Source organism: Shewanella sp. S1-49-MNA-CIBAN-0167, assembly GCF_040310145.1.
Classification (GTDB): domain Bacteria; phylum Pseudomonadota; class Gammaproteobacteria; order Enterobacterales; family Shewanellaceae; genus Shewanella; species Shewanella psychromarinicola.
On the sequence record NZ_JBEOPO010000002.1, the window covers coordinates 57,672 to 115,342 of the forward strand.

Genomic DNA, 57,671 nt, shown 5'->3' on the forward strand with positions numbered 1-57,671 from the left:
CGCATTCACTTAACTGGAAGTGATGAATTCACACATATTGCTGATTACGTGAATCAGATTGTTGGCAGTTTTCAAAATATCGTCAAATCAACTCATCAATCAACGTCATTGTTAGCTTGCTCAGCAGAAGAAAACTCGGCCGTTGCAATGCAAACCAAGCAAAACATTCTCGAACAGCAACAACAAACTCAGTGTATTGCTACCGCTATTCATCAATTTACCGCAACCGTGCGTGAGGTTGCACAGAGTGCAAGTTCGGCTTCTCAAGCCTCTGAACATACAAATAATGCGGCCTCTAAAGGACAACAGGTGGTGAAAGAGAGTATCGCCATGATTGAAAGCTTATCAATTGAAATGCAGGAGTCTGTTTCAGCGATGAAATCATTGGCGCAACATGCAGAAGATATTGGAAGTGTTGTTGATGTGATCCAGAGTATCTCTGAACAGACTAATTTATTAGCATTAAATGCGGCAATTGAAGCCGCTCGCGCGGGGGAACAAGGTCGCGGGTTCGCGGTGGTAGCTGACGAAGTTAGAACCTTAGCCAGCCGCACCCAACAATCCACACAAGAGATACAACAAACGATTCAAAACTTGCAACAAGGTAGCCGAGATGCAACTCATCGGTTAGAGCAAGGGGCTCAAAATGCGCAACAAGCAGCAATAGAAGCACAAAAAGTGGGTGATGCGTTAACAGAAATAACTGAAAGTGTTGACCAGATTAATGCCATGAATGCCCAAATAGCCACCGCAGCGGAAGAACAAAGTTCGGTTACAGAGGAGATAAACCGCAATATTAGCAGTATTAGTGATATTTCCAATCAAACCGCTTCTGGGGCCGAACAAAGCAGTGCAGCAAGTCATGAATTAGCTAAGTTAGCTGAAACCATGCAGGCAGAAATTGAAAAATTTAAGGTGTAGTGACCCGTTATACCTGTTCGATTCGTTGTCACCGCCAAAGTCCATTATGGTGTCAGCATTAGATGCTTGCCCTTGACGACGTCAATAGCTTTTATCGTAGCGCTGAGCAAGTATCTCGTCGGTATGGGTGTAGTACCCTATTTGAGTTCTAAGTAACTATAACAGCGATATCGGGGCTTCGATTCAACGAGCAAAAGAAACGAATATTCAGAAGTCCCACCCTTACTGTTAAGTGAAAGTAAGGGTGGAACCAGGCGTGGCGTGATGGTCAGTTTTTCAAACTGTGAACGCTATGGGTCGAAACCAATTAACGCCTCATTACACAACCAAATGGCGAAGTGTGCCGAACATATAGTACTAACAAGCTTTTCTCCTAAACGAGTGATTATGTCAGTTTAGCCTAAAATAATGTGACGAATTATGATGCCTAAACGAATAGTATCGCTGAACTGATTAAATCAGTCGTATTAGGCTGTGGTTTTATTCACGGTTTGGAATAAAAATCTTTCGCATAATCTTATTTGTTATGTGCTTTCAATGATGTCCATTAAAAGTCTGCGTAACCTAAATAGAAAAGGAAAGACGTCGAAATGAAAAATATCGGTTTCAAACAGACGATTACGCTCGCCATTATTTTATTGGTTACCAGTTGTTTATTGGTAGCGAGTTGGATTTCCTATAGAGCACTTAAGCAAGATACTATTCACTTTGTAAACGTCAGTTCGCAGTCGATAACTCATTATGAAGCGGGAGCTATTTCACGTTGGTTTAATCATAAAGCAACGGCTGTTTCCGCGATAGCGAGCCAATATCAGCAAGGGAAATTAGATAAGCAGTTTGTTAATATCGCCCGTTTAGCTAAACAAGCCAATGAGCTATATTCAGTATTTTGGGGCTTTGAAGATGGCACCTCCTATGCCAGCGTTAGTGATGATGCAATATGGCATGATGGCGTTGCCGATCCCAGTCTCTATGATCCTCGTCCCCGAGGATGGTATCAACTCGCTAAAACCAACGATACTGAGCAACTAACAGATATATATACTGATATGGTCACCAATCAACCAGTGATCTCCATTGTAACTAATATAGGCGATGGTGTGCTCTCGGGCGATATTGGTCTAGAGATCTTAGACAAGACGGTCAAACAGATCGATTTCCCAGGTGCAGTAGCGTCAATTATTGACTCAAAAGGCAAAGTGCTCGCCTCTTCAGATGCAAGGTTTGAAGTTGGGAAGACGTTGGCAGATGCAGGCCTAAATGAATTACAGCGTGATATTGTGTCAAATGACTCCTTTAGTGGCGAATATCAAACGAGCGGCAATCAGCAGCTCGTGTTCAGCGAAGCAATACCATTAATTGGCACCCAAAAGTGGTATCTATTTATCAGTGTTGATGAACAAATTGCTTATGCAGGGTTAAATGAGGCGTTGCATGATTCAATGTGGATATCGGCAGTGATGCTTTTAGTGAGTATAGGCTTAGTGTTAGCTATACTAAATTGGCTTTATCGTCCCATTTTGCACCTCAAGCAGATGGTGGTTGCTTTGTCTCAGGGCCAAGCCGATTTAACACGTCGTTTACCTGTAACTTCTCATGATGATCTAGGTGATATTGCTGGCGGTATCAACCAATTTGTAGCCAATTTACAAAGTTTACTTAAAGAGATCTCTTTCGGAACACAAGAAATTAGCGGCAGTATTGGTAAATTATATCAACAAACCAATGCCAATATTGATGTGTTACAGCAGCATGTAATGGAAACCGAGTTGGTTGTCACCGCAGTTGAAGAAATGAGCGCGACAGCGTTAGAAGTGGTGAAGAATACATCGCAAGCGTCAAATGCTTCATTACTTGCCAGTCAGCAGGTAAACGATACAAATAATATTGTATCGGACACTAAAGCAACCGTAGTTCGATTAATTCAAGATGTCGAAGATACAGAAGTAAACATCAGCAATGTAGAACTAGATGCTATTAGTATTACTAAAGTCTTAGAGGTTATTGGCGCAATTGCAGATCAGACTAATCTGCTTGCACTCAATGCTGCGATAGAGGCAGCAAGAGCCGGTGATCAAGGAAGAGGTTTTGCGGTCGTAGCTGATGAAGTCCGCGCACTCGCGGCGCGAACCCAAGTCAGCACGACTGAGATTGAACAAACACTGAGCAAGTTACAGCAAGGAATTAAGATCGCGGTTGACGCGATGCAACAAACTAAAAAAACCTGTGAACAAGCGAACGAAGCGACTATTGATGTGAGTGAAAACCTTGAAAAAGTAGTCTTGTCTATTACCCAAGTCAATGATTTAAACACTCAAATTGCTACTGCTGCCGAAGAGCAAAATGCTGTATCTGAAGATGTTAGCCGTAATATGAACGCGATTCGAGATATGGTTGCGGTACTGGATGACAATGGTAAATCAACCGAATCAGAAGCCCATAAGCTCACCGCTGCGAATGATAAGCTCATCGAGGTTGTGAACAAGTTTACGATTGAGTAACTAACTAAGGTTTAATGTTGATTGAGCGCTATATTAGGTAAGGCCTGGATCTTGAATGATGCATGGTTAACTAACTTAGCGCGATAAGTTTAGTAAGGAGACTTGGTGACGCGGTACTGTATCCGCTGGTAAATTGGGCTGTTATTCAAAGAATAAAAGCCACAACAACCTAAAGAAATCTTTTTAATGTAGCCATATAGGGTGAAGGGATTAATTTGGGCGAGCCTACAGAGTTTACTGTTAAAGCAATACATCCACAGGGTCGCTTAGATCATTTTTGGGCACTCTAAAGTTGATAACACTATGCGGAATCTGAGTATCGAGGTTGAAGATACTCTTTGACTTTCTGAAGATACAGATAGCTAATACTCACTGGTAAAAAAGGTTAGATCTCAATGCATGATAAAACTGCGGGTTTACCCAAATAATAACCTTGTATAAGTTTAACCTCTAAAGTCGTTAACATGTCTAATTACTCTCTGGTTTCGACACCTTCAACAATAACGCTTGCGGCTTCATCTTTAGTAAGGGTTATACCATTAATAAGTGCGACATCACCAGTTGCTATATCATTATCCAAAAGAGATTTATCTAGCTTAATAAAGTCAGGTTTTAATACATGAACCCTCTCGTCAATAGAAAAGTTAACTCCGACATCATCAATTGCGATGCGAATACCACGAGATCTGAACATCTCAATACCAGCGGTTAAACCAGAGACATGTTTGCCCTCAAACGCTGTTATTTCAAAAATAATATTTTCAAGAGCTAGCCCCCTCTTTAACTAATCGACTGATTGCATCACAAACAGATACTGGGAGGTTTAAAATCGCAGAAAACATAACCGGCGAGATATTAATAAAGAGTAGTAAATTTCGATATAGGGATTTTGCACAATGACGGACGTGAATACCAAAGCAAACGGAGCCAAAATTTGTTGTCTCAATATCAGAGGTCAGAGACTGAAAGAAGCAAAAATAATTTATACTTTTGCCTGTGGTTAGATCTTTAATTCTGACTAAAGCTTCAAATCCTAAACCATGACTAGAAGAAGATGTTATCGGCTGAAAGACACTTTAAAAATAGGAGTATTTATATCTCGCAACATATAACCCACCAATTCCCCCTATAACGCTTTAAACATATTTCTATTATTAAACAAGTAATTAACTATTAACAAGCAGCTATTAAATATAGTATAGTAAGTTCTTCATTATAGGTATATGACTGCTGTAAGCTTATGTTATCTACCTGTGTAAATTGGACGTTCAGTCATGCATCACAAATATCATGACACACAGCACTTAGCCATTTAACTATAGATCCTATTCTACATTTTTTTATTGTTATAAATCTTAACCATAATAGTTGTAATGTGAATCGTAAATGTTTAGCGTGAACTCTAAATCATTTTCGCCCCTTCCTTGTTAGTGCATATACCACTCATATTATCTTTCATATCTACCTTCCATATATTATCTCATGTAAGGAGTAAGTGATTTCACACATCACATATTGGCAAAAATCAATGGAAACGGTGTCCACTATTACTTAGCTATTACCAGACGTTCAACTGGAAGTGCAAAAAATGGATAATCTCTGCCTGAGTTAAGGTAGAACCATGTCAAAAAAATAAGAGCAAGCACCATCTAAGGTGTTTTTATCAAAAAGGATTATTAACAATATTTTTATTACGTAGTGCACATATAATTTCAGTTTGAACAACCTAAAACCTTATTAAAGTTAACCCACCTTTCAGTTCAAAGAACTAACTAGGAGGCATCTAACCAAAAACCAAAGGTAAGCAAAAATTATAAACTGGACCATAAGCATTTAAATGGCGACTTAATCTGATCACACCAAGCGCCTTTTTCTCTCTTTTATTTATGCCTACACTAAAGATCCTGTCTATGAAGCACAAATAAAATAGCTCTTCTTTAAAGTAAACTCATTCTTGGTGGTTAAATGACAATATTCCAGCAATTAGTAGGCTTACTTATTCCGCAAATTCGTCTACAATAAATATATGCATAATAAAAAATTTATCTTATGAAAAACCAAAGCAAAACATTGACTAAGCATCCTAAGGATCCTTGTAAATTGGCTGTGGTGAACACACCAATCATTGTCGGCATTGGTGCTTCTGCTGGCGGCTTGGAAGCATTGGAAGATTTCTTTTCCCATGTATTAACGCCCTGTAACATCGCATTTGTTGTCATTCAGCACCTTGACCCCACTCGCATAAGCATCATGCCAGAGCTGTTGCAACGCACGACCTTGATGAAAGTAACGCAAGCCCGCAACGACATGGAAGTAAAGCCGAACTGTGTATATGTAATACCACCTAACAAAGATTTATCCATCCTTCACGGATCATTGCTTCTGCTTGACCCGGTGGAGAGTCGCGGATTGCGGTTACCCATTGATTTCTTCTTTCGATCTCTGGCAAATGATCAGAATGAACGGGCTGTGGGTGTTATTCTATCTGGAATGGGATCCGATGGCACACTAGGTTTACGTGCCATCAAAGAAAATGCAGGTCTGTCTGTGGTGCAGTCTCCTGAGTTCGCAAAATTTGATTCAATGCCTCATAGCGCTGTTAATATGGGACTAGCTGACATTGTCGCCCCTGCTGAAGCACTACCTGAACGGATTGCAGCCTTTCTCAAACATAGCCGACGAGATGTCCCAACGAGATTGAAACTCAAGTCAACTAGCGCACTAGAGCAGATCGTTATTATACTGCGTGAACGAAGCGGCAACGACTTCTCACTGTACAAGAAAAACACCATATATCGTCGTATTGAACGGCGTATGGATCTGCATCAGCTTAAAAACATATCTCTCTATACGCACTATCTGCGTGATAATCCACAAGAGCAAGACCTACTTTTCAAAGAAATGTTAATTGGGGTAACAAATTTCTTTCGAGATCATAAAGTTTGGGCGCAGCTCAAGTCAGTCACACTTCCAGCACTATTGGCCAATTATCCTGAAGGTAAAGAACTTCGGGCATGGGTGACCGCCTGTTCCACTGGTGAGGAGGCCTACTCGCTCGCGATGACGGTAATGGATGTATTGGATGAGGTTAAACATAAAGGGCGTTTCAAACTACAAGTCTTTGCTACCGATGTTGGTGAAGATGCCATCAATATTGCGCGAAAAGGTTATTACCCGGCAAGCATTGAGGCAGATATGTCGTCACAGCAATTGAATCGATACTTCATTAAAGATGGCAGTGGTTATCGCATCAACAAGCAAATACGTGACATGGTTATTTTTGCTCCACAAAATATCATCATGGATCCACCGTTCACCAAGCTAGATATTGTTACCTGTCGTAATCTTCTGATTTATCTTGGGCCGGAATTACAAAAAAAGTTAATCCCACTGTTCCACTACACATTGACATCTCATGGTATTTTGATTTTGGGTAATGCTGAAACTATTGGTAATTCCACCTCATTGTTCACAGAAATCAAGGAAAACACACGGATCTACACCCGCATTGATAGCACTGCACCGCAGATGGAAGTCGACTTCCCGACACGAATATTTCCCATCATATCCTTGGTAGAAAATGAACCTGAGAGAACCAGTAAGATGACGACAAATATTACCAACCTACAAATGCAGGCAGATCAAATTCTCCTACAAAGCTACTCGCCAGCAGCGGTTTTAGTCAATGCGGCAGGCGATATTATCTACATCAATGGTCGCACGGGAAAATATTTAGAGCCTGCCGCGGGGAAAGCCAACTGGAACATTCACGTCATGGCGCGTGAAGAGCTACAACATCAAATTCACCTTGCTATGATGAAAGCACAGTTGCAAATAGAGCCTGTAAACATTAAAAACCTGACGGTAGACACACATACTATTAATTTGACGGTACAAGCTATTACTAAGCCAAAAGCTTTGCTTGGCCTGATGATGGTGGTGTTTACTGAGATGTTGACGCCGACCAAGTTGCCACGCAGAAAACGGGGTTCAGCAGAGAAAGAAAGTCAGGCCGAATTACAACAAGCACATGACGAAATACAATCGCTTCGCGAGCAAATGCAATCCTCTCAGGAAGAGCTAAAATCGGCCAATGAAGAGCTGCAATCCACTAATGAGGAATTGCAATCCACCAATGAAGAATTGACCACGTCTAAAGAAGAGATGCAGTCAATGAATGAAGAATTGCAAACCGTCAATACTGAACTACGATCCAAAGTCGATGATTTGTCATGGGTCAATAACGACATGGAGAACCTGCTTGATAGTACGCAAATTGCCACCATTTTTCTGGATAACGAACTGCATGTTCGACGCTTCACCAACTATGCTACTCATCTATTCAAGCTGATCCAAAGTGATGTGGGCCGAGCATTGTCCGACATCGTCACTGAATTAGATTATGTCAGACTACAAGAAGATTCAAAGGAAGTATTGAAGACGCTTGTCTTCATAGAAAAAGAAATAACGGCTAAAAATAAACGCTGGTTCAAAGTCCGCATCATGCCTTATCGTACACAAGAAAATGTGATTGATGGCGTGGTGATTACCTTTACAGATATTAGTGAAGCCAAGCTGCTTGAGTCAGAATTACGTAAGATAAGGCCTACCACATGAAGCCGCCTCAAAAGTCAGCCATGCTGTCCGCCAAAGCGATACGCCAGTGTGCGGAAGCACAACTGAAAAAACAAACGGGGATCAAGCAAACTAACCCTAGCGACTATGCTGCCAAAAAGATGCTACACGAATTGCAGGTTCATCAGATTGAGTTGGAAATGCAAAATGAGGAGTTAAAGCAAGCTCGGATAACAGAGAGATTATATTATCGTTACACCGAGTTATTTGAATTTGCACCGATTGCTTACTTTGTTTTTGACCTAAATGGCATAATCAATCAGGTCAATTTACGAGGCGCGAGTCTATTGGGTATTGAGCGTGCTAACTTGGTAGGGAAACCGTTTTCACACTACGTAACACCACAATATAGAGAGACTTTTAAACGTTGTCTGGGAAAAGCCTTTGGTGGTAACGGTATACAATCCTGTGAAGTCTTAGGGCAAGTTGACAATAATACGCTTTGGCTAGATATCGAGGCCAATATCGGCATCACAGGTACGGACTGTCTTACCGCGATGATCGACATTACTGAGAGAAAACAAGCTGAAAACAGTCAACATCTAGCCAACAAAGAGAAAGAAAAACGCGCCAATGAGTTAGCTATTGCCAACATAGAACTTGCCTTTCAAAACAAAGAAAAGGATAAGCGAGCAGACGAGTTAATTCTTGCCAACGCAGACAAAGAAAAGCGCGCCAATGAGTTAGTGCTTGCCGCCAAGGTATTCACTCACGCCCGTGAAGGCATTATGATTACTGATGCTAAAGCTAGCATTATCGAAGTCAACGACACCTTCACCTCTATCACAGGCTACAGCCGCGAAGAGGCTATTGGACAAACCCCTCGCATTCTCCAATCTGGACGTCAATCACCTGAGTTTTACGCTAATATGTGGCAAACCTTACTCACAGAAGGTTACTGGTATGGCGAAGTTTGGAATCGCCGTAAAAATAACGAAGTGTATGGTGTATTGCAAACAATTACTGCAGTACGTGATGTACACGGTATTACGACCCATTATGTATCCTTAGCTACCGACATCACCCCGATGAAAGCGCATCAAGACGAATTAGAGCATATTGCCCATTACGACGTACTGACCAATCTGCCAAATCGTGTTTTACTATCAGACCAATTATCTCAAGCCATGTTGCAATGCCGTCGTCACGCGCAGTCTCTCGCTGTCGTATTCCTAGATTTAGATGGTTTTAAAACAGTAAATGATACCTATGGGCATGATATAGGGGATGAACTACTTATTGCACTCTCAGTCCGTATGAAAGAGGCGCTACGTGAAAGTGATAGCTTAGGCCGTATTGGCGGTGATGAATTTGTGGCGGTATTAGCCGATTTAATTAAAGTCGAAGATTGTGAGCCTGTATTAGAGCGATTATTATTGGCAGCGTCAGATCCTGTCACCGTGGGTGGTGTAATATTTAATATATCAGCCAGTATTGGCGTCACTCTCTATCCGCGAGATGATGTGGATGCAGACCTACTTATGAGGCATGCCGATCAAGCTATGTATATGGCTAAAGAATCCGGTAAGAATTGTTATCATTTATTTGATACAGCTCAAGATGATGCGATTAAAGTGCAACGGGAAAGTCTAGAAGCTATTCGCTGCGCATTAGATAATCATCAATTTGTACTCTATTATCAGCCTAAAGTTAATATGAAGATAGGAACTGTGGTGGGGGTCGAGGCGCTTATTCGTTGGCAACATCCAGAGCGAGGAATATTAAATCCAATTGAGTTTTTGCCTGTCATTGAAAATAACACCATGATGATTGAAATAGGTGAATGGGTTATTGATACCGCATTGACACAAATCAGCCAATGGCAAGCAATGGGGTTTAATCTCACGGTAAGCACTAGCGTGAACATTGCGGCAGTACATTTACAGCAGCCTGACTTTACACAGAGGCTAACGACTCTGCTAGCAGCCCACCCCAATGTTGAGCCGCGCTATTTAGAGCTAGAGGTGTTAGAAACAAGTGCCTTAGAGGATGTGCATCATATCTCAACCATCATGAATGACTGCATGAACCTCGGCGTTAATTTTGCTTTAGATGATTTTGGCACAGGCTATTCGTCCCTGACTTACCTTAGACGATTACCTGCCAGCTTGATTAAGATAGACCAGAGTTTTGTGAGAGACATGTTGAGTAACGCTGATGATTTAGCCATTGTTGAAGGCGTGATAGCCTTAGCTAAATCATTCAAACGTGACGTGATTGCTGAAGGCGTTGAAACGATTGAACACGGCACCGCACTATTACAACTAGGCTGTGAATTAGCACAAGGTTATGGTATTGCCAAACCAATGCCTGCCAGTGATATTCCTGCGTGGATAAGTGACTGGAAGCCCGATGCTAGTTGGCTAAGCTGAATAAACAGTAGGACTACTTGAAACCCATCCAACGACTTAACAAGTGGGGTCAGTAACAAGTGGGGTAAGTGTAACCTTTTTTTTTAACTTTCTTCTCCGCCCTTAATCTGACATTCTAAAAGTATCTCGTTTTCCAAAATTGGCACAATAACGATATTTCTTCAGCTATTACTGAAAGTGTTAGTACATATCACATTGGCATGCGTTCCCTAATACAAACCGTCACTTTACGAGCGTTAACTCAAACACGTTTATGTTGGTGCTAGTTCTTGTCGCACGCCCCTAAATGAGTAAACCCCCTTTAGTTTTTTATCTTGTCTACTGTCTGTTTAATCGTCTTTTTTGGTCATCGGAAGTTGTGGTCAGTGCCCCAGGCAACAATATGTCAATCTACGCCGAGAGGCCAAGTATAGGGGCATTTACTCGTGGTTTTACCTGATACAGTGCTGTTTCTGCACGGTATCAAGTCCAAAATGTCCTGATTGTTATCTCATAATTCGCACTGATCCACACTAATTTGCGGAGACTAATTTGCGGAGACTAATTTAGGCTGGCAAAACTGTCGCCACGCAACATCTGGCTGCCAGTTTTCCGCCCACAGAGGAATGTCCTTAGCCATCATCGGCCTCGCAATCCCATACCCCTGCGCCAATTCACAGCCTAATTGCAATAATGCAACACCATGGGCGATGGTTTCTACTCCCTCGGCAATAACGTCACGCTTAAATGTCTTGCCCAATACCACCACGCTCTCGACAATCGACAAGTCATCGGAGTCAATCAACATATCTCGCACAAAGGTCTGGTCTATCTTAATCAAACTCGCGGGCAAACGCCTGAGGTGACTCAATGAAGAGTAACCCGTACCAAAATCATCTAATGCAAAATTAACCCCCAGCTTAATACAGGCGAGCATGGTCTCAGAAACCTGCAACAAATCACCTATCGCACTCGTTTCAAGGACTTCTAATTCTAAAGCGCTAGGATCAACCTCGGGGAATGCGGCCAATAACTCAGCCAAACGTGTGGCAAAATCTTCACTCTGTAATTGAATGGCGCTAATGTTGACACTGACAGGGATACCCAAGCCCAGCGTTTGCCACGCCTTAATTTGGCTCAGTGCGGTACCAATGACCCATTCGCCTAGCGCAATACTGAGAACATGCTCCTCAATGACAGGCAAAAACTCATTAGGGCCGATTAAACCACGCTCGGGGCATTGCCAACGAATTAACGCTTCAACGCCAATCATTTCCCCTGTTTTCATATTGACCTTAGGTTGGTAATAAAGTAAAAACTCACTCCCGTCCAAGGCCTTACGTATGCGTTCCAACGCTTCATGCTGATTTACCATTGCGGTATCATGTGCAGAATCAAACAAGCGATAGCGGTTCTTACCCTGTTGCTTTGCAACATACATGGCTTGATCGGCATGGCGTATAAGTTGATCTGCATCGACGCCATCTTGTGGATAAATTGAGACACCAATACTGGCAGATACTTCCAACCTAACGCCCCCCACCACCACAGGATCCGATGCAGCCAGCAATAGTCGTTCTAAGATAGGCTCACAATCCGCCATTGTTTGTATATTTTCTATCACAGCGACAAACTCATCCCCGCCTATGCGAGCCAGCGTATCTTCATTACGTAGGGCTTCCTTCATGCGAGATGAGACCACAATTAATAATTCATCACCAACGATATGACCGTAGGTATCATTAATTTTTTTGAATCTATCCAAATCAACAAAGGCGACCACTAATAATGACTGTTGACGTTGGCTGTGCTTCATGGATTGGGTTAGACGGTCTGCCAATAATGTACGATTAGGTAAGCTTGTTAACATATCATAGTGAGCAATACGTTCTAATTGTCCCTGATGCTCTTTAATCGCAGTAATATCGGTGAATAGGGCAACGTAGTTTTGCACCACGCCAATATCATCGAGTACCGAGCTTATGGTAAGTATTTGTGGATAAACCTCACCATTCTTACGCTTGTTCCAGACCTCCCCCGTCCAATAGCCTTTTTGTTGCAACGTGGCCCACATCTCTTTATAGAACTCTGGTAAATGAAGTCCCGATTTAAGCATTCGCGGATTTAGTCCTATCACATCACCACGTGAGTAGCCGGTGATAGCACTAAAAGCATCATTAACGTTTATGATGACACCGTTGGTATCGGTGATGGTGATCCCTTCTTTGGCGTAGGTAAATACGCTGGCAGCAAGTTTGCGTACGTCTTCTGATTGCTTACTCTTAGTGATGTCTTGATGTGTGCCGGACATTCGCACCGGCTTGCCGTCGGTTGTCCACTCAACTACCCGCCCACGATCGAGGATCCAGACCCAGCTACCGTTTTTGTGCTGCATCCGAAACTCACATTCTAAAGATTCAGTCTCATTCCTGAAACAACGCGTTAGCAATTGATTTGTATCATTTGCATCATCGGGATGTAGAAGACCCTCCCAGGTTTCGATGCTAATGGGTTCAAGCTCTTTAAGGCAGTAGCCCAACATCTCGGCCCAACGTTCGTTCAATATAATGTTACCCGTTAGTACATTCCATTCCCAGGTGCCAATATTGGCGCCCCAAATCACTTCAGCATAACGTTGGCTTTGCTCCCTAAATTTCTTCTCGGTCTCTTCCAAAGCTATTTGGGTGCGCTTATTTTCGGTAACATCTTTAATCACAATTCGACTGGTTTCGCCAACAACGATCCCGCCGTCCTTGTGGCGGTAGTTGGCTTCATAAGGTTTGAGTTTCTCTCCAGCGGCGAGATTAAAATACATTCGACCTTGTCGCTCATATTCTTCATTGCTGGCATAAATAATCGATGTGGTATTCCCAACAAGCTCATCAGAGCGATACCCTAACAAGAGTTCCATTCCCTGATTTATCGATATAATTCGGCGGTCTGGGTCCGCAAAAATAAAGCCGTCGGTTACACAATTAGAAATTGAGGTAAACAACCTTTCGTTATTAACGGATGCTGTTTTCGCTTTCTCAAGAGCGCGCAATGTTTGTTCGCATTCACCCAGCTCGCTTGGTAACCAACGCTTGAGGAGAAGCCAGATGACCAGCAAGCCAGCAGCAACATTGATTAATGGGGGAATAATGAGCCAAGAGGGTTGCGACAACAGCTCGTTGATAGCTTTTGGGATCAGCCCGTACAGTGAGGTAAAATACAACCCCAAATAGACACTTTCAATGATGGCCCTGACGGCATCAATGCCAAGGATAATAAGGAGAACGGCAACCGTTCCGCCAACAGCTCCATCAAGGGTTGTTAATTGTCTACGTTTTAGCAGACAAATGCCGACAATAACCAACCATAAGGTGGTCAATATCAAATATGATATCGGGGTGATAAGTTCAATAATATTCATTCATATCTAATTAATTGACTTGAAGCCAACCAGGATAATTGCTGTTGGGAAAGATAAACAAGCGCATCACAGAGACGCGCTTGATTATCAATGTAAGTATAGTTAAATCTTAAATTGATCAACCAATTCTTTTAGCTGTTCAGATAAAAGTGCAATCTCACCAGCAGAGGCTCTTGTCTGGTTTGCAGCCACCGCATTTTCTTCGGCAATATGCTTTACATTAATCACATTTTTATTAATGCTTTCTGCAACAGAGCTTTGCTGCTCGGATGCACTTGCAATCTGAATATTCATGTCGTTAATCACACTAATAGCCTGAGTAATTGCCTGTAATGCACGCCCCGTTTCATTGGCTTGATCCACACACTCTGCCGCTTGAGTTCTCCCTTGAGTCATTACCGCTACCGTGCTTTGGGTTCCAGCCTGAAGCTGCTCAATCATATTTTGGATTTCTTGGGTAGACCCTTGGGTTCTCTGAGCAAGTGAGCGAACTTCGTCGGCCACGACGGCAAAGCCGCGTCCATGCTCACCAGCACGGGCTGCTTCAATTGCAGCATTGAGTGCCAGTAAATTAGTCTGGTCGGCAATCCCTCGGATAACATCTAAGATTTTCACAATATTAAGAGTTGCGTCTTCGACTTCACCTAGCTTCTCAGAAGACTCATTAACCCTGTCAGCAAGGGTATTGATTGCTAAAATCGTTTTTTCAACCACCTGGCTACCACTACTCGCGTCATTGTCTGCTTGATTAGCCGCACCAGCCGCATTACTAGCATTACTAGCAACATCATTAACCGTCGCAGCCATTTCGTTCATTGCGGTTGCAACCAAATCTGTTTCAGTCTGCTGGTTTACCACCCCTTGGCTTGACTGCTCTGTCACCACCGCCAACTCTTGTGAGGCGGATGCAAGCTCAATACTGGCGCCTGATATGGTCGCAATAATATTTCTCAGATTAGTGGCGGTCCCTTGAATGGATGCGAGTAACTGCCCAGTTTCATCGCGGCTTGAACTTGTAACTTCGATGGTTAAGTCGCCCTTTGCCAGTAGATTAGCGGCCTTAACTGCCTGACTTATTGGACGAGTAATGGCGATAGTCAACAAATACGCCGCTATTGAGCCCATAAGAATGGCAACAAAAGACAGGAGCAGAGTGAGGTTAATACTGTCATTAGTATTTGTTTTTATCTCAGAGCCCAATATATCTTGCTCTGCCATAACAGACAGTTTTACGTCGTCTACACTTTTCGCCACCTGCGGGCCAATTTTTTTCAGTGTATTATTAATGAGTTCGTTTTTGTCTTTTATAAGCTGATGAATATCATTAAGGCCTCGTAAATATTTCTGATGCGCCGTTAAAAATTGAGATAATAGTGATTTATGAGTAGGATTTGATAAGTATTGTTTTAGCTCGGTTGCTTCTTCTACCAGTTTAGTGTCCATCGAGTTGATAGCTACACCATAATCTTGCTGAGTATTAGACTTCAGAAACTTGACAACGTACAAGCGTCCAAATAACAATTTCTCTTGAACATGGGAGGCGTTATAAATGGTTTTGGCATCATTATCATCATAGGCCGACTTAATTATTGCAGCGATAGCCTCTCCCATCACCTCTCCCTGAGGCACGAGTTGGTCATTAAGTATGCTGTTTTGTTGTTCCGTTAATGACACGACGCTAGAAAAAGCATTTTTATACTTGGTTATCGATGTCTCAAGGCTCTTTATAATTTGCGCACGTTCTGGTTGTTGGATTTCCTTTCTACTCTTAACCAAGAAGGTATCCATTTTATCAAGGTAGGCTTTATATTGGGTTAAATTATTGTCATTTTGAGTGTCAAGATAGCCCAACACATTCATCCGAACCATTAACATATTGGCCTGCAAAAGCCCTGAAAAATTGGTTTCTCTCGCGAGACCTTCGTATCGAGTGATCCCTTCATCCGCTTTTTTAAGTGCGATAATACCCACACCGAGTACTACCGAAAGAAGGGCTAAAACCACAAAGAAACTTAAGCCTATTTTTAAGCCTAATCGTAAATCCTTAAACATATATTATCCTAGTAACAAGAAAACTCAATTTAACGCCACACTTTACCGAGTGGCGTTCTGTATAGAAATCAATGAGTTACTATAACATCTTAGATATTTTGATTTATCGGGTTTGATCACGTTGCATAATAGTGATGTTAAAAATGTGATCAATATTTAACCTTTAACTTGTTAACGTTATTTTGCAAAAGTTCATTTTTGATAACAGAAACGACAATCGCAATCGTAGCGGCAGCAGGCAGCACATGTGAGTTGATACAACTTCATTTACCGTTCAAAGAGCTGTTTGATAACGGTTTATCATCTTGCGTTAAGGTTAAATAATCTGAAATCTCCATAAGAATTGAACTAAAAACCCAATCGCGACCGGACCGATTATCAACACCCACTATTAACAACTAGCAACAACTATCATCAACCCCATAGATTGTCCTCTAACGCTTTAGTGCTAAGCCTTTTATGTTCAAAAATGAGTTTGAACACCTCATTCTTTTACTGATCACATCGATAAATCCGTTACGAGCCTCTATTCTGCGTTTTTCAGACTTATAGCATTTAGCGATGGCAGCCGGACACTGCTGATTATGTTCATTCTCAATCACAATTTCATAGGTTTATCATCGTGATTAGCAGTTCAATCTAGTCAGCGTAATCAATACACGGTATTGTTACCCCCAATTGAACACAGATAATGGATGATGATTGTTTACCTATAATATCAATGGCAAAGCGAGCCGCTATTTTACCTACGCAGCGTTAATAAACTGCGGTTCAACGGCTATCGAACATCAAATTGAAAATCTGCCATTGCAACCAGACACTTGGCGCGCCCTCAGTTTATTAGCCACCCAAATACTTGACCCCATCGTCGATCAATTCGGGCCAATAGCGCTCACTTATGGGTTCTGCTCACCAGAGCTTGTCAGAAAAATTGCTAAAAATCGCAATCCTCATATTGCGCCAAAGCTTGATCAACATTGCTCCCATGAACTCAATCAAAATAAAAAAATTATATGCGACCGTTTAGGCGCAGCATGCGACTTCACCCTGCTCGACAGCCATAACGAGATCAATGACGGCAAAGAAGTCGATATGCAGCAAGTCGCACTGTGGATTTGTGAAAATCTTAAGTTTGATCGCCTATATTACTATGGCAAAGACCGATCTTTGCACATCAGCATTGGGCCGAAAATGAATCAGTTTATTCAAACCATGAAAACCAACGCCGACACCGGACATCGAGTACCGTCTAAAAAAGGACGTGGAGAAGTGGCTATAAAGGTAATTCAGCAAGTCGATTATTAACAGCAAAACGAGGCATCATGGATAAACCTCAAACAGAAACAGACCAGACGTCGCAATGGTTAAACAGTAAAGACACCATGCGACAGCTAAAAATATCCTCTTGTCATTTAATGCATATGCGCCAAGCAGGAAAAATTAAGTACAAAAAACAAGGCAACCGTTTTTGGTACTTAATTGAACAAAAGTAAATGTCGTTGAGATTTATCACCTAAACGAAACGGAAATACATTATGGATGCAGTTTTATTTAAAAAGCTTGTGACAACAATGCCGTTAGGTAAAAAATTACCCGACGCGCATTATTTACACCAAGACGGATTCGCTGAAATAGATAAACAACTCAGTGGTTTTATTATTGCCGTCAGTAATGCATTAAAAATTTCTGTAGACGAATGGCAAGTGATCAAGCTCAGTAAAAATGAATTTAAATTATCACTCTTGTCATACCCTACTTTTTTTACCGAAGCCTACCCTGCACTCACGCAAAGCGTTACCGTTGATTTAAGTAAGCTTGAACATCGCATCACTCAATACTTGTCCAGCGACAATCCACCCATTCTGCATCGTAAAGAAACCATGTTGCCAAGCTCTCATCCTTGTTATCAAGAATTTGTCGCCATAACACAAGAAGGCGAAAATGCAGGCTTGTATACCAAAAGTCGCATGATAGGCTTTAAACAGTCATGGGAAAAAATAATCCAACAGCACGGTTACGAACTCGTTGATGGACGGCTTTTTAGAAGTTCTAGTTTTACAACTGAAAACAATGACGACAGTAATATCGACCGACATAAAACCGCATTGGTGCGGCATGATCTAAGCTCACCCATGAAGCATCTTGCAAAACAAAGTTACTTAAATGGTGATTACAGTGTATTTGATTATGGATGTGGCCGAGGTGATGATTTAAGAGAGCTACAAGCCCACGGTTTAGAAGCATTAGGCTGGGACCCTAATTTTTGCCCAGACTCAGACAAAGTTGAGTCCGACATTGTTAACATTGGCTTTGTCATTAACGTCATCGAAGACGCAATAGAAAGAACCGAAGCAATACGAGGCGCTTGGCATCTGTCTAGAAAGTTGTTGGTAGTGTCAGCCATGCTGGCAAACGACAGCTTTATCAGTCAATTTACCCCCTATAAAGACGGTGTCATTACCTCACGTAATACGTTTCAAAAATATTATGCTCAGGCCGAGCTCAAAGGTTATATCGAACGCACGTTAGACGAAAATGCTATCGCTGTTGCGCCGGGCATTTATTATATTTTCCGTGACAAAATTGAAGAACAACGCTTTTTAGCTAAGCGGCATCAACGCCATCACCAATGGCACCAAATAACCACACCGACACCAACAAGCGAAGAACAAGCTCGGTTATTGTTCACTCAACACCAAACATTGTTAACCGCTTTTTGGGACAGATGTTTAGAGCTTGGCCGCATACCAGTAGATGACGAGTTTGCCGAATCTGCCAACATTAAAATGCATTTCGGTAATGCTAAAAGAGCCTTTAAATTACTTATACAAGTGCAAGGCGGATCCGCCGAACTCGAATTTGAACAAGCCATAGCCTTAAGGCGTGAAGACTTACTGGTATACTTTGCATTGAGTCAGTTCGAACAACACAAAGGTTACAGTCGATTACCCGACGAGCAAAAACGCGACATCAAAATCTTTTTTGATACTTACAAAGTAGCCATCAGCGAAGCCAAAGTATTATTATTTGCCATCGCAGACACCCAACTTATTGAACAAGCTTGTAACGACGCACACGACAACAAACTGCCCGCAAGTAAACTCAATAGCGGCCACTCACTAGAATTCCATAAAAAATACTTAAGTTACCTACCTGCACTACTGCGTGTTTATGTTGGCGCTGCAGTACAACTGTATGGCGAACTAGATGAGATAGATTTGGTTAAAATCCACATCACATCAGGTAAAGTCAGCTTTATGGGATACGACAACTTCGACACCAGCCCATTACCCACCTTACGCGAACGCATTAAGGTTAAGATGTGGCAGCTCGATGTCGACTTTTTTGATTATGTTGAAGTAAATAAACGGCCGGTGTTGATGGATAAAGAGCAATATTATAAATAAAGCATTGTAAAATATAATAAATCAGATGTAAGGAAGCGCGTCGAAAGCCAAATTATTTTAGATTTAAAATAATTTGGCTTAAATCACAGTTAATAAGACTGTAGATTATCCGAGTGCAACCCATTCATCATTGCCTACACCCGTTAGAATACCTTTTAGCATTATCTCTACTTCAGATTCATTAATGTGTTGTCGGCTAGCTACATTGTAACGGTCTTGAAAGTAATCAATACCTTTAGGAGTTAACTGATAGCCACCCTCAACAAGTTTAACTCGATTGTTGTCTAGGTGTGTTTTAAAATTACCTAGAAATTTTTTCAGTGGATATACTTGTCCCTTATCCATCTTAGTTGCTTTAAGTACAGCAGCCATATATGTCCATAATGCCTTTCCACTTGGTGTCTTACTGAGCTTGTATAATTGAGCAGATGACATAATAATTCCTTTTAATTGAAGGTATAATTCTATTTTTTTATTAATAGTAAAAACTAAATTTTAGCAAAAAAATTATTATTACCATACTACTTAACAAAAAAACGGTAGAAATTAAATTGCAAATCGACTACCTGTAGCATTACAGCGTTTCTATGTGGGCGCAAATGTGAATAGTATGGCGAACTCGATGAATTCGATTTGGTTAAAATCCATATCACCTCAGGTAAAGTCAGCTTTATGGGATACGATAATTTCGACACAAGCCCACTACCCACCTTACGAGAACGCATTAAGGTTAAGATGTGGCATCTTAATGTCGACTTTTTTGATTATATAGAAGTGGATAAAGCCGGTGTTGCTGGATAAAAGGACTTACTTTGTCCCAAGCATTATTTCGTTTGCCCAAACCATAGGAATATCTTGATTTTTCAAAAGGTCAAAGCTTCTAATAAAATAATCCATTTTGTTTAATACTTCAACAGAAATATCTGTTGCACCTACAATTATCTTTTGAATAAAAGCATCTGTATGAGTATCAAAAGGTATTTGAAATATCGCCTCTAAATTACCTTGTCTAATGAGTGACAAACCATTATGGGTAAATTTTGCACTTCCTGAATAAATAACATCAGTATCTATTTGGTAAAATTTTGCATGGAGATTACTAAGTGCTTTAACCTTTACTTCATGCTCTAGCAATAATCTTAAAGTATTGATGTTACTAGACCCAGAAATAAAGTCAGAAGGTGTAAACCTACCAACTAGAACTTTTTTACCTGTTTAGCTTTACTACTCTCAACTAATAGTTCGCAAGCATTTAATGTGACATATGCAGAAACAATTTTTATAGTGACCTTTGCATTAGTAAAATCAAGTCCTAATTGTCTTGAAAAGATTCATTTGTAAAAAGCAATTTTAATTCCCTCCAAGAAGTAAATCTTCTAAGTACTCACTCCATCTAGAAAAGAAAAGCTTATCTTGTTGCCTAACTTTATCCGATATGTTGATATGTGATAAATGACAAATTGAGCCAATCATCATGTTAAATGCTACCTTGACTTCTGTTGATGAGTTTTTATATAAATGCTGATAAAAAACATGTGATCTATTTATTGTGATTATTAATTTATCATTAAATAATTCAAAGTCAAAAGCATCAAAAGTATTAATATTTTTTACCTGTATCTCAAATTGGTTTTTGCTAAAGATAGCTTCAATAGTTGTAGAACTAGAGTTTAGTGCTGCATTACCACTATTGATATTATTATCTTGTTTTTGAACAATTGTTGCTGGCTCATTTTTTTTCACATTAACTGACGAATCATTAATAACTTTTGAAATTGTAGGTGTAAAATTATTACAACTATTTAATGCACCAGTTTTTTTCTCTACTACTTTTAATGCACTATCAAGTTTACGCTTAAAATCAAGTAAACGTTCTATGTCTTCCTGATTAAACATTTTCAAATTTAACAAAGTGAAATAACTAAGATCAACAATATCATTTACAACCAAAACTCTATCATAAAAAGACTGCAATAGTTGCAAAGCCTTTTGGAGTTCACTTGGCATTTTAAACTTATCTATACTTGTCATTTTATTAAAAGAATTATTTAATACTTTATCTCTACCTTGACGATGGCATCCACTGTTCACAGCAGGAGATGCCAAAACACTATCTTTAATATGTTTTTCTAATGATGTGATCTCTTCAAAACCGTATAACATAGGAGTTAATAATAAATTAACACCCTCCTTTAAATAATCTGACCTTATTCCTTTTAATCGACCATTTGTTTGTTCCAACTTATTTTTTATTAGAGTTTCAACAATATTCCTATCACGCTTTATTTTACCAAGTTGTTCATTTGGTGAATTAAAAAATATTAATTTAAAATTATCATCATGATTATTAATAATTTTAAAACCATTTTCTAAAACTTTTAGCTCATCTAATAACCCATCTATTAAATCCATACCTATTACAGGTTCACAAGATAGTTCAAAAGCCATAAATCTCTCATCAAAATCGACAAGATTTAGGTTATGGGAAAAACCATTTGTTAAATAATCAGGCAGAGGCTCATTGATCATTGACATGCCATCATCATCAATTCTGATGCAAGTTAAGTGTGCATTTTTAAACCAAATAGTAATTTTTTTTATTTTAAAATATCTACATGAATCAAAAGGCGTTCCTTTTAGTGACAAATAAATCTGCTCAAAAGAAATATTAACATCTATTCCTTTTTGTATTAATAAATAAATTTTATTTGTAAACTTAAAGTTATCAAAATAAAATAAGGGACAAGCTGATAGCCCCTTATTACATAGAACATTAATTATATGATTAAGTTGAAACATAATTATTATAACTCATCAAACATATCTTCAATAATCGCACTCCAATCAGCTCTAGCTTTCTCTAACTGTCGTTTCCTTGTGTCGACTAAAGTTTCATCTTCCAGACGCGCCCATGCTCCAAGCATAACTTTAAATAATAATTTGTCTTTGTCTTCCATATTAGAAATAAAATCTTTATATACTTGGTGTTCTGTATTAATAACTAAGACCGTAATCCCTTGCAAATTTTCAACTTCAAAAAATGAGTGATCCGATGTTTGTGAATATTTAACACTGATTCTTGATTTTAATGCTTGCAGTTTATCTTTTTCGTATTTAGCTTCTTCAATATTATAACCATACTTATCTACTAATGCTTTTTCATATTCTTCATAATTAGCATCTTGAGACATAGTACGACCAGTGTTGACTTCATCCCTCTTAGCAAAGCCAGCATTAACAACTATACCCACTTTATCATCGTCAGTAGTTTCAATTAGTTTCGAGTTCTTCTTTGTTACATTCAATCCATTTAGCTTCTTTCGTAGATTATCTATTGCCGTTATAATCTTTTTTGATATGCTGACTAAAATTGCAGTATCATCTTCACCTGTACTTTTTAAATAATCTAATATTTCAGGGATATTTTCTAGCTTTTTTCCACTACCATCATAAAAATCATTATTTGAATAATCTTTTAAATTATGAGCATGCTGTTTATTATTTGTCACACCAAAAACTTCATCTAAAGATGGTGGTATATCAATTTCTAAACCTATCCACCTTTCTTTTTCTGCACCTTTTCTTTTATCGAAAAATTGATTAGTTATTAACTCTAACTCTCTACCTGAGCGCATAACAGACAAACCAAGATTTGCTTCACAATGTTTACCCCACTTACTATGACCAGCAGAACGTGAATCTTCAGACAAAATCTTTTCAATTAACTCTTGTCTAGCAATAGATGAACGAATACTTACAGTATGAATTTTATTATTGTATTCAATCTCTATTGTGAAATTTTCAGACTCCTCAAACAAAGTTGGAGACTCATCAGGATGTAAACCTGGGAGTTCATGCAATGAAGTTTCAGCTGTAAGATACAGAGGATCATTTGCTCTTATGAAACCATCATTAGACTGCCTTATAAAACTATTATTGTTGGAAAATAATGCATTATTTTTTTTGTTGCCATTTAAATCACAAACTTTAAATTGCACTGTACATTTACCGTCGGAAATAAATCGTCGATACATTCTACCTATTTGAAACTCGGATTTTTCAAATAAAGTTACTGATCGTTTCCACTTTAACTTATCTAAATTTGACCAGAGAACAATAGTGCCTGATTCCGGTAATATCCCATCAAAAGCAGCATCTAAAAGCTTCATTGAAATCTTTTTTTCTTGGGGTTCTGGCAAATCTCTATAAGTACCATCTATAATCTCTTGGACATCTAAGTAACTATAATTTACTTCAGCATTAACTTGCCAACTCCATACTTCAACCCTTTTACATTGTGAGACTGAAGCATTGGGTAATCCCATACCAAACTTACCCATTACCGACGCATCTTCATTAAGTACATTGCCATCGATATCTTTATCACGACCAGACTCACCAAAACCCAGAGCTGAAGCTAATAACTCTCGACTCATTCCGGAACCATTATCGATTATAGCTATCTCTTGAACATTTCGGTTAGAACCTTCAAAAAGTAATACTTCAGCTTTATTAGCACCAGCCTGTATTGAGTTATCAACAAGTTCAGCTATTGCGTAAGCCGTATCTTTATAACCGTTAGAACGTGCTGAAATAATGTACTGTTTAGGATTAACTAATGACATTTAAATATCCTTATTATTTTTTTTCGTTTCAAGTTCTGTCCACATCTCATTCCAATGTTTAAAAGCTAAGTTAACATTGTTAAAGTCTGATATCTCATCAATAACTGTATAAATTTTTGCTTTCTTGGGCGTTTGATCAGTATTACCGCGTATTGCTCGACCAATCATTTGTAAATATAAAACTAATGATTCCGTTGGTCTCGCTATCACTGCTACATTCGTTTGCGGGGCATCAAAACCTGTTGTTAACATTTCAACATTAACTAGTACATTTAAATCTCCAAATTTATAAGAGTTTATAATTTGCTCTTTTTCTTCTTGTGAAGTGTACTTACTATCGACTGATGCGGCCTTGACTCCAAGACAACATAATGCAAATGCTAAATTTCTCGCATGTTCAATATCACATGCGAATAAAATAACTTTAGCTTTATTTTTCTTTACTTCTTTTGAAACTGTTTTTAAAATCTTTGAGTTACGATTCTTTGAATTACTTAATTTAGAAAAAATTTCGCGATCAGTTATTGGTTCTGTATTTAAAGAGTCATATAAATCTATGTCGTCATAAGTTAACTCAATAAACTCAGGGTCAGCTAGATAGTTTTTATTAATTAGATATTCCATGGGTTGTGCAGGGGCAACATCCATAGTGATCTTATTATTACCGAACATTTCAGCAAGCGCTTGATTTTGTGGATCTAACTCAGGCTTATCATCTTTATAGACTCGTCCGGGTGTTGCTGTTAAGCCAATAAGCTTTGCATTAGGTGAATTTAGCAAAAATCTATCAACTAACTCTTTATACGTGGATGCTAGAGCACGATGTGCCTCATCAAAAATAACAAACGTTATTCGCTTATCGAACAAAGATACTGAATTACATGTTTCATTTTTATAATAAGAATGTAACTTTTGTACACCACCGACTATGAAGCCCCTGTGTAAACAATTTAGAGAAAATGTATTATTTTTATAGAATAAGCCACGTAAAATCTCTCTATTCCCTAGATAAGTCCAAGCTTTTTCAAACTCTTCAGCTGCTTGTTCACACAAAATATCTGAATTAGCTAACCAAAGTACCAATGCATCAGGTTTGGTCATTAAGTGCCTACAAACAATATGCATAGCTGTTCTTGTTTTACCTGCACCTGTAGGTAAGTGAATTACCGCACGATTATTTTCGCCTAACTCTATAGTTTTAAATGTTTTTTCTGATATTTCCACCTGGTAGGGATATAAACCATACTGTGGTTTAATAGATATTTGACCACGATATTGGTCTTTATAATTAGATGTCTGGTCATCGTGACTAAATAAACCTATCACTTCTAAAAAATGAGCATAAAATCGATCCGCATATTCTTTTAAACCTGCATAATGTTCTGCATCAATATCTTCGCGTGTTAAAATCTCACCGTTAATTTTATCAAATATTTCAATTATATACTTTATCGATATCCTATCTATGAAAAAATCACGTTTTTCTTTATCTGTAAATAATGCTGCAGGATTAGCGTTTGTTATTGCTTCGGCAAGTAAATCATGTTGACTATTTTCCTCATAGAAATCAGGAGTGATATTAAGTGTTTGTTCAAAAAATGTTAAAGATTCTTGACCTGCGAGTTTTTTCAACGCACTAAGTTTAAATTGACTAAGTATAGCTTTAAGCATAATGTCTTCCTATTTTTGCTTATCATCGATATAAATAAGCATTACATCTCCATTTGTATGCTTATCAATTATTACATAAGCATGTTATAGCTTGAGCAGTTCCGAATATTTTAGGTATTAACATTTAGAAATTAATCTCAAGAAGTGAATTACTTACAATTTCACTCAACCCTGACTCACCGGACCTTTCCAACAACTCTTCTACTGTTACCATTGCGGATTCTCTATAGTTCATTCTTAAATTTAATTACTTCGCTTCTATTACCTGGTACATATACTTCAACCTCATCAGTTGCATAAAGCTTTAAATATAAATAAAGGTTAATTTGTAAGTTTTTTACTTCTTGTCTGTATGGCCCTGGATCATCAGCTAGCACATCATGAAGGAGGCTTGATATTTGTCCAAACCCTAAATCTCGATCACTTTTGTTGTTTTTGATTTGTTTTTTTATCCACTGATAAGCTTTGCTTTGTTTGAATATTTTTTCCGCATCAGCATAGTTATCTTTTATATTTTCGATTTGAGCGAAAGAAAGTGATGGATTTAGCATGTATTCGTTAACCATTTTACCTGGTTGGCCTAACGGAAAATCTGATACAAATAACTCAGAAGAATTAGATAAAATTTCTTCTGGCCAGAGTACTGGTAATTGCTGATCTGTGTTCGAATTTAATTCCTTTAAAAAAGCATCCATTCTATCTAGTGTAACCAAAGTTAATGGAATTGCAGATTCAGCTATTTTAGTAATAAATATTTTTGATGCTTCACTAGCCTCAACACGGCTACAAGATTCTAGATTACTATTATTAACAATAGCTAAACCTTTCCCTGTTAAATTTGCACTACCATTGAATATTATCTCTTGATCAATTTGATAAATTTTCGCATGTAAATTGGATAAAGCTTTTACACTAAAACCATTATTAATACATTCGCGTAGTGCATTTATGTCACTTGCACCTTGAGCAAAATCATTAGGAGTAAAGCGGCCAATTAGTTCGACTTTCGGTTTGTTATGATAAGTCAAACGGCTCAACCAGCTTGTAGCTGGTTGAGTCATAAATGCTGAAATAATTGTGAGCTCTTTGCAATTAGGTAGAAGACGCTCTAACTGCATTGTAAGATCACTATTTGAGATCAAATTAGACATTAGAAATCATCCGTATTTTCATCTGATGGTTCTTCTAAAAACTCACTAATAACTAAACCCCATTCACGCCTAATCGAGTTCAAATAATTATGACGTTTCTCATCAGTAGTTTCATTCATAACACGGGCGAAACCTGCGATTGTTGTTTGCAATACCTCAAGCTCATCAGGACCTAATTTAGTAACTAATTTTTTATAAAAAACATGATTTGTATTAAGTAATACGAGAGTTAAACCTTTACTTGTTGATACATCAAAAAAAGCTTCTGAATCACGTGCGACATCTTCAATAAGAAATCGGTTTCCTGTCAGAATTAATCTTTCGGCTTTTTCCTCTGCTTCTTCTTGAGTCATACCACCAGTTGTTTTCAAGTGCTCTACAACATCTTCTTTATTCAATTCAATTTCTGAATTTTCATTTGTTTTATGTCCGGTTCTTTCGCGTACTGCAGAGCCTTGAGTAGCCTTCGACGCTGCACCTTCTGATACCGTTTTTGGATCATCGCCCTTCGTTGCTTTGCCTTCTACATTAATTGATTCAAGTGCTTTGGTTAGAGCGGACACTTGTTTTTTTATTACTGTAACAACTTTTAGTACCTGTAAAAGTGAATCTGAATTCTCTTCTAGATCACGCAAGTATTCTTGTTCAGAATCAAATCCCGCTTGACTAGAAATTGTTTTCATTTCATAAGGAATTAGTCTTACAGCATCTTGTTTGTTGTTAGTTACACCAAAAACAGAATCTAAATTAGGAGGAAAAGACACTTCTATGCCAATAAATCTACCTTTGCTTTCGCGCAATGCTGACGTTAAAAATGAGTCTCGAATAACAAGTTCTCTATTAGCTCTTACAATTGAAACACCGACATTTTTACTACAATGTTTCCCCCAAACAGTCCCACCAAGTTTACCTACAGTCTCTTTCAAAATGTAATTGGAGATATTTCTTTTTACCATAGATGTTGTAATCGTAACGTCATCACGTTTAGGATCTCCATTATCATCTAAATACTCAACGGAGATAATCTCCTGGTCCATTTGTTCAAAAAAAGCTTCATTTTTATAATGGCCAGGCAATTCAGATAGTGAAGTATTTTTCTTGAGGTACATAGGATCATTTGCTTTAAAAGTATCACGATCCCATACATCCAATCTATCAATACCTGCTTTTCTATATGTAATGCTTTCAATCTTAATATTTTCATCACTTATGAAATTACGATACATACGGCCAACAAGGTGCTCACAATGGCGATAAATTGATTTACCTGTTTTCCAGCTTAATCGATCAAGTTTAGACCAAATAATTAATGTACCAGAATCAGGTCTTTTACTAAAAAAAGCTTTTTCATATTGAATTGGGATTGCTAATTCTTTTGGTTCTGGAATGGTTTCAAGTGAACCACTTTTCATCTCGTCAACATCAAGATAGGTATAATGTGGATTGCCACCACCTTGCCAACTCCATACCTCAACTCGTTTGCACTGAGAGATAGAAGAATTCGGTAGACCCATACCAAATTTTCCCATACCAGCACTATCTTTTCTATGACTTCCACCACCGAATTGCATTGCAATTCGAAGGGTGTCAATATCCATGCCAACACCATTATCCCATAGCGAGATTTCTGTGACACTATAGTTCTTACGTTCACTATGCTGAGTTTCAATAAATCCTACTTCAACTCTTGTAGCCGTCGCCTGCAAACTATTATCGATTAATTCGGCAAGTGCATAAGCTGTATTGTTGTATCCGTTGTCCCGTAAAGACTCAATCACGGTTTCTGCACTTAAAAATCTATTACTCATCTTGTTCTTCCTTATCTACCCACATATCGTTCCAATAGCTAAACGCAATACTTACGCTTTGGAATTCTGGGATATTGTCCATGACTGTATAAATGTTGCACTCTTTATTGCCACCACTTTTATACCCCCTCATGGCACGTCCCGCCATTTGAAGATATTGAACAAGAGAGTTCATAGGCTTAGCTATAATAGTAACGTTTGTCTTTGGTGCATCAAAACCAGCAGTTAATACATTAAAGTTAACAAGCACCTGAATAGCACCACTTTTATATTGTTGAATTTTTGCTCGTCGACTTTCTGTTGTGTCATTTTTACTGTCTATTGAAGCAGCCTTCACGCCTTTGTAGGCAAGAGCTGACGCTAGATTGATGCCATGCTCCACGGTGCATGCAAAGACTATTATTTGTGCACCATTATTACATTCGTCAATTATGGTTTGAATAATTTGTCTATTACGACTCATGTTATTTGCTAGTGTTTTCATGGTTTCAATACCGCCAGCATCTCTTAATTCATAAGCAGAGATAGCTGATGAATCATAATTTAGTGATTTAAAATTGGCTTTGGCTAAATAACCTTTATCGACTAAATAATCAATAGGTGACAAATATCCTGAAATTCTCATTGAAACTTTATTATTATTAAAAAAATTTGATAAACGTTCGTCTTCCTCCGATAGGCCATCGGCAGAATAACTACGTCCTGGTGTAGCTGTTAATCCTAATAAGTTTGCATGGAAGTTTTCATCACCAATAAAATCATCTACCACTTCTTGAAACTTTGGGGCTATGGCCTTATGTGCTTCATCAAAAATTACCAAGGTCACCTTTTTACATAATTCTTTGTATAATAGTTTTAACTGTCGAGAGTCGTTTTTTCGTAAACTTAAAAACTTGTGCAGTCCAGCCACAACAAAGCCTGAATCAATACCTCCTAAACTTTCATCGGAATTGGAATAAAATCCATATAACGTCGTAGCTCTATTCCCAAGAGATTGCCATGCCGTTGAAAATTCAGCATAAGCTTGTGAACAAAGCTCTTCTCTATCAGCTAACCATAAAACAACATGTTTATTAGATTGCCGTAAGTGTTCAGCAGCAATATTCATTGCCGTTCTTGTTTTTCCTGAACCCGTAGGCAAATGAAGAAGAACGCGTTTATGATTGTTATCAAACTCATTAAGCACTTGATTTGATATGTCTTGTTGATAGGGATATAGAGGATAATTGGGTTCTATTCGAGAAATATTTGTGAAATCTACATTTTGTTGAAGTCGACTCTGATAAACGTCAGACAAGCCAATTTTTTGGGCGAATTCAAATTGGTTTTGTTCAGCCCAGCTAATCGCTGCATCATAGTATTTAGGTGTTATTTGAGTAGGTGTGACATTAAAATCTGGGAATAAATCTAGTAATAAATTGGGGGATAACCTCTCAATCAATTTTTTACGCAGCTTATCATCAAAAACAAAATCGATTTGCTTTACATTTGCAACTACTGTAGCAAGACTTTTTTTATTGTAATTTGCATTTTCATTTATCTGGTTGTCTATCTCATCTAAATCAAGCGCAAATCGAATCGACTCTTTAGGCAAAAAACTTAACAGTTCGTCTTCTGAAAAGTTTGATAAAATCTTACTTAGCATTACAATCCTTTATTCTTCGGCAGCTAGCTGCTAAATCAATTCCTTGTCGATTAAAACAAGATCCCTTATAACAAAAAAACAACATAATTGTTCATTGTATTCATGAATTTACCGTATTGACTAGTTTACTACAATAAAAAAAAATATTTTAAAAAATGCACTGTACAAATGAACAGTCTTTAGGATAAAGTTCTTTCGTTATTTTGAAAATCAGGCTAGTATCGCCTCTGGACAATTTCTCCAGAGGCACTAATAAGCGATGAAAGCTAAGTTTACAGGTCATGACACTTTCCCTCTGCGCTATGGATGGCTATTCAAGGCAGTTAATCATTTGAATTCAAATGGTAAATTCTCAAGTTCTGATGAAGACAGCATTCGTCAATCGATAGTCGAACTTGGTGTTGGTAAAAATATGGTTAAAGCTATTCAGTATTGGGCTGAAGCTTCTAACGTGATTCATTCTGAACGATCAAATAATTCATTTACTCATTCTGTGTCACAAAATGGCGAATATCTTTTTGGTGGTGAAAGCTTAGAGGATGGAAGAGACCCTTACCTAGAACTGCCTGGCTCAATTTGGTTAGTTCATTTCTGGTTAAATTTTAATGTTGAACATTTGACGGCTTACCGTTACTTTTTTAATTTCGCAAATGTGCAACATTTTGAAAAAACAAAGCTCATCGCTGATTGTTTTGAAGATGCAAAAAAACTCGTTGATAGTGAGCTGGGTAATATTTCTACTATAAAGAAAGATATTGACTGCTTTTTGAATACCTATAGTAAAAAGCTCAAAGCTACTCCATCGAAAAAAAGTATCAACATAGATGAAGACCATTTTATTTCACCTTTGTCTGAATTAAATTTGATACAAGATAACGGTGGCGGTTTTTACATTAGTAACCTCGCTGAACGTCCTGAACTGCCGATCGAAATATTTACTTATGCCCTGCTTGAGTTTTTTAAAACTGAAACTGTAGATTCTAAAGTCAGCACTGTTGATTTCGACTCATTATTGAGTAAACCCTGCTCACCCGGTCGGATATTCCGGTTGTCTGAATCAGGATTAGGTCAAAAACTCGATGAAGTTCAGGGCTTTACTGACAACAATATTTCATGGGTCGATTCATTAGGATTAAGGCAAGTCAACGTTTCTGAATATGCAAAGACCAATAGCACTCACTATTTGAATCAATATTATGGCACTAAAAATGACTGAATCACTCATAACTATCAACCAACGTTATAAAAGCTCTACCCGTATTGATGGTGATAGCGAAGATTTACGGTCCTTTATTGACGATTTTATTCTTCATGGTACCGCCGTTAATGTGCTTGATACCGTCAGTCGCGAATACGATGCTAATGCACAAAGGGTATATACCATTACAGGGCCTTATGGTTCAGGTAAATCTACAGTCGCGTTGTTTTTATCATGTTTATTGTCTACTGATACTAAGTTACGCGATTACGCTACCGAAAAGTTACAATCATCGCCGATCCTCTCGTCCGAATTTCAGAAACGATTTGCAATCAACATTGGTTGGAAAACAGTTAAGCATGTTTGTGGTTTAGAATCGCCAGCAAACAGTATTTTACTAAGTTTGTATATTGCACTTGGTATAACTCACGATGTGAATAAAATTACAGACTTAAATGATGATGAATGTCTTTCTGAAATTAAACAGGTTCTTTCTTCAACGCAAAGCAATGGTGATGGCGTATTAATCTTACTAGATGAAATGGGTAAGGCTTTAGATTATCAATCACGCGCTAATAAAGATTTGCATTTATTTCAAGCATTAGCTGACGTAGTACAACAAGCTAGTCGTCCTGTGTTGATGATAGGTTTCTTACATCAAGCGTTTTCTGATTACGCTAAAAATAAAGATGCAAAAACGCAGCAAGAATGGAGCAAAGTTCAGGGACGCTATCGAGATCTAAGTTTTAATCCATCAATTGACGAATCATTAATCCTCGTTGGTGACTCCATAACTCGCTCAGCTGAAATTTCATCAAAAATAGAAAACAAGTATGCAAAGTTAGTCAATGCTGTCAGTAGTGCTTTCGCTAGTCAACATCGAAATGTTGATGCATTAACCAATACTCTACCACTTGATCCTATTGTTAGTTTACTTCTAGGTCCTGTTTCAAGACGCCGTTTTTCACAAAATGAGCGTAGCTTATTCGGTTTTCTCGCATCACATGAGAAGTATGGTTTTCGTGAGTTTCTAGAAGATAACTATACACAACCTCAAGATGACCTAGTTTTATACAGGCCAGAAATGTATTGGGATTACCTTCACCATAATTTGCATCACTTAATTGTGACATCGCATGATAGTAAAGCATGGTTGGAAGGTTGTGATGCTATATATCGTGCGGAGCAAAAAGGTAGTGATCTTCATGTTTCAATAACGAAAGTTATTGCACTATTAACTATTTTTGGATTTCATCATCAGCTTCATGCAAAGAAAGATTTCATAAAACACTATTTTGTGTCTCGTGGGTTTAAAAATAGTGAAATTGTTGCTGCATTAGATGATTTACAAACATGGACTGTCATTATTTACCGACAGAAACATGATGCTTTATTTGTTTTCCAAGGTAGTGATATCGATATCAACACATTGATAAGTGAGCGTGTCGAAGCAGTTAGTCAAGGTGTTGATTGGACAACGGTTTGTGATTTGCCGCAAAATATATTAGCGACGGCACACTATCACAAAACTGGCACGATGAGATGGGCAACAACTAAGCTCATCAATAAAGTCGAAAAATCTTTACTTGAACAGCTCAATACTGAACCGAAAACAGGCGAGGCTTTCCTTACGTTTGTTTTATCGGTATCACCCGCTGTGACGCAAATGTTTAAAGAAATTGCATCAAATCCAGAAAAATTAGGTCATTGCGTTATCGGTGAGTATGACGATTTTAGTATTCTACAAACAGCGGCCATTGAGCTGATCGCACTTAAGCAAATCCTTAAAGATGAGCAGAAAATTACACATGACTTGATCGCCAAGAACGAGTTAGAAAACCGCATCATCTTTGCACAACAAAATGTAGAAAAAGAACTGCAACATATCTACAAAAATGCACAGTGGACGCATTGGAATAATCCATTACCCCCCTCATCTCCTCTGACTTCATTGGCGTCTGTAATTGCAGAAGAAATCTATCACAAAGCACCAATTGTAATTAATGAGTTAGTTAACCGCTCTAAACCTTCTGGTAGTGCAAACAGTGCAATTCGTAAATTGATGAATGCAATGTTTGTAAATGGGGACCAAAAAGATTTAGGCTTCGATGAAAATAGCTTCCCTCCAGAGAAAGGCTTATATCTATCGTGTTTAAAGAGCAAGGGTTGGCATAATTATACTCCTGAGGGTTATTTATTTCCCAAAACATGGAGTAAAGAAACCATAGATGCTAATCCAAAGATGTATGCACTTTGGCAAGATGGTTTTGCTTTTATAAAAAAGAATTCAACCACAGCACATGTATCCATCGCACAATTATATGAACGTTGGATGTTGCCACCTTTTGGCTTAACAACTGGGCTTTGTCGCATCTATGGATTAGCGCTGTTAAAGTCACTTGAAGGACAAATCGCTTTTTATGATTGGGATTCTACTAATCAGTTTATTTTTATTCCTGAATTAGATGAGGAATTGGTTAATAAAATCTATAAGCACCCACATGAAGCTGCGGTACGATATTTTGAAATATCAGATATTCAGAGTCATTTGTTAGATAATTTAGCTCAAGCTACAATTGGAAATACTAAGACTGACAGTGCTATTTTGAATATAGCAAAACACATTGTTGGAATAGTCCATAAGCTACCATCTTGGGTTAAAAAAACTAGTGGAGAGAGCTTTAGTGGTAGCCAACAAAATGGATTAACTAAAGAAGCAAGAGACTTTAGAAACAAAGTCATTGGCGCTAGCGATCCTTTTAAACTTATCTTAGAAGATTTGCCTGCTGTGTTTGGTTTTGACAAAAACGACCCTGCTTTAGAAGATCAATTGGGTTATAAACTGAGAACTGCAATTGAAGATTTAAGCGCTCAAAATGATATTTTATATAATGGATTCAAACAAATAATCATTGAGACGTTAGGTGAAGAATTTAATAACAATCTCAAAACACGTTGTAAATTTGTTGAGGGCATAGCCAAGCGACCTAATGTCAAAGAGCTCGCTAAACGAATAGGTCAGTGCATTAATAATCCGAGTAAATTTGAATTTGTTATTAATCTTGCAACGGGTGCTCCTGAACGAAATTGGACCGACAAACATCTGCGTAACGGCTTAGATGAACTGCAAAATTTATGTGTTCAATTCAGACGTATTGAGTCATTTGGTAATTTACAAACCAAAGGTAGTTCAAAACCTCTGGCATTCATCACTACCAATAGTGAAGGTAAGCATCAAGAATTTGGTGGATTTATACAGTACGATTTAGAAATGGATAGCGACGTTTTGCAAGTTGTAGAAAAAATAAAGTCGTCTTTCTCTGATTTATCTAAAGAGAAACAATTGGCCGCTTTAACTAACATGCTAACAAATTTGATGGAACAAAGTGAAAGCGTAACAGAGGTTGTTAATGACTGAAAAAGTTAAACATGTTCTAGGGTTGTCTGGCGGCAAAGACAGTAGCGCCTTAGCATTATTTGTCAAAGAAACGTATCCCGAATTAGAAGTTGAATACTTCTTTACTGATACCGGCTACGAGCTACCAGAAACCAACGAGTTTATTGATAAACTTGAAGAAAAACTGGGTTATATTCACCGTTTAAATGCACGATCATTAAACAATATTGAAGGTCGTGGCGAAAAAGACTTTGCACACTTGCTAAAAGAGCACGGTAACTACCTGCCCTCACAACGTGATCGCTGGTGTACCGTGCAAATGAAACTAAAACCATTTGAGCAATGGTTAGATAGTTTTATTAAAGACGGTTATAAGATTAAAAACTACGTCGGAATTCGAGCTGACGAGCCTGAAAGAACGGGATACATGACCATAGAGAAACCTATTGAGTCTGTATTCCCTTTCAGAAAACATGGCATTGTTAGAAGTGATATTGAAAATATCCTTCAACGTAATGGGTTAGATCTTCCTGAATATTACAAGTGGCGTTCACGTTCGGGTTGTACTTTTTGCTTCTATCAGCGAAAAATTGAATGGGTAAAGCTGATGGAAAAGCACCCTACTTTATTTGAAGAAGCGAAAGCTTTTGAGAAAGGTGATGATAGTAATAGTACTACCGGTGAGCGCTTTTATTGGATGGGCCAAGGTCAACCTCTTGAAACTTTAGAAGATCCAGAAGTACAAAAACGCATCATTGAAAACCATGAGAAAAAAGTTGCTCGTTTTAATAAAAAGAAACGTAGCAATGCTTTGTTAGGTGATTTTGGTGGTGTATGTGATTTTGGGGAACTAGACGACATATACGATGAAGCCGAAGGTGGTGGAGCTTGTGTCACCTGCTACAAATAAATAAAAAGCGACTATCTAGTCGCTTTTTTTACAGCTTTAATAAATGTATCTATTTGTTCAAACGTCACATCAAGTGGAAAACTAAGTCTAATAGTATCTTCAGCTTGTTCACGCGTTAAACCTAAAGATGTTAATACATGTGAAGCTTCGATTTCTTTTGAAGAACAAGCTGAGCCTTGTGCTAGGCTAAGTTTTTGATCATTATCGCGGATCATTAACGCTACGTTGGTATTCAATAATGTTAAGGATAAACAATGAGGTAAGATTTTAGTTCGACCATTTATTTTAAAGCCAATCCCTTCATTAGTGAGCCCTTCAATTAAGTACTCTTTTGTGCACATTTCAGAAAACAATTGGTAATATTTCGGGAAAAAATCAATAGCGGTGCCATAACCGATAATCAACGGCGCAGCAATTGTTCCTCCTCTTAAGCCTTGCTCTTGACCAGCGCCATGAATAACCGGCAAAAGCTTTCTATGGCGTAAATCTCGTATGTAGATCGCACCAATGCCTTTTGGACCACCGACTTTGTGAGCGGAAAATGACATGACATCTATATTAAGATCATCGACATCGATCTCTGTTTTGCCATAACTCTGCGCTGCATCTGAGTGGAATATAACTTTGTTTTCAGAACACAATTTACCAATTTCACCAATCGGATTAATTGTTCCTAATTCATTATTAACGTGCATGATTGACACTAGAGCCGTTTTTTCGTTAATAGCATCCTTGACATCATTTGGACAAATAATGCCATCCACATTAGGTTTAATATAAGTGACTTCAAAACCAATCGATTTAAAATAATCACATATCGCTAATACACACTTGTGCTCAATTGTGGAGGTGATTATATGGTTTTTGCCTGCAGGGATGTCACCACTTAACAGTAAGCTTTTAAAAGCGATGTTATTTGATTCTGTTGCGCCACTGGTAAACACAATTTCACTTGGGTAAGCACCGATTGAATCCGCTAGTTTTTCTCTTACTTGATCAATTTCCTTCTGGACAATAGACCCCATCAAATGACTGGATGCTGAATTTGCATAAAATGTCTCAAACGCATTCATCAGAGAAATTTTAACTTCAGGCAATAGAGGATATGAGGCTGCGGTATCAAAGTAGATCATAAGAGTATTTATCGGTAAATTATTTGTTTAAATATTATCACATGTTGAACTCTAGGATTATGAAAAATTTAATAAAACATACCAATCTACCAGCATAATTTTGGTGTTTATTATATTGAAAAACCATCATCCGCTTTGCTTATAAAACTATATACCTAAAGGTTCAAAATATTCCATCATCGCTTGATATATTTCATGGCAGCGCTGCGCGCCAGAATAAGCGTCATGTTTAACAAGTGCCGAGTCAATGGTGCTTTTGACTAAGTATGGATTGGAGATACTGGCATAATCCTGCGAATACATTTCAATGCAGGCTTCAACCAAAATACGCGTGCCATCATTTAGGTAGGTTTGCCAAAGTAATGGCAGCGTTTATGTTTATCGAGTGAGATGGAGCGACGCACATAGTCGTGCGGTTCTTTGCAGTGGCAACTCTATGAATGGCGGTAAGAATCGAATTAGAGATGGTGATTTATTGTTATTAGAACGCGTTACACCCATTAAACTGCCCTTTATTACTTTCTGCTAATACAAATTGATACACAAATTATTACGTGTAACGTTAACAAGTTGTTAATATGCTTTGTAAAATCGAGTCTTTATCGCTCGTATGCTTTTTAAGCTATGTGCAAACAGACGTTTAAGCAGAGAAAGGGCTGGCTATACCTAGTGCTATTCCTAGTGCTATTCCTAGTACGATGCAAAATAAACAATGTCGGCTCCTAACAATAACAACCAAGGATTTTTACAAATGGCCTCGCCTTTAAAAAATAATAAAATTAATGCGATTAAGATCGCCCTTAGCCTAAGCTTAGGAGCCTCGGTTCTTTGCCCTGCTTTTGCCCAAGACACGCTGATCTTAGCCGATGCTTATATCGACGTTGCTAAAGGTAAAAGTGTTAATGATGCTGCGATTATCGTATCAGACAATCAAATAATTAAGGTTACCACCGCTGCAAACATCACCAATAAAGCCGATTACAACTTGGTCGATCTCAAGGGTAAAACGCTGGTGCCTGGGGTAATGGATATGCACGTGCATTTATCTGGCGATGCTGAAGATAACTTTTTAGAGTCGATGAATTATTCAGTGCCAAGACAAACCGTTAAAGCGGTTAAAAATGCCCAGAAAACCTTACTTGCAGGCTTTACCACAGTGCGAGACTTAGGCGCATCGGGTTATTCCGTCATTGCTACTCGCGATGGAATAGATGCTGGCGAAATTCCTGGGCCACGCATTTGGGCTGTAGGACATGCAATTGGCATTACCGGCGGACATTGCGATGATAACTTCCCCGCACCAGAAGCCCACGCTAAAGCTCAAGGTGTTGCCGACGGCCCTTGGGAAGTACGCACTAAAGTACGTGAAAACATTAAATATGGTGCCAATGCGATTAAAGTCTGTGCTACTGGCGGGGTATTTTCTAAAGGCACCCAAGTTGGCGCCCAGCAAATGACCTATGAAGAGCTCAAATCTGCAGTGGATGAAGCCCATCTGCGCGGCCTTGTTATCGCCGCACATGCCCATGGTACTAGCGGCATTAAAGATGCGATACGCGCGGGTATCGACAGCATTGAACATTGTAGTTTTATGGATGATGAAGCCATTAACATGGCATTGAAAGCGGGCACTTATTTGTCTTGCGATATTTACAACACTGAATACACCCTCGCCTTTGGCGCGGCCAATGGCGTACCAGAAGCCAATATCAATAAAGAAAAACAAGTGTCACAAGCCCAGCGTGACAGCTTTAGAAAAGCCGTTAAGGCCGGCGCCAAGATGGTGTTTGGTTCAGATGCGGCTATTTATCCCCATGGAGACAATGGTAAACAGTTTTCACGCATGGTGACCTTTGGTATGACGCCTATTCAAGCCCTGCAGGCCGCGACGGTAAATAGTGCCGCACTGCTAAAACAAGATAATGTAGGCCAGATCAAAGCGGGTTTCTTGGCCGACATTATCGCCGTAGACGGCAATCCGCTGGATAACATCAGCTTAATGGAAAACGTCACCTTTGTGATGAAAGACGGCGTGGTTTATAAAAAACAGTAAACCATTAGCTAACAGGCCATTCTTTATAAACAATGAGTTTTGAGCAATTAGTTTTGAGCAATTAGTTTTGAGTAATTTGTTATAAGCAAGCCATTAGCGCTGTTTTTCAAGCTAGATATAAGCTATTCATTATGGGTCGTTAGCAATAAGCTTCGATTCCTTTACCAATCTAAAACGCCAAGGCCTAGCTATTAAGCTGGGCCTTTTTTATTATCTAAACTTGACATGTACTTACACGATCTCATGACAGTGATCATTTCGGTTCAGGCTTATCTAGCTCAAGGCTATTCGATTCAAGACTGCTTCTTCCGCTCAAGGCTATTCGATTCAAGACTGCTTCTTCCGCTCAAGGCTGTTTATCTCATTCGAGACTGTGCATTCAACTCTGGGCGATTATCTCGCTTAAGGTCTTTTATCTCGTTCAAGACTGTTTTAGCCGTTCTGCTTATCAAACGCTATTCCCAAAGGTTCAAAATATGCCAATAGAGCTTGGTAAATCTCAGCACAATGTTGTCCGTCTGGATAAGCGCCGTGTTTGGCTAAGGGGGAGTTGATAGTGCTGTTGACTAAGTAAGGGTTGGATATATCGGCATTGGCTTGTGAATACATTTCAATACTGGCTTCAAAGGCGCGAGCCATCATTTCGGTAGGTTTAGCAAAATATTGGCTGCGTTGCAGTTTGTCTAATGCGATTGAGCGCCGCACGTACTCATGTGGTAAGGAAGCATGTGATGAGGATACATCTGGTAAAGAAGCATCGTGTAATGAACCGTGTGGCTCTTGGCTGCTGGCATTCAAAAAGGTGATTTCGAATAACTTAGACAATTGCTGATTCAGCGGATGAGCAATTAACGATTTGTCGGCAAGCCAATGATCGGTGGCACAAGCATATCGATTAGCAGCGCTCATGTAGGCATCTGGGCTCAACAGACTGTCATCAATAAACATTTTGTCGGCAATGTAATGATCGAACGCATGCCAAAATTCGTGGGCTAACGCCCCTGCTCCGGCATTTTTAGCTAAGGCTAGCTCACGATATGCTGGTGAATAATGTGCCTGAACCCCCTTTTGGCCACCATGACCAAAGGCAAAGCGTAAACTGCCACGTAAGCCAATGAGCTCAGGTGGCACGCCTAGAATATTGGCTAAGTCGGCTAACGAATCAAAAATTAGATTTGCCGCAAGCGCAGACTCTTCTCGATTAACCCATTTACCGACACGGATATGCTGCAAACCAAAGGTATGCTTGATGTCGAGAAAACTGACCGAATCGCCATTACGATAGTCAGGCCCTATACGTTCAAAATGACGTTGATGATTAAGCAAAGAATGATGTGAAGCCAAACATACCTCGAAGTAAAACAAAAAAAGCATGCTGAGTTTACAACATGTGCATACCATGTCTATAGCGTAAACATGCCGAAAAGCGGTCTAAAGAGCAGTCCAAATGACGGCACTATACTCACCTTAACCAAAAGGCTTAGCCTCACATAATAATCGAATAAATATTCTTGTTTATGCAAAAATAAAAGTCTTACCCGGCACAGATTTTTAACTTCCATTCATTTAAATGCATATTTACGCATTGTTGCGTGAAACTGTTTAAATAAAAACCAATATATAATCAGTAGGTTAATTTATTGGTGCATATTACGTCCACCAGCACTAGATGGATCGTATACATTACGTCTCTTCATTACGTCTCTACATTACGACTCTACATTACGACTCTTTATTGCGACTCTTTATTGCGATAGCCTAAAGAGTAAACAACAGTATTGGGGGGGCACTTAAGTATCACTAATTGAATTCCTATTTAAGCCTGTTCGCAGTACGATGGTTTAAATTTAATTTTTTATGGCGGATTTATGATTTATACCACGGCAGAAACTATTCCTGGCCGGGACGTTATGGATGGTTCGTCCAAAATAATGACTTTGGGTACTGCTGTTAAATTAGGGACGCGCTGATAAAGTGGCCTGAAACTTAACTCATAACTTAGCTCATAACTTAACTCATATTAATCGTGCTCGCGTAGAATAAATGCTGAGCTAAGAATTTATCACTATTTTTATAACGCTGCTTGTGCCCGCGTTTTATGCCGAAGTGCCACTATTCATCAAACATACCTAATAGGTGACTTTATGATTAGAAATATTTGCTTAGCCGTTGCCGTCTTATTCGCTTCGACTCATGCTTACGCGTTAGAGAGCCTTATCACTGTTGAAAGCCATTACTCGGCCAAAGAAACGGCAGATAGGTTTGAGACAATCATAAAAGATAAAGGGTTTACGGTTTTTTCCCGAATTGATCATCAAAAAAATGCCGCCGCAGTGAACTTAGCACTGAGGCCAACTGAAGTGATAATTTTCGGAAATCCTAACATCGGTACCCAATTGATGCAGTGTAACCAACTTGTCGCAATTGACTTGCCACAAAAGGTATTGATTAGCGAGGATGTTGATAACAAGGTTTGGCTGTCGTATAACAACCCGAAGTACATTAAACTGCGTCATAATATTGCCGGCTGCGATAAGGTTATCAACAAAATATCGGCTGCTCTCAATACATTAAGCATTGCTGCAACGTCCAAGTAGTTACTTCGCAGCTGGTCATTTGAGCTAAGTCGTTTGAACAAGTCGTTTGAGCAAGGTAGTTCACGCAAGTATGTTGAACGCCCATTTACAGCCACCAGCTTATGAATTCAGAGCAAGTATACGAGGAACAAGCAGAGCATGACAATGATCACTCAGCCATTGTGGTTGATCGTAATACTGCCGCATTGTTGGTATTACTCTATCTATCGCAGCACAGAATAAACATTTCGATTTACATCCACAATGGCACAACGACAAGATAATATTTATCAATGTTTTACATCTATATTTTGCATCTATATTTATCAGAAGAAGTTATCAGAATAATTAGATAAAACAATCGATTTAGAGGTTTTTAATGAATAGTGAAGTGGTATTAATCACCGGTGCGAATAGAGGCATTGGTCTAGCGTTAACAGAGCAATATCTTGTCAACGGTTGCAGCGTCATAGCGACCTGTAGAGATGACGCGACAAAGACTGATCTTATGTCTTTAAAGGCTCAGTTTACTGACAAATTATTCATTGAATCGATGGATATCACGAGTCCTGAAACAATCAATCGCTTAGCGAATAAGCTCCGTCAGCAAAATATTAGTCTCGATTTAATTGTTAATAATGCGGGCTTTTTAGATCGAGATAATCACAGTATCCATGCTATCGATTATGCTGACGCTGAAATGTGTTTTAAAGTGAATGCGCTCGGGCCATTATTTTTAACCCATTGTTTACTAACTCTATTGAATAAAACACGTTTGTGCAAAATAGCGATTATCTCGTCTTCTAAGGGATCGCTATCACAACCACAAGGTGTCGATTGGTATGGTTACCGAATGTCTAAAGCCGCAGCCAATATGCTAGCCATCAATTTATCGACTGAACTTGTTGATGATAATGTCGCGGTGGTCTCTGTTCATCCTGGCTGGGTGCAAACTGAAATGGGCGGCAGCTCTGCACAGGTAAAGGTTAATGATTCCGCGCTTAGGATTATCAAAGTGATTAACAATTTATCTATTCACAATACCGGTCAGTTTTATGATGTTAGCGGTGAGCAACTGCCGTTCTAATCAACCCGTCAATCCGTACAACAAATCACTAATCTTTATGTTGGTAATTCGTTTATACCTTGGGTCGAAATTTGGGCGTCTGTTAGTGCGCAAATATGGTGCTGATGATGTTTGTGTTACGCAAATAACTAACAAATTGACCGATATACACCTAAACATTAGATAATGCGCATTGATGTTTGCCCGCGACATGCATTAAAGGTTTAAATAGAGAAGATATTGTTTTAACTTGTTTATCCTTGATATTGTTATGATGTCTGTATGTTAACCAGCATAGATTGGTAACATTAATTAAATCGACAGTTCATTATATTGACATTAACACAATTAAGATGTTGTTTATCTTTCCCTGCCGCATAGCGGCTTAATTCAACAAACCCTTAATGTTGACTGGTAACGCGCTGTATTGGTAATGCTTTGACAGCAAATCAATATTAAAGCTTATAGCAGGCTGGGTAACTCCTTTTTCAAAAATTCAATAAAGGATAACACCTTGATAGAGGAGCTCGTTCCGCGATAGCACACCGCACTGATTTCTCTTTTTTCATCAATTGTTTGATCTTTTAATACCTCAATTAACTTGCCGCTATTACGATCTGCTTTGGTCATAAAGTCAGTGATACACGCTATACCTGTGCCAGACAGGGTCATTTTTCTTAACACTTCACCACTAGAAGCTACAACACGGGGAGAAACCCGAAGGTTGTGGCTTTTACCATCTTCAATCGGCCATGTGTTAAGGATCGAGGGGCCTTCAAGACCGAGTAATATGTGATTGTTTAAATCTTCTATTGAGTTAGGAAAGCCATACTGACGAAGATACTCTGAGCTGGCCAATAAACGTCGTTTACTCGAGCCTATGTGAGTAACTTGATAGCTATTTTCAGTCAGTGGCGCGACGCGCAGCGCAATATCTACTTTCTTCTCAATAATATCAATTATCTCTTCGTTGTTTTGTAACTCAATATTGACCTGTGGATATTGGGTTAAATACTTCTTTAGAATGGGGCTGATGAGGTGAACTAATACCGGTGATGCACCATTAATCCGTAAGGTACCCGATGGCGTCGCACCATTAGATCTAAATTCATCCTCAATGTTGTTCACTGATGCGGTGATCTCTTTGGCGTGGGCGAGTAACTTCAGTCCATCCGCAGTAAATTCAATCTTTCTGGTGTTACGCATTATTAATGATGTACCGAGCTTAATTTCTAATCTCGACAGGCTGCGGCTGATTGTTGACGGCATGACACCAATATCAACAGAGGCACAACTTATAGAACCTGAATTATAGACAGCCAATAAAATCCGCAGCTCGTCTAAGGTTACGTACTCATTCAACATCTTTTCTTTTGTCATCGGTGTAACCTATCGAGTATGTCTACCCTATCAAGTAATTAGGCCAATCGCATGGATTGGCCTATGTCTGTTATCTTAGAAGTAGTAGCCAAGATTGATGTTTACTTTTTTGTCCCAATCGCCAAAGGCATCTTGCAAGCCAACATGATTACTACGTGAAGACCAAAGCATGTTCTTGCCCACAATAAAATCGAACCAGGCAAAGAGTGGCCCGTTTGCAACACTGATACCGGTAACGTTCTGATAGCTATTATCGAATTCGTCTTGCTCAGGCATCAATACGTTAAAGTCGTTGTAGATTTTTAAATCACCCCAAGCAGAGGTAAGCTTTCTGGATACATTGACGGTGACTGCAGAGGCTTCTGATGCAATCTCATAAGCTCCACCGCATACGCTCATTGCCACGGCATTTTGATCCGATGTGGCGGTATCAAATTGGTACTTCAGGTACTGAGCCTGCACATTCCACGCATCCATTGTACCGTCATAATGAACGGCATATGCATAACGATTGTCATTATTACCGGTAGCATTGTCGTACATTTGCCCATACTCAACCGATGCACCAATAGTAGATTTTATACCAAAAGTGTCAACAAAGAAGGATTGACGCAAGTTAACTTGATTTGACTCCTCTGCGGTGTACTCGGTGCCATTAATATTACCAGTGTAAAGATCGGCTGCGAACCGATTGGTTAATGATGCAGAGTTTTCAGCACCTTTGAAGAAAGCCACATCGGTGCGGTAACCATCGCCATCGTACTGAACAGAAAAACCGCTATCGTAGTCATCTTCAAAGCCAACATAATACTGTAAACTTAGCCAATAACTGTTAGAAATATAGCCTATATTACCAAATGGAACCTTGGCGATGCCCGCTCTGATAGTCGTGCTTTCATTAGGGCTGTAGTAAGCAAAACCATGTTTAATCGCATCAAAATCAGCTCTCAAGCGATATTCCATAGAGACACCAAAATCGTCTTTTTCGCCGTTAAACGAAATTGCCGCAACCTCAAATTTCATATCACCGAGTTTATCTTGAGATGCATCGTCATAGTCCACATAAGCGTAATTTGCGCGCACCATGCCGCCAATATCATAATTATCTGCGGCTATGACTGGACTGCTTAACATTGTTGCGGTAGCAAGTAGGGTAAATATTTTTGTTTTGTTCATCGTTAATATTTCCATCAAGAATGTTGATGACCGCACTGAGTTATTAGTTTTTATGCGGTCAATTAGGTAAACCAACTCAATAAATTGGTTAAATAGTTAATGCCCGGCAGGGATATAGGCGCGCGATACATTGAGAACACATTGCGATTTTTGAGTGCCATAGTTGGCGATACACCAGTTACACGACAAACAGCGTGGCTTGTGGTTTGGATCTTGTTTCCAGTTGTTGGCTAGATTAGGCTCAGATAACATGGTTCGACCAAAACCAAATGCTTCAATATTGCTAACTTCAGCAAGGATTTTTTCCATTAGATGTGGTGAGCGATTGCCCCCAGTCACCATCATTGGAACATCAACATGTTCGCTGATATATTTAGCATCATCGGCAAAATAGGATTGGTCTTTCTCGTCCTGAAGCTCAGGATGAAACTCCCCCATTCCGCGCACTTTATTACCGCCACTGATATCCAATGCCGTAATACCACGCTTAACTAAGCCTTTAATGACAAATAGGTTTTCATCTTGAGTATTACCACCCGCTTGACTGCCTAAGTAATCACGGCCATGAACCTTGGCAATAATTGGATACTCAGGACCTACTGCGCCACGAACGGCTTCTAAAATTTCAAACGCAAACCGAGCACGGTTTTCTATTGGGCCGCCGTATTCATCGGTTCGATCGTTGTAGTAAGGGAATAAGAATTGACTCACTAGATAATTGTGAGCGAAATGCAATTCAATGGCATCGAAACCCGCTTTTTTAGCTCTGAGAGCGGCATCGATAAATGATTGAATGGCAAATTTAATGTCATCTTTAGTCATGACTTTATTTGGCACTGTGCCATAAATAGGGTGTGGCACTTTAGATGCGCCATAGACTACGCGGTGGTCAATACGATAGTCACTCTGTGGGCCAACCATTGCTAACTGTACGGCTATTTTAGCGCCATGATCGTGGGCATTTTTGACCACTTTTTGATATAAATCGATCTGAGAGTCATCATATAAGCCCGTACCCGCTTGGCCATATTGATCGTCCTTCATTATGTAAGTCAGACCGGTGATGATAAGACTAACTCCACCTTGAGCGAGTTCGCGATGGACGCGCATCAAATCTTCAGTAGGATCACCATCGACAGTGGCGCGATACTGAGACGTAGCAGAACGGATAAGTCTGTTTTTTAGGGTTAATGTGCCTAGTTTAACTTCTTCAAATAGTTTGCGTGTAGACACGGGAGCTGCACTGCTTGCATTACTACCAAATGCGACTGTGGTTGATGCGCTTGCAGCAGCAATGCCCATAAATTTTATTAATGTACGACGGTCGATACTCATAATTACCTCAATTCAAATTATTATTTATGGCAGCCGGAATTTGTGCATCCAGTTAAGCTAGGCTTGTCTTTACTTCTGGTCTTTTGCTCTTTGATATGACAAGACATACAGCGAGTTCCAAGATCACCCGGCAGTGCTTTACGACCATGAATGATGTTGAAGTAAGCGTTATCTTCAGACTTGTCTTTCTTCGCGGTAGAGTGACAGCTTGCACATTTGTAGGAGGTAAAGCTCATTGCGCGTTGTTCGTTTTGGTGATGGCATTGAGTACATTCCACTTGTGCGTGACGCAAGTGATCAAACGTAATCGGCTTGGATGTTTCGTGCATAGGTAGAATGGCTTGCGGTACTTCTTGTTTTACCGTCTCCGATAAGACGGGCATCGAAATAGCTGCAAGTAATATCGCAGCAATGGTTAATCTGGTTTTCATAATGCTTCCCAATGTTTATTTGACCAAAATATTTCATCACGGCTTCATTGATGCTTCAACGCAACTGGCGCAATACTCTTTTGCAGAAATAAATAACAAGCTACTATCCTGTTTTAATTAATAAAAACTAATTAATGGGACTGTGTATTATCGTGGGGAAATGCGCAAAAATGAGCGGTTTTTTCGAGGTTATTAGTGATGTTAAAGGCAGTTTGCACTTGTACTATGAGGGTGATCACATTGTTGGTTTTCTGTTTTTATATCATTTTTGAGGCAAAACTATTTTTGAAATTTTTGTAGCAAAGCATTTGATATTTCATTTTTCGAAGCCAATTAATAACAAAATATTATTAAAATGATAAACTATCATAATTTAATGTTCTCATTGTTTTAGCGTATATTGTTCCCATCGGCAATAACTCATCATCAATACGCACAACGTATACTGTTCCTTTCGAGTTCAGTGATGCGTTTTAATGTGACTGTCTATAAAGACGGTCTAAAGAGAGATTTATGAAATTTTTACACACTATGTTAAGGGTCATTGACCTAGAAAAATCAATTGAGTTTTATATCAATGTGCTGGGTATGAAAGTGCTAGAAAGAACCGAAAACAAAGACTACCGCTACACCTTAGTTTTTGTGGGTTATGGCACTCAAGCAGACAGCACCACAATTGAATTAACCTATAACTGGGATACCAATGAGTATGACCATGGTAATGCTTTTGGTCATATTGCGCTGGGTGTAGAGGATATTTATAGTGCCTGTAATGACATTAAAGCACGCGGTGGCAAAGTAACCCGTGAACCAGGACCGGTAAAAGGTGGCTCAACCCACATCGCCTTTATCGTCGATCCTGATGGATACCAAATTGAACTTATCCAAATTAGCAAGTAAAGAGGAATACAGAATGAACAATGCACTATTTCAACCAATACAGCTCGGTAAACTCTCTTTAAACAATCGTATTGTTATGCCGCCAATGACGCGCTCGCGCTCAACCCAACCGGGTAATGTCCCCAATGAGATGATGGCTGAATATTATGCTCAACGAGCATCAGCAGGTCTTATTGTTACAGAAGGCACCCAAATATCAGTAATGGGCCAAGGCTACGCATGGACGCCAGGTATTTATTCTGCAGAACAAATTGCCGGATGGCAGAAGGTCACTGAAGCGGTTCATGCACAAAATGGCATTATCTTCGCCCAGCTTTGGCATGTTGGTCGAGTGTCTCACCCTGATAATATCGGTGGTCAACAACCTATTTCGTCTTCCGCACTAAAGGCAGAAAATGTAAAAGTGTTTGTTGATAACGGTAACGAACCCGGTTTTGTTGATGTTGTCATACCACGAGAAATGAGCAAAGCTGACATTGAGCATGTGATTGGCGAGTATCGTCAAGCAGCGTTAAATGCGATTGAAGCCGGTTTTGATGGCATAGAACTGCACGCCGCTAACGGTTACTTGATTAACCAGTTTATCGATTCTGAAGCGAATAATCGTACCGATGAATATGGCGGCAGTATTGAAAACCGTTTGCGTTTTCTTGGCGAAGTGGTTGCCGCAATGACGCAGGCCATTGGCGCTGATCGTGTTGGTGTTCGTCTTGCGCCATTCACATCGCTAAATGGTACTGTTGATGCAACACCGATAGACACCTACATTGCCGCGGCTGTATTACTTAATAGCCTCAATGTAGTCTATATCCATGTGGCTGAAGTAGATTGGGATGATGCCCCAGAGACGCCAACAGTATTTAAAGATACGGTTCGCGACGTTTATAAAGGTGTGCTTATTTATGCGGGACGTTACAACGGCGAAAATGGATCTCAGGCCATTGATGCTGGTGTAGCAGATATGATTGGTTTTGGCCGACCATTTGTCTCCAATCCAGATCTGGTAAACCGTATTAAGCATAACTATCCATTAGCGTCTCACAACCCAGAGACATTATTTGGTGGTGGTGAACGCGGGTATACTGATTACCCCAAATACAGCCCAAGCTAATATAACCTCAGCTCAAGTTAAGGTTAACAGGTGAGCGATTCTAACCTTAGGTTGGTATCGCTTCGTGCCTATTTGCAGTCTATCACTCACGACATCTCTTTTGGTTTTCTCGTATCATTGCGACTGACCAAGAGCCTTGCCCCTTTTCCCATCCCTCAGCTGGAACTAACCGTTTAATGAAAACAGAAGCATTGCGCGGGAAAATATTCTTATTACTGGCCACAATGCTTGCTGCTGTGGGTTGGATAGCCTCCAAACTTGTTATTTTAGAGATGCCTGGAGAGATGTTTATTGCTGCCCGCTTCTTAATGGCGAGTCTGATTTTATGGCCATTTTGTTATCAGCAGATTTTTGCACTCAGGCCTAAGCAAATTGCAGCGCTTGGTGGCGTTGGCATAGTGCTAGCCGCTTCGATTGAAGTTTGGGTTCACGCCATTACCATTTCTAATACCCTCTCTGAGGGAGCTTTTATCATGAGTTTGGCGATGATTATTGCCCCGTTTATTTCTTGGCTATTATTCAAAGTAAAACCTAACCGCATGTTTTGGATATCGCTGCCTATTACTTGTATAGGCATTATGTTATTGACCATCACAACTGGCTGGCAAGTTGATAATAGCCAGTGGTTTTTCTTATTATCATCGGCACTGCTGTCATTGCATTTTGTGTTGAATAAGCGGGTCTTGACCAATATAAAACCGTTAACATCCATCTGCGTACAATTATTCATGGTTGGTATTGTAGGCAGTGTGTTTATGGCTGCGGTTTCACCTGAACGTTTTGAGATTAATGGTCATGTACTATTTTGGTTTGCGGTATCAACGGTTATCGCAACCAGTGTGCGTTATTTGCTCCAAACTGTCGGCCAGTTTAGCGTTAAAATTGAAACCGCTTCGCTGATCATGATTTTAGAACCCATTTGGACATTAATATTATCGATCAGCGTGCTTGATGAAGTGGTTGAAATGCAAAAGCTCATTGGTGGCGGGGTTATTCTGTTGTCACTGTTTATTTACATCAAATATTCTAAAAGTTAGCACCCTCACAATTAACACTTCTATTACAGAGGCTTAGCCGTTAACTCATCCTTAGCCTGTTCATCCAAATGCCTCCTTTGGATAAATGCTTAAGTGATGTCTGAGTCGTTGAATGTCTATTTGCACTCTCTATCTTTACTCTCATTGTTTCTAATTCCCCCGCTTGTGGTGTTTCCCCATTTGTTGTGTTCCCCCGTAGCAGCAAGATCGTTTTTTGGCCAACCTTGATGGTATCTACACAATCAAGTTTCGACACTATCACCCGCAGAAGTACCCGATGACAGGCTCTATATAATGAAAATCCGAGACTATTTGTCACGAATTCTCTTAAATAACATGATCAACATCAAAAATCTGACTTTAAGACCCTACTTATAGTGAGTAAATATCCCCAAGTTGATTTACATCAAAGCCGTTTTTTAACCGCGTTTTAATATTGATACCGATAGATTGCAACTATTTTTTAGCTATTGAGCTAACTTAAGCATAAGGTATCAACATGGACACACATGCAGCCCTTTATAAACAAGGCCAAGAACGCCTTGATTATTTGCGCCAATTTGCCCAACGTCAGCCCGTGTCATTAGAACAAAAAATGACCAATAGCGGGATAACTCGTAGAGACTTCATTAAATGGACCGCCTCGGTCACCGCAATGTTTGCCTTGCCCCTACCCTTTAGTACCTTGGTTGCCGAAGCAGCTGAATTAGCCGACAGAGTGCCGCTAATTTGGTTACATTTGGCAGAATGTACAGGCTGCTCCGAGTCGTTAATTCGTAGCGACTCGCCCAACCTAGACACCTTGATTTTCGATCATATCTCGCTCGAATATCACGAAACTCTGATGGCTGCCGCCGGTTGGCAAGCTGAAGAAAATCTAGAACACGCACTGGAAACCTATAAAGGTCGCTATTTACTGGCGGTTGAAGGTGCAGTCCCCACTGCCAATAACGGCACTTTTTTAACCGTAGGTTGTAAAGGCCACACTGGCTTGCACATTGTTAAAGAAGCGGCTGAAAACGCCGCGGCCATTATCTCAGTAGGTACTTGCGCAGCCTTTGGTGGTATACAAGCCGCTGCGCCTAATCCCACTGGTGCAAAAGGTGTTTACGAAGTCGTCGATAAGCCGGTGATTAACTTAGGCGGTTGTCCTCCGAGTGAAAAGAACATTGTCGGTACATTAATGTATTACATTATGTTCGGTAAGTTACCGGCTCTGGACATGTTTAATCGTCCTAAATGGGCTTATGGCGCTCGTGTACATGATAACTGTGAACGTCGTGGCCGCTTTGATGCGGGCGAGTTTGTGGAAGAATTTGGCGACCAAGGCGCAAAAGACGGCTACTGTTTATACAAAGTAGGCTGTAAAGGCCCTTATACCTATAACAACTGCCCTACTGAACGATTTAACCATCACACTAGTTGGCCTGTGTTAGCTGGCCATGGCTGTATGGGGTGTTCTGAACCGAATTTCTGGGATGATATGGCTGATTTTGAAAAACCACTCGGACGCCAACTTTTACATGGCGTTGATGCCACAGCTGACACCATTGGTGCGGTCATTTTAGGCGCGACCGTTGTCGGTATTGGCGCTCATGCAGTTGCTAGCGTCTTTGTTAAGCCTTTGGAGGAGTAATCATGAGTAAACGTGTCGTTATTGACCCTATCACCCGCATCGAAGGCCATTTACGTGTCGAAGTTGAAGTTGATGATAATAATGTCATTACTAAAGCTTGGTCTTCGTCGACCTTATGGCGCGGTATTGAGGTTATTTTAAAAGGCCGTACTCCAATGGATGTGGGCTTAATTGTGCAGCGTATTTGTGGCGTATGTACCTATTCGCACTATCGCTGCGGTACTGAAGCGGTAGAAAATGCCCTCGGAGTGAAGATCCCTCTTAATGCTAAATACCTGCGCAGCATTATGCAGTCATCGCTATACATGCATGATCATATCGTGCATTTTTACCATTTACACGGCTTGGATTGGGTGGATGTGGTATCGGCATTGAGTGCTGACCCAGCACTAGCCGCTCAAGTGGCGATGAAATATTCTGATGCGCCGATTGCTGCCGGTGAAGGTGAACTCAAAGCCGTACAAGCACGGGTTAAAGGCTTAGTTGAAACCGGAAAACTGGGGCCCTTTGCCAATGCATACTGGGGCAATGGTACTTATCGTTTTAGCCCTGAACAAAACTTGATTGCACTATCCCATTACTTAAAAGCACTTGAAGTACAACGTGTGGCTGCTGAAATGTTGGCTATTTTTGGCGGTAAATCACCACATCCACAGTCTATTGTTGTGGGCGGCGTGACCTCAGTACGTGACATGTTAAGCCCAGCGCGTTTACAAGAGTGGAAACAAAAACACGCTATTGTTCAAGACTTTATTGAGCGAGCTTATCAAGCTGATATTGTGATGGCGGCGGAAGCGTTTGGCACTGAACCGAGCGTGCTTGGTGGCGTGAATGTTAACAGCTTCATGAGTGGTGAAGATTTTATTACCTCCGATGGTGAATATTTATTTAACCAGGGTGTGATTTTAAACGGCGATTTAGCCAATGTATTGGACATTGACCCGAGCTTAATTAAAGAAGATGTTACCCACGCTTGGTATAAGGCTGATGGCCCTCAACATCCGTATGAAGGAACCACCATTCCTGATTACACCGGCTTTATTGAACGCGACACTGTGTATGGCAAGTTGCCGACCATTGATGGTGATGGTAAATACACTTGGGTTAAATCACCGCGTTATCAAGACGAACCGATTGAAGTGGGTCCATTAGCGTGCTTATTAGTTAACTATGCTCGCGGTAATCAACCTGTGGTCAATGCGGTAGATGGTTTATTAGCTCGCACTGGTTTGCCGCTTGAAGCGCTATTTACCACCTTAGGTCGTACTGCTGCACGCATGTTACAAACCGTGTTAGTCGGTCAAGCCAGTTTACAAACCTTTGATGCCTTACTGATTAATATGCAGTCGGATGAATCAACTTACGTTAAACCTGAGATTGATTCAGATCGCGTTTATGAAGGTTATTCGATGATTGAAGCACCTCGCGGTACGTTAAGTCATTGGATCCGCATTAAAGATGGCAAAGTTGAAAACTACCAAGCTGTGGTTCCCACTACCTGGAATGCAGGCCCTGTGGATGCTAACGGTAAAATGGGTCCCTATGAAGCCTCGTTGATTGGTTTGAAACTTGAAGATCCAACCAAGCCATTAGAAGTCATTCGCATTATTCATTCCTTTGATCCTTGTATGGCGTGTTCAGTACACGTGATGGATTACAAGAAACACACTTTAGGTCAATTTAAAATTGATCCAAATGGGTTTTAATCAGAGGTAATAGAGTAGGAGGGATAAAAGTATGGAACATATTGCAACCCATAATAGGCAGTTGATATTTACTCCAGCGATTCGAATATTTCACTGGCTGCGTGCGCTGTCGATTTTGGTATTAGTGATCACTGGGTTTTATATCTCGTGGCCATTTTTAGTGGCGCCTGCTAGCTCAGATGTATTGGTGCAAGGTTGGATCCGGTTTGCTCATATCATTTTCGGATTTTTGCTGACCAGCATTACCTTTGTGCGTTTTTACTTGTTTTTCTTTAGTCGAAATAACATCGAAAGACGTTCGTTTAAAGATGTGTTGAGTATAAAAAGCTGGATTGCGCAATTAAAATCTTATCTTTGGATGGGTAAATTAGACAAAGCTGGGGTTTACGGGCCATTACAGTTTATGACCTATGTAGCCATTTCGTTTGTTGCGTTGATTATTTGCATCACAGGCTTAGTGCTTTACGCCAATGTGTACCACTTAGGTGTAGGCGGAATGCTTGGCGATGTATCGGCATGGATAACGGCTCTTTGTGGTGGTTTAGCGCCACTGCGGATTTATCATCATTATTTAACGTGGGCCTTCATTATTTTTGTGGTGATCCATGTGTATATGGCGGTGTGGGCAGGTATTCGCTTTAAACATAATTCAGTCGATTCAATTGTTTCTGGCTATGATTATCACAAAGATCATAAATAAGGTGAGTTAATCATTGTGAAAAAAATATTGCTGTTAGGTATAGGCAATGTATTGTACGCCGATGAAGGAGTCGGCGTACATTTTGTCAATTATATCAAAGATAAATACCAATTAAGCCACCCAACAGACAATGTTGATATTGTTGATGGTGGCACCTTAGCCCAAGGTCTTATTCCGATGATAAGCCAGTACGACCAGTTAATTGTGGTCGATACGGTCAATAGTGTCGGTGTTGCTCCGGGTGAAGTGTACTTTTTCGATTTTGATCACGCCCCTGCAGAAATCGATTGGCAAGGTAGTGCTCATGAAGTGGAAATGCTGCAAACACTCAACATGATGGACATTGTCGGTGATAGGCCGCAAACGTTTGTATTAGGCGTGACCCCAACCGTCATAGAACCAATGATTTTGGGACTCACTCCAGATTTACATGCCGCCATTCCGGTGATGGAACGCGCTCTGTTAGCTCATTTGACCAGCTTAGGGTTTAGCCTGCAGATTGTGAATGATATTACCATTGATCAAGTTATTCCTGATGCCTATAAGCGAGGTTGCTATGTCGATGCATAACATTCGATTTGATTTTGTATGTCAACGCCCTGTGCCCTTGTATGAGCACTTGTGTAATCAATATCTCGATCGCAGTGAGCTTAATATAAGCATTGGTAAAGTATTCGATCCTAAAACGGATCATATACGTTACTTTATTGAAGCCTTTGCCACACAAGCCGAATTAGAAGCGTTTGCCGATGATATCGCCAATGATTTTTTATTATCCGTTTGGCTACTCGACACCCATATTCAACGCATTGAACAGCACAGTGGGCTGCATAAGCCGTTTGATATTAAATCGAACTATTCAGGGTTGCCGCTGTATTTTTGCCAGCATTGCCAACCTAAATTTGGCGATAATCAACAGTCTTCTTTTGGTGATATTAATCTGCAGTGTTCTCACTGTATGGGTCATGAAAAGCTGAGCCGTGATGAAAAATCATTAACTCAGACTGACATTACCACAATGACAAACCGCTTACTCGCGGATAAATCTCTCCCTTTGCCTATTCTTGGGCTAACCTTGTGGTTAACGCCACCAGCAAAAATATTAACGCCTGCAATTCAACCAAATGCAGACGTTCAAGGCACAGCATCATCACAGGCTGTATTGCCAGCAAACCAAGCGGCTCAATACCATCGGCCACGAATATTGATCTGTAATCCTAATTCGCTCAATAGCCATTTTATCGTTAATGACAGCCAAGTATTGGCCTTATCTAGTATCGAAAAACCATTACTTAGAGTACGACCAAGTAGCGATCATCCCAGTTTATTGGCGCCGCTGTATGAAATTCAATTTGCCGAAAATCGTTTGTTAGTGATATTAACGGAAGTGTTACGCCAAAAAGGCATCAATTGGGTGCATGTCACTACCGATATTGATCCACATACCAGCCAAGATGCCCTTGTCGATAAACCATTGCGTTTGGCGAGTATTAATCAACATTGGTTACCCATTACCACCCTAGGCAATGGCGCGATACCTTTACCCACTAACGTGACCTGCTTACACGATAAAAATCATTACCAAGATGACCAACATACGTTTACGGCTAACACCACCAAAACATCAATAGCATGGCAAGTTAGTCCCATCGAGCCGGCATCATCAAGGTTAGTCAGTGCAACTGCAAAGAATTCAAGTGAGGAGAGTGCACCTATATCCACTAGCTTGTGTGCGTTAAATGCGGCGCTATTACGATGTCATTCCACTAAAAAAAATAATAAACCACAATTTGTAAAACATGCTGCGGTATTGTATTTAAGCCAACGAAACGCTTGCCAAATTGTCACTCTAGACAGCCAAAGTGAGGCCGATTTATTTTTTGAAATGCCTGAGCTACCGTTATCGGGCTATGAGATCTGTCAGTCTTTGTCTGAGTCACCGCAAAAAAGTCTGTTGGATAAATTTAAACAGTTATTTCCAGCCGAGTATAACCAATTATTGGATCTGCACATTCAGGCAGACGATGGGGCACTGTCACAATTAATGGCGGTGGCCACCCTAATCATTGGCGCCTATCCGGTAGAAACAGCTCAGCGAGTCACGGTAACAGAACTTGCAGATAAATTTATCGCGTTGGCGATGTCGCATCATGGCAACAATGCACCACGAATTGATTTCCCACTCACCAAAGGTGCTGCACATCGCAGCCTTAATTGGTGTAAAACCCTTGGCACATTAATGAGCTTCAAGTTAGCTGGGGAAACTAACTTAGCCAAGTTAGCCTTTGCATTTCATGACTCGTTCGCTGACTACTTAAGCCATTGGATAGAACATTTAGATCAAAATATTGGCATAAAACAGTTGATTATTGCAGGCAGTGAATTTGCCAACCCAGTGTTAACTGATCGAGTGCAATTACGGATTGGTAAAAACTTTCCGCTGGTGGTCAATCCATTATTGGATTTTGATGGTGTCAATATCGCAATAGGTGGGTTATATCTCAAACAACGTCGTGGATAAGAGCTATCTTAAGTATATCAGCTGTTGCTTATCCTTGTATGAGATAGGGTTGTTATGAAACCAGCACAACAAGTTACCATTATTGTTAAAGGTATTGTACAAGGGGTCGGATTCAGGCCCTTTGTGTTCCGTCTCGCACACCAATTAAATTTAGTCGGTAGCGTACTGAATAATCATCTTGGGGTGACGATTTTGCTGCAGGGACGCAGTGAGATCATTGAGCAGTTTATTGAAACCTTAACTCATTCGCCACCGCCATTAGCGCGGATTGATGCTATTGAACTGACTCATCAACCTCAATTAAGCATATTTCACCGTTTTAGTATTATCGATAGTCATATTTCTGCAGGTGAGCATGCAAAAGTGGCCATCTCGGCAGACAAGAGTATTTGCCAAGATTGTCTCGATGACATTAACGACCCTCATAATCGCCACTATCAGTACCCGTTTACTAATTGTACCAATTGCGGTCCGCGCTATACTATTATCAATGCCCTGCCTTATGACAGATGCAACACCGCCATGGCTGACTTTGTCATGTGCGATAATTGCCGCGATGCTTATACCGACCCGCTCAATCGACGCTATCATGCCCAACCGGTTAGTTGTCCACATTGTGGCCCACAATTATCATTTAGCGTCATCAATGCTAGCGCCGAATTTCTTTATGATTCATCTATGTTAATGCCTTTAGAACAGGCCGTTGAGATGATAAACCGTGGCGGAATTGTGGCCATTAAAGGCTTAGGCGGCTTCCATTTGGTGTGCGATGCCACGAATAATGATGCCGTTATGGCGCTACGCCAACGTAAGCAACGTCCGGCCAAACCATTGGCCATTATGGTGAGAAACTTAGCCCAAGCACAATTATGTGTCAGTGGCACTGAAGCAGAATGGTTGGTATTAACCAGCCCAGAGAAACCGATTACCTTGATGCAAAAACGTCAGCATAGTGATATCGAATTGAGTCCATTGCTCGCGCCTGGTATTGATCGACTTGGGGTGTTTTTGCCCTACACACCATTACACCATTTATTAATGCAACGCTTGAACAAACCCATTGTGGCAACCAGTGCTAATCGCAGTGGTGAACCCATTATCGGTAATATCGCTGAGATAGAGCAGCATTTAGGCCATGTGATCAATGGGATCCTCGACCATAACCGACCCATTATTAATGCCTGTGATGACAGCGTGGTGCAAGTGATTGACGAGCAAGTTCAAGT

At 39.8% G+C, this 57,671-nt stretch carries 42 protein-coding genes and 1 pseudogene (2 of these 43 cut by a window edge); 25 read left to right on the plus strand and 18 right to left on the minus strand.

Going from position 1 to position 57,671, the window contains the following annotated elements; all coding sequences use genetic code 11:
- From AAEZ00_RS01365 to AAEZ00_RS01375, 3 genes are all read left to right on the plus strand, one after another.
- On the plus strand, positions 1-921 hold the 3' portion of the coding sequence (locus tag AAEZ00_RS01365) for a methyl-accepting chemotaxis protein (RefSeq protein WP_351088105.1). Its footprint begins 783 nt before the window's first position; only the last 921 of its 1,704 coding nucleotides appear in the window; the start codon falls outside the window, past its left edge; the stop codon is at positions 919-921.
- A 292-nt stretch (positions 922-1,213) separates the two neighbouring features.
- On the plus strand, positions 1,214-1,276 hold the full coding sequence (locus tag AAEZ00_RS01370) for a DUF4113 domain-containing protein (protein WP_351088169.1): 63 nt from the start codon (positions 1,214-1,216) through the stop codon (positions 1,274-1,276).
- 235 nt (positions 1,277-1,511) lie between these two features.
- Positions 1,512-3,422 carry a methyl-accepting chemotaxis protein gene (locus AAEZ00_RS01375; RefSeq protein WP_351088107.1) on the plus strand — a complete coding sequence of 637 codons (1,911 nt, stop codon included), beginning with the start codon at positions 1,512-1,514 and terminating at the stop codon, positions 3,420-3,422.
- A gap of 472 nt (positions 3,423-3,894) precedes the next feature.
- On the opposite strand, the pseudogene AAEZ00_RS01380 reads toward AAEZ00_RS01375, so the two are convergent.
- Positions 3,895-4,182: pseudogene (locus tag AAEZ00_RS01380) on the minus strand (EAL domain-containing protein); the annotation flags it as partial.
- Between the two features lie 1,289 nt (positions 4,183-5,471).
- Here AAEZ00_RS01380 and AAEZ00_RS01385 point away from each other — a divergent pair.
- Positions 5,472-8,039, plus strand: a complete 2,568-nt coding sequence (locus AAEZ00_RS01385; protein WP_351088109.1) for a chemotaxis protein CheB — start codon at positions 5,472-5,474, stop codon at positions 8,037-8,039.
- The gene (locus AAEZ00_RS01390) at positions 8,036-10,429 is read left to right on the plus strand and encodes a sensor domain-containing protein (RefSeq protein WP_351088111.1); all 2,394 of its coding nucleotides are present in this window, start codon (positions 8,036-8,038) and stop codon (positions 10,427-10,429) included. Before AAEZ00_RS01385 ends, AAEZ00_RS01390 begins: the two co-directional genes overlap by 4 nt.
- 526 nt (positions 10,430-10,955) lie before the next feature.
- Here the strand turns inward: AAEZ00_RS01390 and AAEZ00_RS01395 are convergent.
- The gene (locus tag AAEZ00_RS01395; RefSeq protein ID WP_351088113.1) at positions 10,956-13,820 is read right to left on the minus strand and encodes a sensor domain-containing protein; all 2,865 of its coding nucleotides are present in this window, start codon (positions 13,818-13,820) and stop codon (positions 10,956-10,958) included.
- Between the two features lie 102 nt (positions 13,821-13,922).
- Positions 13,923-15,872, minus strand: coding sequence for a methyl-accepting chemotaxis protein (locus tag AAEZ00_RS01400; protein WP_351088115.1), 1,950 nt, complete (start codon positions 15,870-15,872; stop codon positions 13,923-13,925).
- A gap of 702 nt (positions 15,873-16,574) precedes the next feature.
- Between AAEZ00_RS01400 and AAEZ00_RS01405 the strand changes: the two genes are divergently transcribed.
- From AAEZ00_RS01405 to AAEZ00_RS01415, 3 genes are read left to right on the plus strand one after another with little or no spacing between them, the layout of a single operon-like run.
- Positions 16,575-17,177 (plus strand): hypothetical protein, encoded by a 603-nt coding sequence (locus AAEZ00_RS01405; protein ID WP_351088117.1) that lies wholly within the window; start codon positions 16,575-16,577, stop codon positions 17,175-17,177.
- Between the two features lie 17 nt (positions 17,178-17,194).
- A complete protein-coding gene (locus AAEZ00_RS01410) occupies positions 17,195-17,365 on the plus strand; it encodes a hypothetical protein (protein ID WP_351074972.1) in 171 nt (56 codons plus the stop codon).
- A gap of 42 nt (positions 17,366-17,407) precedes the next feature.
- Positions 17,408-19,279, plus strand: a complete 1,872-nt coding sequence (locus AAEZ00_RS01415; RefSeq protein WP_351074974.1) for a DNA phosphorothioation-associated putative methyltransferase — start codon at positions 17,408-17,410, stop codon at positions 19,277-19,279.
- 105 nt (positions 19,280-19,384) lie between these two features.
- Here AAEZ00_RS01415 and AAEZ00_RS01420 read toward each other — a convergent pair whose 3' ends face one another.
- The gene (locus tag AAEZ00_RS01420) at positions 19,385-19,714 is read right to left on the minus strand and encodes a hypothetical protein (RefSeq protein WP_351074976.1); all 330 of its coding nucleotides are present in this window, start codon (positions 19,712-19,714) and stop codon (positions 19,385-19,387) included.
- A gap of 198 nt (positions 19,715-19,912) precedes the next feature.
- Between AAEZ00_RS01420 and AAEZ00_RS01425 the strand changes: the two genes are divergently transcribed.
- Positions 19,913-20,080: a hypothetical protein gene (locus AAEZ00_RS01425; RefSeq protein WP_351074978.1), complete on the plus strand. Its 168-nt coding sequence runs from the start codon at positions 19,913-19,915 to the stop codon at positions 20,078-20,080.
- A gap of 6 nt (positions 20,081-20,086) precedes the next feature.
- Here AAEZ00_RS01425 and AAEZ00_RS01430 read toward each other — a convergent pair whose 3' ends face one another.
- The 7 genes from AAEZ00_RS01430 to AAEZ00_RS01460 form a co-directional block, all read right to left on the minus strand.
- A complete protein-coding gene (locus tag AAEZ00_RS01430) occupies positions 20,087-20,413 on the minus strand; it encodes a hypothetical protein (RefSeq protein ID WP_351074980.1) in 327 nt (108 codons plus the stop codon).
- A gap of 216 nt (positions 20,414-20,629) precedes the next feature.
- The gene (locus AAEZ00_RS01435) at positions 20,630-22,078 is read right to left on the minus strand and encodes a hypothetical protein (RefSeq protein WP_351088119.1); all 1,449 of its coding nucleotides are present in this window, start codon (positions 22,076-22,078) and stop codon (positions 20,630-20,632) included.
- Positions 22,079-22,083: 5 nt separating this feature from the next.
- Positions 22,084-23,904, minus strand: coding sequence for an ATP-binding protein (locus AAEZ00_RS01440; protein ID WP_351088121.1), 1,821 nt, complete (start codon positions 23,902-23,904; stop codon positions 22,084-22,086).
- Positions 23,905-25,575, minus strand: a complete 1,671-nt coding sequence (locus AAEZ00_RS01445; RefSeq protein WP_351088123.1) for a DEAD/DEAH box helicase — start codon at positions 25,573-25,575, stop codon at positions 23,905-23,907.
- Positions 25,576-25,799: 224 nt separating this feature from the next.
- On the minus strand, positions 25,800-26,726 hold the full coding sequence (locus AAEZ00_RS01450) for a phospholipase D family protein (protein WP_351074990.1): 927 nt from the start codon (positions 26,724-26,726) through the stop codon (positions 25,800-25,802).
- Positions 26,726-28,534, minus strand: a complete 1,809-nt coding sequence (locus AAEZ00_RS01455) for an ATP-binding protein (protein ID WP_351074992.1) — start codon at positions 28,532-28,534, stop codon at positions 26,726-26,728. Before AAEZ00_RS01455 ends, AAEZ00_RS01450 begins: the two co-directional genes overlap by 1 nt.
- Entirely contained in the window at positions 28,527-30,179 is a 1,653-nt protein-coding gene (locus AAEZ00_RS01460; protein WP_351074994.1) for a DEAD/DEAH box helicase, read from the minus strand. The genes AAEZ00_RS01455 and AAEZ00_RS01460 overlap by 8 nt, the downstream gene beginning before the upstream one ends.
- Positions 30,180-30,438: 259 nt before the next feature.
- On the opposite strand from AAEZ00_RS01460, the gene AAEZ00_RS01465 reads away from it, so the two are divergent.
- Genes AAEZ00_RS01465 through AAEZ00_RS01475 form a run of 3 tightly spaced genes read left to right on the plus strand, consistent with a single transcriptional unit; the run spans position 30,439 to position 35,684 of the window.
- The gene (locus AAEZ00_RS01465) at positions 30,439-31,395 is read left to right on the plus strand and encodes a DUF4007 family protein (protein WP_351074996.1); all 957 of its coding nucleotides are present in this window, start codon (positions 30,439-30,441) and stop codon (positions 31,393-31,395) included.
- A complete protein-coding gene (locus AAEZ00_RS01470) occupies positions 31,388-34,795 on the plus strand; it encodes a DEAD/DEAH box helicase family protein (protein ID WP_351074998.1) in 3,408 nt (1,135 codons plus the stop codon). The genes AAEZ00_RS01465 and AAEZ00_RS01470 overlap by 8 nt, the downstream gene beginning before the upstream one ends.
- On the plus strand, positions 34,788-35,684 hold the full coding sequence (locus AAEZ00_RS01475) for a phosphoadenosine phosphosulfate reductase family protein (protein ID WP_351075000.1): 897 nt from the start codon (positions 34,788-34,790) through the stop codon (positions 35,682-35,684). The genes AAEZ00_RS01470 and AAEZ00_RS01475 overlap by 8 nt, the downstream gene beginning before the upstream one ends.
- A gap of 11 nt (positions 35,685-35,695) precedes the next feature.
- On the opposite strand, the gene AAEZ00_RS01480 is transcribed toward AAEZ00_RS01475, so the two are convergent.
- Positions 35,696-36,817: a cysteine desulfurase family protein gene (locus AAEZ00_RS01480; RefSeq protein ID WP_351075002.1), complete on the minus strand. Its 1,122-nt coding sequence runs from the start codon at positions 36,815-36,817 to the stop codon at positions 35,696-35,698.
- Positions 36,818-36,964: 147 nt separating this feature from the next.
- Entirely contained in the window at positions 36,965-37,141 is a 177-nt protein-coding gene (locus tag AAEZ00_RS01485; protein ID WP_351088125.1) for an LPD1 domain-containing protein, read from the minus strand.
- A 427-nt stretch (positions 37,142-37,568) separates the two neighbouring features.
- Between AAEZ00_RS01485 and AAEZ00_RS01490 the strand changes: the two genes are divergently transcribed.
- Positions 37,569-38,870 carry a Xaa-Pro dipeptidase gene (locus tag AAEZ00_RS01490; RefSeq protein WP_351088127.1) on the plus strand — a complete coding sequence of 434 codons (1,302 nt, stop codon included), beginning with the start codon at positions 37,569-37,571 and terminating at the stop codon, positions 38,868-38,870.
- A 432-nt stretch (positions 38,871-39,302) separates the two neighbouring features.
- Here AAEZ00_RS01490 and AAEZ00_RS01495 read toward each other — a convergent pair whose 3' ends face one another.
- Positions 39,303-40,214: an LPD1 domain-containing protein gene (locus AAEZ00_RS01495; RefSeq protein WP_502959312.1), complete on the minus strand. Its 912-nt coding sequence runs from the start codon at positions 40,212-40,214 to the stop codon at positions 39,303-39,305.
- An 800-nt stretch (positions 40,215-41,014) separates the two neighbouring features.
- On the opposite strand from AAEZ00_RS01495, the gene AAEZ00_RS01500 reads away from it, so the two are divergent.
- From AAEZ00_RS01500 to AAEZ00_RS01510, 3 genes are all read left to right on the plus strand, one after another.
- Positions 41,015-41,467 (plus strand): DUF302 domain-containing protein, encoded by a 453-nt coding sequence (locus tag AAEZ00_RS01500; protein ID WP_124013113.1) that lies wholly within the window; start codon positions 41,015-41,017, stop codon positions 41,465-41,467.
- Between the two features lie 101 nt (positions 41,468-41,568).
- A complete protein-coding gene (locus AAEZ00_RS01505) occupies positions 41,569-41,730 on the plus strand; it encodes a hypothetical protein (RefSeq protein ID WP_351088130.1) in 162 nt (53 codons plus the stop codon).
- Positions 41,731-41,825: 95 nt separating this feature from the next.
- Positions 41,826-42,533, plus strand: coding sequence for an SDR family oxidoreductase (locus AAEZ00_RS01510; protein WP_351075010.1), 708 nt, complete (start codon positions 41,826-41,828; stop codon positions 42,531-42,533).
- A 441-nt stretch (positions 42,534-42,974) separates the two neighbouring features.
- Here the strand turns inward: AAEZ00_RS01510 and AAEZ00_RS01515 are convergent, their stop codons facing one another.
- The 4 genes from AAEZ00_RS01515 to AAEZ00_RS01530 form a co-directional block, all read right to left on the minus strand.
- On the minus strand, positions 42,975-43,892 hold the full coding sequence (locus tag AAEZ00_RS01515; RefSeq protein ID WP_351088132.1) for a LysR family transcriptional regulator: 918 nt from the start codon (positions 43,890-43,892) through the stop codon (positions 42,975-42,977).
- A gap of 75 nt (positions 43,893-43,967) precedes the next feature.
- On the minus strand, positions 43,968-45,068 hold the full coding sequence (locus AAEZ00_RS01520; protein ID WP_351088134.1) for a putative porin: 1,101 nt from the start codon (positions 45,066-45,068) through the stop codon (positions 43,968-43,970).
- Between the two features lie 96 nt (positions 45,069-45,164).
- Positions 45,165-46,403 carry an NADH:flavin oxidoreductase gene (locus AAEZ00_RS01525; RefSeq protein ID WP_351088136.1) on the minus strand — a complete coding sequence of 413 codons (1,239 nt, stop codon included), beginning with the start codon at positions 46,401-46,403 and terminating at the stop codon, positions 45,165-45,167.
- Positions 46,404-46,423: 20 nt separating this feature from the next.
- Positions 46,424-46,834 (minus strand): cytochrome c3 family protein, encoded by a 411-nt coding sequence (locus AAEZ00_RS01530; RefSeq protein WP_101031267.1) that lies wholly within the window; start codon positions 46,832-46,834, stop codon positions 46,424-46,426.
- 513 nt (positions 46,835-47,347) lie between these two features.
- Here AAEZ00_RS01530 and gloA point away from each other — a divergent pair.
- The 9 genes from gloA to hypF form a co-directional block, all read left to right on the plus strand.
- Positions 47,348-47,734, plus strand: coding sequence for a lactoylglutathione lyase (gene gloA / locus AAEZ00_RS01535; RefSeq protein ID WP_101031265.1), 387 nt, complete (start codon positions 47,348-47,350; stop codon positions 47,732-47,734).
- 13 nt (positions 47,735-47,747) lie between these two features.
- Entirely contained in the window at positions 47,748-48,845 is a 1,098-nt protein-coding gene (locus tag AAEZ00_RS01540; RefSeq protein ID WP_351075019.1) for an alkene reductase, read from the plus strand.
- A gap of 176 nt (positions 48,846-49,021) precedes the next feature.
- Complete coding sequence (locus AAEZ00_RS01545; protein ID WP_351075021.1) at positions 49,022-49,882, plus strand: DMT family transporter; 861 nt, start codon at positions 49,022-49,024, stop codon at positions 49,880-49,882.
- A gap of 499 nt (positions 49,883-50,381) precedes the next feature.
- On the plus strand, positions 50,382-51,518 hold the full coding sequence (hyaA, locus tag AAEZ00_RS01550) for a nickel-dependent hydrogenase small subunit (RefSeq protein WP_351075023.1): 1,137 nt from the start codon (positions 50,382-50,384) through the stop codon (positions 51,516-51,518).
- A gap of 2 nt (positions 51,519-51,520) precedes the next feature.
- Positions 51,521-53,224, plus strand: a complete 1,704-nt coding sequence (gene hyaB, locus AAEZ00_RS01555; RefSeq protein WP_101031258.1) for a nickel-dependent hydrogenase large subunit — start codon at positions 51,521-51,523, stop codon at positions 53,222-53,224.
- 31 nt (positions 53,225-53,255) lie between these two features.
- The gene (gene cybH, locus AAEZ00_RS01560; protein ID WP_101031256.1) at positions 53,256-53,924 is read left to right on the plus strand and encodes a Ni/Fe-hydrogenase, b-type cytochrome subunit; all 669 of its coding nucleotides are present in this window, start codon (positions 53,256-53,258) and stop codon (positions 53,922-53,924) included.
- Between the two features lie 15 nt (positions 53,925-53,939).
- The gene (locus AAEZ00_RS01565) at positions 53,940-54,494 is read left to right on the plus strand and encodes a HyaD/HybD family hydrogenase maturation endopeptidase (RefSeq protein ID WP_124013105.1); all 555 of its coding nucleotides are present in this window, start codon (positions 53,940-53,942) and stop codon (positions 54,492-54,494) included.
- Entirely contained in the window at positions 54,481-56,445 is a 1,965-nt protein-coding gene (locus AAEZ00_RS01570; RefSeq protein WP_351075026.1) for a NiFe hydrogenase, read from the plus strand. The genes AAEZ00_RS01565 and AAEZ00_RS01570 overlap by 14 nt, the downstream gene beginning before the upstream one ends.
- 54 nt (positions 56,446-56,499) lie before the next feature.
- Positions 56,500-57,671, plus strand: partial view of a carbamoyltransferase HypF gene (gene hypF / locus AAEZ00_RS01575; RefSeq protein ID WP_351088139.1) — the 5' end (the start) only. It continues 1,195 nt past the right edge of the window; only the first 1,172 of its 2,367 coding nucleotides appear in the window; its start codon is at positions 56,500-56,502; the stop codon falls past the right edge of the window.

Bases quoted from the DNA above. Each gene is read 5' to 3' on its own strand.
- AAEZ00_RS01375 (WP_351088107.1), top strand. From the start codon at position 1,512: ATGAAAAATATCGGTTTCAAACAGACGATTACGCTCGCCATTATTTTA.
- AAEZ00_RS01385 (WP_351088109.1), top strand. From the start codon at position 5,472: ATGAAAAACCAAAGCAAAACATTGACTAAGCATCCTAAGGATCCTTGT.
- AAEZ00_RS01390 (WP_351088111.1), top strand. From the start codon at position 8,036: ATGAAGCCGCCTCAAAAGTCAGCCATGCTGTCCGCCAAAGCGATACGC.
- AAEZ00_RS01395 (WP_351088113.1), bottom strand. From the start codon at position 13,820: ATGAATATTATTGAACTTATCACCCCGATATCATATTTGATATTGACC.
- AAEZ00_RS01400 (WP_351088115.1), bottom strand. From the start codon at position 15,872: ATGTTTAAGGATTTACGATTAGGCTTAAAAATAGGCTTAAGTTTCTTT.
- AAEZ00_RS01410 (WP_351074972.1), top strand. From the start codon at position 17,195: ATGGATAAACCTCAAACAGAAACAGACCAGACGTCGCAATGGTTAAAC.
- AAEZ00_RS01415 (WP_351074974.1), top strand. From the start codon at position 17,408: ATGGATGCAGTTTTATTTAAAAAGCTTGTGACAACAATGCCGTTAGGT.
- AAEZ00_RS01420 (WP_351074976.1), bottom strand. From the start codon at position 19,714: ATGTCATCTGCTCAATTATACAAGCTCAGTAAGACACCAAGTGGAAAG.
- AAEZ00_RS01435 (WP_351088119.1), bottom strand. From the start codon at position 22,078: ATGTTTCAACTTAATCATATAATTAATGTTCTATGTAATAAGGGGCTA.
- AAEZ00_RS01440 (WP_351088121.1), bottom strand. From the start codon at position 23,904: ATGTCATTAGTTAATCCTAAACAGTACATTATTTCAGCACGTTCTAAC.
- AAEZ00_RS01445 (WP_351088123.1), bottom strand. From the start codon at position 25,575: ATGCTTAAAGCTATACTTAGTCAATTTAAACTTAGTGCGTTGAAAAAA.
- AAEZ00_RS01450 (WP_351074990.1), bottom strand. From the start codon at position 26,726: ATGTCTAATTTGATCTCAAATAGTGATCTTACAATGCAGTTAGAGCGT.
- AAEZ00_RS01455 (WP_351074992.1), bottom strand. From the start codon at position 28,534: ATGAGTAATAGATTTTTAAGTGCAGAAACCGTGATTGAGTCTTTACGG.
- AAEZ00_RS01460 (WP_351074994.1), bottom strand. From the start codon at position 30,179: ATGCTAAGTAAGATTTTATCAAACTTTTCAGAAGACGAACTGTTAAGT.
- AAEZ00_RS01465 (WP_351074996.1), top strand. From the start codon at position 30,439: ATGAAAGCTAAGTTTACAGGTCATGACACTTTCCCTCTGCGCTATGGA.
- AAEZ00_RS01470 (WP_351074998.1), top strand. From the start codon at position 31,388: ATGACTGAATCACTCATAACTATCAACCAACGTTATAAAAGCTCTACC.
- AAEZ00_RS01475 (WP_351075000.1), top strand. From the start codon at position 34,788: ATGACTGAAAAAGTTAAACATGTTCTAGGGTTGTCTGGCGGCAAAGAC.
- AAEZ00_RS01480 (WP_351075002.1), bottom strand. From the start codon at position 36,817: ATGATCTACTTTGATACCGCAGCCTCATATCCTCTATTGCCTGAAGTT.
- AAEZ00_RS01490 (WP_351088127.1), top strand. From the start codon at position 37,569: ATGGCCTCGCCTTTAAAAAATAATAAAATTAATGCGATTAAGATCGCC.
- AAEZ00_RS01500 (WP_124013113.1), top strand. From the start codon at position 41,015: ATGATTAGAAATATTTGCTTAGCCGTTGCCGTCTTATTCGCTTCGACT.
- AAEZ00_RS01505 (WP_351088130.1), top strand. From the start codon at position 41,569: ATGAATTCAGAGCAAGTATACGAGGAACAAGCAGAGCATGACAATGAT.
- AAEZ00_RS01510 (WP_351075010.1), top strand. From the start codon at position 41,826: ATGAATAGTGAAGTGGTATTAATCACCGGTGCGAATAGAGGCATTGGT.
- AAEZ00_RS01515 (WP_351088132.1), bottom strand. From the start codon at position 43,892: ATGACAAAAGAAAAGATGTTGAATGAGTACGTAACCTTAGACGAGCTG.
- AAEZ00_RS01520 (WP_351088134.1), bottom strand. From the start codon at position 45,068: ATGAACAAAACAAAAATATTTACCCTACTTGCTACCGCAACAATGTTA.
- AAEZ00_RS01525 (WP_351088136.1), bottom strand. From the start codon at position 46,403: ATGAGTATCGACCGTCGTACATTAATAAAATTTATGGGCATTGCTGCT.
- AAEZ00_RS01530 (WP_101031267.1), bottom strand. From the start codon at position 46,834: ATGAAAACCAGATTAACCATTGCTGCGATATTACTTGCAGCTATTTCG.
- gloA (WP_101031265.1), top strand. From the start codon at position 47,348: ATGAAATTTTTACACACTATGTTAAGGGTCATTGACCTAGAAAAATCA.
- AAEZ00_RS01540 (WP_351075019.1), top strand. From the start codon at position 47,748: ATGAACAATGCACTATTTCAACCAATACAGCTCGGTAAACTCTCTTTA.
- AAEZ00_RS01545 (WP_351075021.1), top strand. From the start codon at position 49,022: ATGAAAACAGAAGCATTGCGCGGGAAAATATTCTTATTACTGGCCACA.
- hyaA (WP_351075023.1), top strand. From the start codon at position 50,382: ATGGACACACATGCAGCCCTTTATAAACAAGGCCAAGAACGCCTTGAT.
- hyaB (WP_101031258.1), top strand. From the start codon at position 51,521: ATGAGTAAACGTGTCGTTATTGACCCTATCACCCGCATCGAAGGCCAT.
- cybH (WP_101031256.1), top strand. From the start codon at position 53,256: ATGGAACATATTGCAACCCATAATAGGCAGTTGATATTTACTCCAGCG.
- AAEZ00_RS01570 (WP_351075026.1), top strand. From the start codon at position 54,481: ATGTCGATGCATAACATTCGATTTGATTTTGTATGTCAACGCCCTGTG.